We start from the raw sequence: 57,671 nt of genomic DNA on the forward strand, positions 1-57,671 counted from the left end.
CACGGAGGTCGTCACAGCCGGACTTACGGCCTCGAAACCGCACCGGGCCCGGCCGCGTCGGCGTAGCATCGGTCAAACGGTACTCAAGTGCCTTGATCGGCGCTCCCTTACACCCAGGCGAGGCCAGAACCCGGTCCCTCACCGCCCCGGGGGGTCCGTGTGCGGCGCACGTCGGCGGTCAGCGGTCCAGGCGCGTTCGCAGCCGGCGAAGGGCGCGGCGTGCGAGCGGCGGGACGGTGAGAACGAACGCGGCGAGCGCGGTGAAGAACTTCAACAGGACGGTGATCTGAGGCAGCCAGTCCCACAGGAGCAGGACGGCATCGGTGAAGGCGGAGCCCATCGGTGACCTCCGAAGGCAGCGAGTAGTGATGAAGCCGACTCTGCGGCCGCCGTCGTCCGGTTCCGTCCAGATCCGGATTCTGGACGGCGGCCGACGCCGCTCGGTCGGCTCGGCGGCACGGGGGAGGGGACGACGTTGATCCGCGAAGAGCTGCGCCTGCTGTGGGAGAGGGCGGGCAGACCGCCGCTGAGCAGCCTGGTGGAGCACTCCCGACGGCTTGGCCACGACGTGAGCAGGTCGTCGTTGGGCGAGGCGAAGAACCCGAACACGACCGGAGGAATGCGCTGGCCCACCGTGGAGGCGTTCCTCGACGCCTGCGAAAGCTATGCCCGGGCCCGCAGACACCCGCTTCCGCACGAGGTCGACAAGCAGTACTGGCAGGCGTTGCTGGAGCGGAGCCATCCCTCCACGCGGAGCAAATCAGCCTCGCAGCCTGCCGCCCTGCCGGCGTCCTGTTGGAGCCCGTCCGACCTCGACGTGCACGACGCCCTGACCGCCGACGGCGACCCCGGCGTGCCGCTGCCACCGCTGCCGCCGTATCTGCGCCGCGAGTTCGACGCCGAGCTCGACCGGGCGCTCGTCGGCGCGGGTGAAGGCAGCCTGCTGGTCGCCCTGACAGGGAAGTCCTCCACCGGCAAGACCCGCGCCATGTACGAAGCGGTGCGCACGCACCCCGAGTTGAGCGCCCGGCCCCTCTTCTATCCGCGCACCGCCGAGTCGTTCCTGGAGCTGGCGGCCTCCCACCGCCGGACGCCAGGCGTGGTGCTCTGGATGAACGAGGCCCAGAACCTCCTGTGCGGCGAGGCCGGGGAGAAGGTCGCGGAGACGCTGCGGACATGGTTCGACGACTCCCAGCCGGGTTCGGTCGTCGGCCTGGCCAGTATGTGGCCCGAATACTGGGACCAGTTGGTGGCGGAGCCGGCCCCGGGATCACCCGATCCCCATGCGCAGGCACGTCAACTGCTCACACACCGGGCCCGCCGGATCCGGGTGCCCGACATGCTCACCGCCGAGCACCTGACCGCCTTGACCGAACAGGCCGACGCGGACCCACGCCTGCTCCAGGCCGCCGCGGCCGCCGGTCCCAGCCGTCGGGTGATCCAGACGCTGACCGGCGGCCCGTACCTCGTGGACCGGTACGAGCACCCGCAGACGGACGAGGCGCTGCTGAACGCCGCACTGCTGTCGGCTGCGATCGACCTGCGCCGCCTCGGCGTCCCCGGCGCGGTGCCCGCGCCGCTGCTGACCGCCGCGGCCCGCGACTACCTCGACATCGACCTGCTCGACGGACTGCTCCCCGAGAACTGGACCCAGGTCGCCCTCGACGACGCCACCCGACGACAGCACGGCATCCGCGCCCTGACCCCGCGCCGGGAGCCGCCCCCGGACGGGGACACCGTCGTCTATCAGGTGCACGACTACCTGGAGCAGCACGGCCGTGCCCGGCGCCGCGACAAGGTACCCCCGGACAGCTTCTGGCAGGCCGCGGAGCGCCTTCGCACCGTCGAGGAGCTGCGCGCGCCGGCCGAGGCGGCGGAGGCACGGGGGAGACTGCGCCCCGCGGCACGACTGCTCAGCCGTGCCGCCATGAGGGGTGACCGGCGGTCGGCGGTCCACCTGGCCCGCCTGCTGGACAGCGCCGGGCGGGCGCGGGAGGCCCACGGCTGGTGGCGGTTCGCCGCGGACGCGGGCGACAGCCGGGCCATGGTCGTCACCGGTACCCACCTGCAGCGACAGGGCGACGTGCTCGCCGCACTGCGCTGGTGGACGACGGCGGCCGACGCCGGTGACCTTGAGGCACCCTGCCTGGTGGCCTACCACCTGGACGCCGTCGGGCGGACCGCAGAAGCGCGCGACTGGTGGAGACGCGCGGCTCAGGCCAACGGCGAGTACTACTACGCCAACCGGACGATCATGGACTTCCTGATCGAGCAGGGCCGCAGCGACGAAGCCGCCGCCTGGGCACCCCGGCGGTGCAGCTACGCCGGCGGTCACCACCAGTGGGACGCACTGGCGCGGCTGCTCCACCGGCAGGGCCGCACCGACGAGGCGATCACCTGGTGGAAGGAACTCCTGGCGGAGAAGGATCTCGACCACGGAGACTACGCACTGATCCTGCGGGAAGCGGCCGAGACGATGATCGCCGCCGGTGAACCCGACATGACGGTCTCCTGGCTGCGAGAACTGGCCGACCGCGGCAACTGGCACGCCCGTGCCGAAGCCGTGGAGCGCATGAGAGAGCTCGGACGCATCGACGAGGCGGTGCAGTGGCTGAAGGCCCACGCCGTCTCGCGGGCGAGCACCGCGAACGACGACACCGTCGATCGGGTGGCCGACCTGCTCGTGTCCGAAGGACGTACGGCCGAGGCATGGGAATGGCTGCGGCAGCGGGCATCCGCCGGCGACCTGTCCGCGCTGGCCCGTGCCATCGGTCAGCTACAGGCACAGGGGGAGACGGAGCGGGCTCTGCGCTGGCTGACCGACGACGGAGCCTGCTCGCTCGGGAAGGCCCCCGCCCTTCGGGCACTGTGCGGCATGGCCGGACTGCTGCGTGCCGCGGGTCACCGTTCGCTCGCGCTGATCCTGGTCCAGGAGGCCGCGGAGCCGTACGGCCACGGCGGTGGGCTGTTCTCACGGCTCATCGAGGAGGACTCGCGTTCCCGCCACGACCTCACTCCGGCGCAGGCGAGGACCGCTTGGGAAGAGGCGTACTCCTCACTCGATGCGGTGGCGATGAGGCGCGCGGTGGCTCTCCTCGAGGCCGTCGGCGCCTACGAGGACGTCCGGGCGCGCCTCGCGACGGCAGGGGCCGCCGGCGAACCCGGCGCGTCCGGCTCCGAGGACATGCAGGAGGTCAGCGCCTGGATGCGCAGGAGGATCGATGAGGCCGACCCTCGCAAGGTCGCCGTAGCGGCGGGCATCGCCGTGCGGTCCGGTCTCGTCGACGAAGCGCAGGCGGCGTACGCGCACGTGAACGGTGCGGGATATTCCCTGATGTCCCCTGGAACCATGGGCGCCTTGCCCGGCCCGCTCGTCAGCCTGCTGGAGGAACGGGGACGCATCGACGAGGCGCTGGACCAACTCCTGTCCGCCGGGGGCGAGTTCCACTACGCATCCCGGAACACGGCGGCCGAGATCCTGACGCGTGCCGGCCGCCTCGACGAAGCGATCGCCCTGCTGCTGCGGCATGACGACCACACCGCCATCGCCCGCCTCTACGTCCTGGCGGATCGTCCCGAGGAAGCCCTCGCCGCACTGCGCCGCGCCGCCGACCAGGGCCGCACTCACGCCCTCACCGAGACCGTGCGCCTGCTGGAACAACTCGGCCGCTCCGACACCGCCTGCCGCCTCCGCGAGTACGGCTGGAATCCGGACGGCACGGTGGCCCAGCCGTGGACGGCTCCGCAGCCACCGCCAGGAGCCGCGGTGGACGCGGGGCGGCGAACCCACTGACAACGCCGCCCGCACTTTCTGATACCGAAACGCGGACCCGCCTGCCGCGGATCGATCGTGCCCTGTGGTCGCCGATCTTCACCGCAGGCTCCCGCAGACCGGCTTGCGCCCCCCAGCTATGAGGGGCGGGGGCGAACCCATGTCACGGACGGTGGGTCATAGGCGAAGCCACTCGTCGCGGGCCCAGTGCCACACCGACTCCCAGCGGTCCTCCGTGAAGCCGCCGGTGCCGATGCACGACCAGAAGACGACAGCGCCGTCGGGGCGGACAAGATAGAAGTCGCCCTCGTCCTCGCACAGCACGATCAGGTCGCGCGGGACGCCCTGGGCCCAGGCGATGTTCATGAGCTCCGGCAGGTGCGTGTGCCGGCCCTCGTCCGTGACGGTGACGGGGTCCAGGCGGCGGCGCTCGACGTCACCGACATGAAGCAGGAACTCCCGGAGGCCGGCGGGCAACTGAATGCCGTGTTCCTCTTCGAGTCGCGCGAGGAGCTGCTCGTCGGGGAGCTCGGGCGGGGCCTCGTCGGGCCAGCGGGTCTCCCGGATGTGCTGGATGACTTCTTCCACGACTCTCCTCACACATGCTGCCTCAACCCGCGACCGCGGACCGCGATGATCATTCTGAGGCAGGGGGCCACACGCATCCGCATCGGGTCACGGGCCGATCTGCACCACAGCGCACGCACGTCGACATACGGCGATCCATCGCCCACCCAGGCGTCTCAGGTCCATTGCTCGGACGGATCCGCCCCTACGCGCCGGTCAGGCTCACCACCCGCAGGTGGCCCTCAACGCGAGGCCGCCCCGCCGCACTCTGCTGCTCCGGCGAGCGCAAGATCAAGGCCGTGTCCCTCTGGAACGCGATGAGGCACGGTCCCGCCGTCTCGGCGAGGCGAGGCGCCCGCGTGGGTGGCGGAGCCGGACACCCGCTGGGCGCATGTCTGTTGCAACTTCCTGCAGACTTTGGTGCAGCCGGTCCCGCTACACCAGACGGTCACCGCCATGACAGGTTGGCAGGTATGTCGACATCTGCGAACGATTCGAAGACAACCGCCGTCCAGCAGTTCTTCTCCGCCTACGCCTCAGGTGACCTCGAGGCCATGAGCGCGGTGCTGGCCGAGGACATCGAGTGGTCGATCCCCGGGCGCCACCCCCTGTCCGGGACCAAGCGAGGCATCGCCGAGGTCGTCAGCTTCTTCGACCAATTGGCCAAGGCCGGCTTCCAGGCCGAACCGATCTTCTTCGGGACGAACGACGAGTACGTCGTCGACATCCACCGTGGCTGGACAACCCAAGGCACCGGCAAGGTCGACACTCTCTGGGCACTCGTCTGGCACTTCGACACCGACGGCAAGGTCGACCGGGTCGTCAACCTCAGCGGCGACCAGCACCAGATGGACAACTTCATCTGGGCCAACTACCGCCTCGCACCGCTGCCCGACCGGCTCGGCTGAGCGGAACGACCACGGCCTCAAACCAATTGGCCTCGTGCCGCCGCGGCGCAGCGGATGCGGTCGGTCAGCCGGCACCCGGTGGGCCATGGCGACCCGCTCCTGTTCGGTGCCGGTACCTCCTCTGGCACCAACTCGGCGGAGGTCTCCCTCTGGATCCTGGCCCACCCCCAGTTGTTCGTGGCGCAGGGCGTCCTGAGAATCGGCGGCGTGGTCACCCTGAGCAGCCCGACACGAAGTGGCTGCTGATCGGCTATGACCTGGTTTACCGGTATTTTCATACGCATCCCGACAGATGCGGAGAGGCCGGTGAGGACGAGAGCCACGACCGTCTGGTTCACGCCGGCTTTGCGCACGCTCGCGGTGGTGCTGGGCGTGGGGTCATTCGGATTGGGGGCCCTTGCGGTCTTCGCGACCGAGAGCGGGACCGGCGCAGCGGCGTTGATCGTGTTCGGGGGTGTCCTGCTCCTCCTTTCTCTGCTGGGCAGTCATGTCGAGAGCCTGGAGTTCGGAGGAGCCACTCTGCGGCTTCGGGCCGCCGCGGCGGAGAGGTTCGCGCTGGCGGAGGAGTCCGACCGTCTGGGTGACACTGCCATGGCTCGTCGGTTGCGTGCTGAGGCGAGGACTCTGCTGGATGCTGCGGGCCCCCTCGCCGCCGACTACGGCTCAGTGCGCGGATCCATGCGGCCCGGCGCGGCACGCACCCAGGCGCTGGAAGAGGTGATTGCGCGGGCGCGCAGCTTGGCACGGGAGCAGTCCTTCGAGGCGGCCGAGGTCTTGCGGTGGTTGCGGGAAGGTACTGATGAACAGCGCATTACCGCCTTGGCGATGATGCAGGCCAAGCCGGAACTGCGGAACTTCGAAGCCGCCCTCGCCGCTATCTGGCACCCGCGCTCACCCTTCGAGCAGTACCACGCCATGCGGCTCGCGTTGCAGATGGTCGACGAACTCGACGGGGGCCAGGCCAGAAGGTTGGCTGAAGCGGTAGAGAGACAGAAGGGTATTCGCTTCCGAAGGGACTCCGATCGCGTGAGGCTCCGCAAGGAGATCCTGCGGAAGGTGCACGGGCGCTCGTAGGAGCGGGAGCGGTCCACCGAGCACCGAACGAGCGTGCGGTCCGGCCGCCGACGGCAGCTGCTCGCCAGGCTTGCCCTGCTTCCCTTGAACTAGCTCGTCGGGGCCGCCGACGAGAAACAGCTGAACAAGACCATCGCCCGTTACGGCCGCGTCGGTCTTTTGCGCGTCCACGAGCTCGGCTGCATGGATCTGGGCCATCACGGCGCTGAGCTGCTTCTTCAGGTTCTGACCGCGGGCGAGGAGAAGAACAGCGTCACCGTCGTTTCCGACGAACCGCGGCCATCGTCGAACGCCTGACGTCGAACGGCGCGGTCGTCCAGACCGGAACCGACTCCCACCGGCTGGCCTTCCCCCAGGGCAGCCCAGGAGGCAATACAGCCAACCGGGGCCAGCCCTGCGGTCCGGTCACTTGCGCCAGAACAGGTGGTGCGTCACGCCGCTCGGGCTGGGCACGACCTCCAGGTGGAACCGGTCGAGCAGTTCATCGGGTGACTCCCAGAGCCGTAGTCCGGACCCGAGCTTCAGCGGCGAGACCGCGACGTGCATGGTGTCGACGAGGTCGGCGTCCAGGAACTCCCGAATGGTGGTGACCCCGCCGCCGAGTCTGACGTCCTTGCCCTGTGCCGCCTCCCGCGCCTGCTCGAGGATCGTGGCCGGGTCGCCGTCGACGAAGTGGAACGTGGTGTCGGAGAGCGTGAACGAAGGACGCTTGTGGTGCGTCATGACGAACACCGGGGTGCGGAACGGGGGCTCGTCGCCCCACCAGCCGCGCCACTCATAGTCGGTCCAGGGCCCGCGCTGGGGCCCGAATTTGTTGCGGCCCATGATCTCGGCACCGATGTTGCGCGCGTAGTCCCGCGTGAAGTAGTCGTCGAGTCCCCGGCTCCCTCCGGGTTCGGTGCGCATGGGCCAGCTCGCCGTGGCGCCGGCCCAGGCGAACAGCCTCGCCGGGTCGACGGCGTGGCCGAACGGACTCTCAAGGCTCTGGTCCTCACCGGCACCGATCCCGTCACTCGAGACGTTGAAGTTCTGCACTCTCAGCAGCTGAGCCACGTGCTCCTCCTGGGTTGTCGACAACGGTGATGAGACTCTCCAGGCCGCGAAAACTCATCGCTGCATCCGTGACCGGTCAGACACTGGGCCATCTGCTGCCGCAGACGGCGGGCGAGCCCGGGCAGTGACGCCGGCCAGCCGCCCAACCGGCCGAGCGCCGGTCGCCATCCGCCATAAGGACGCTCTCGCCGGGCGCCACCAGAAAAGTGGAGGCTTGTCAGTCTGCCTCGGCTGGAGGACCTATCTCCCGCGCCATCGCCTCGGAGACGGGAAACCTTTTCATCCCCAGTTCCCGGTGGACATCCTCGGGCGACCGCTTGCTCGCCCTGAACGCGAGATCCTCAAAGTAGGGCATGGCCAGTCTCCGATGCTTCTCGCGCTCCGCGCGAACGTAGGGGAACAACACGGCCCAGGCTCGGAGAACGCTTCGTCCATAGGAACCGATGACGAGACGCTCATCGACGAGGCCATGGGCGACGAGTTTCCCCAGATCGTCGTAGAAGAGTCCGATACGGCGGACGTGTTGCTTCGCAGGCTCCGGAAGATCCACGTAGGAGATGCGCTCAGGGTGCGCCGAAGTCAAATGGTAGAGAACGTACTCGATTGATTCGGAGAACTCAGCTGTCCTTGTCTCCTGGAATCCGTCCAGGATGATCGAGAGAACGTTCGCGCCTTGGGACGACCTCAGCTGCCTCCATGCGATGACGCCTGACACGAGGAGGGAAAAGATCGAGATGGCTAATGCTGCGGCGTTGAACACAAGGGGCCCCCATCGCCTCGGTGGCGGATTCCCGGCAAGGCTACTGAAGTTCCCTCGTGATGACCGCTGACCCGGTGGCGGACGTGGCCGTCCTGCGACAGGACAAGCCCCGTCCGCCGCGGCTTCGACCACCGCCGCTTGGAGCGAGGGCCCCCGCGGCCCCGCCCCGGCCCGCGGCGCGGCAGTGGTCAGGCCGCCACCAGCTCCCCGGCGGCGAACTTCTCCACGAACTCCCCTGCACGCCGGTCGAGATCGGCGTACTGCGCTTCTCGCTCCGCGCCCTGGACCGCTTCGCCGACCAGGAGGTTGCCTTCGGCGTCCACGCGCTGCGGGCGCTCCTCGGCGTCGGTGAGGAGGCCGACGGTGGATTGGGAGAAGCCGCAGTAGTAGGCGATGCCTTCGCTGAGAGTGGTCTCGAGGACGGTCTGCATGCCCTCCACGACGGGATCGTCGGAAGTGGCGCCGGCGAGGCCCAGCCACAGGATGCGTTTGCCGGCCAGGCGGGGCTTGCTGCGCCCGTAGGCGAACCCGTAGTTCCATACGCGGTCGATCCAGCCCTTGAGGATGGCGGGCACGCTCTGCCAGTACACGGGGAAGACGGCGACGACGACATCGGCGTCGAGGATGCGCCGCATATGGGCGTGCACTTCGTCCGAGTACGCCTTCTCCCTGTTGCCCCAGTCCGGCTGGTCCGCCGTGTTCATCCGCGGGTCGAACCCCTCGGCGTGCAGGTCGAGCAGGTCGATGCGGTATCCGGCGGCCTCGAGCCGGGCGGCGGCTCGGCGGGCCGTGTGCGCGGTGAGGGAATCGGTGCGGTGGTGTGCGACGACCACAAGGGCTGTCCTGGCATGGCTGTCGTGCTGCGTCACGGTGTCTCCCGGCTGTTCTCGGTCGATGCGATGACTCCAGTACAGCCGTGGCGACGTAGATGATCCATGGGAGAAACGCTCAGAAACATAGGAGATCGTCTACGATGTGTTCCGTGGACCCATTGAGTTCGCTCCTCAGCGGCATACGGGCCGAGGGCTCGGTCGTCACCCACGCCGTCCTGACGGCACCCTGGACGATCCGCTTCGCCGACGACACACCCCTCACCATGATCACCGTGCTGCGCGGCGGGGGAACCCTGCTGCTGCCCGACGGCACCGAGCGAGCGGTGGGCGTGGGTGACACCGCCATCGTGCGCGGCCCCGCGCCGTTCCATCTCGCGGACCGTCCCGCATCCCTGCGCAGCTCTCATGCCGCGTACGAGATCGCCTGCTTCACCAGGGACACGGGGTGCACCGGGCAGGAACTCGGCGGTATCCACTGGGGTACCGACGCGCAGGAGGCGACCGCGCTGATCGTGGGCGCCTACCGCGCCTCGGGCCACCGTCACGAGCGGCTTCTGCGTGCCCTGCCGCCTGTCCTGGTGATGAGGGAGGACGTCCAGGTCTGTGCCTGGCTGGAGACGGCCGCCGCCGACGCGGCCCGTCTCTCGGCCGGTTCGCAGGCGCTGATGGACCGGCTCCTCGACTGGGCTCTGGTGTGCACGCTGCGCAGCTGGTTCGACCGGGCCGGCGCCGACGCGCCCAGCTGGTACCGGGGCCTCACCGACCCGGTCCTCGGCCCCGCCCTGCAGGCATTCCACGACCGGCCCGCCGAGGCATGGACGGTGGCCTCGCTGGCCGCTCGATCCGGCGTCTCCCGAGCGCTGTTCGCCAAGCGCTTCACCAAGCTCATGGGCCGCCCGCCCCTCGCCTACCTCACGGAATGCCGGATGGACGAGGCTGAGACGCTGCTGACCGACACCGACCTCAGCATCGCCCAGATCGGAAGGTCTGTCGGCTATGCGGACGCTTTCGGCTTCAGCGCCGCGTTCAAACGCCACAAGGGCCTGAGTCCGAGTACGTTCCGCTCCGCGGCGGCTTGAGCTCCCGTCTGCCGACAGGAGTGATGGCACGCGTCCACGCCCGGATTCCCTCCGTCAGACCTTTACCGAGGCCCGGGGCGGATCGGTGTCATCTCTCTTCACCGGGGACGAAGTTGGCTTCTATCAGTGCGCCGCCGTTGTCGAACGCTGCCAGGAGATATGAGCCGAGAGAGTTCAGACCGCGATACACCTTTTCCGCCAGTTCCCAAGTTGCTGTTTCGGTCGATCTGGAGATCGGCTCGATGCACGCCCAGAGATTGTCGAACGGCTCTTCCTCCACCTCCGGTTCGGCCACCAGCAGGCTGATGCTGAGGTCGTCGTTCTCGAACCAGAACAGGAAGTTGCCTGGCGTGGTGCACTCTTCGCTGACGCCGAATTCGATGTTCATGATCCGCTCGACGTCGGCCCGGATGGTGGTCGCGAACGTCGACAGATCCATGCCAGGGCGGACGGGACCGGCATCCACGCTGATGTCGTCTTTGTGGCCGGTGTACTGATCGAAGCGTGGCATCGGTGTTGCGCCTATCTGCTGGGACTTGGACAACGAGAGGGTGGGGGAGGGGTGACCCACGGGGGCACTTGGGGGCGTTTCCGACCGATGGCTGCTGCCTCGGCCGACGTCATGCGTTCACCGTCCCCTTTACGGTGGGTCCTCGTCGAGTGGATTTCATCGAAGGTGCTGTCCGGCAGACGGTCCCAGCAGGGCTCGTGCACAGACGGCGTAGCGCATGGCGGGGGACTCGGATGAGGGGGAAAGTACGGGGTGATCCACGCTGACCTGCCTCGTCCACACAGGAGCCGGAGCGCTGAGAATGCGGGCACGTTCCAGGGCGGCCAAGGTGCCTGCATCCACGAAACCACCATTGCGCTGGGTCAGTGGAACGCGTGGGGTTCGCCCGCCGGGGCAGTCGTAGACAGGATGGGCCGGGAAGTCAGTAGACGATGACTCGCCAGCGTTCCACCCACCGCAGCCAGTTGCCGCGCTCGCCACGTACTTGGACGCGGTCGGGCTCCACCTGCCAGACGCTGCCGTACAGCGTGGCGTCCGGGAGGTCCACCCTGACGGTGTCGTGGAGCTCCAGTTCGGTCTCGAAGGGCCGGGACCACCTGTGCGCGCAGGCATCGCAGTGATAGCCGACCACATCGCGCCCCGCATCAGTCGTCGGACTGCCCGGGCGGACCGCCTCGACCAAGCATCGAGGGCACGGGTCGGCGGTGTGCGCGCCTACTGATCGGGACATCGTTCGATTCTGCTGTACGCCGGCGAGACTGAGCAACCGCGGGCGCCGAATCCATGGCGATCTCATCCGTCACCACACCGTGCTTGTCCAACCAGGCAACTGGGCACGGGGGATCAGCAGCCATGACGGCCAGCGACTCGAGCAACAGGCGACGACGCAGCAGAGGGCCAGGGCGCTCCATCACGCGATCGTCGCACGCGTCGACGCACCCGGTCTCACACATGCTCGGCTGAGCACGTTCATCTCGTCCTCCTATGAGCACGTCGGCAAGTACGCCGACAGGTGCAGCTCGCCGCCCTCGCCGGGGGCCACCGTGACCCCCGGCGACCTCACCCGTGTGCTCCACTCGGGCGCCTCAGGTCAGAGGGTTGGGACAGTCGTAGACGTGGTTCGGTGTCACGATCTCGGTGACTGCGCGGGCGACCAGTGACGACGGTTCCTGACCCTGGTAGGTGATGTCGGTGTTGAGCATGACCACCAACGTCGCTTTCTTGGAGGGCAGATGGACGGTCACGGTCTCGTACCCCGGAATGGAGCCGTTGTGGCCGATCCAGCCGCCGCTCTCGAAGATGCCGAGGCCATAGCGGGTGCCCGGAACGCCGGTCGGGAGCATTCTGAGCCGTTCCCGCTGGGTCTCGGGGCTGAGCAGCGTGCCGGTGGCGACGATCCTCGCCCAGCGGCGCAGATCGTGCAGGTCCGAGATCATCGCTCCGGCGGCCCAGGCCCAACTGGGGTTCCAGTCCGTGGCGTCGGCGACCTCGCCGCTGAGGGTCTGGTCGGTGTACCCGCGCGGGTGAGGCTCGGGGAACTCGGCACCCTGCGGGAAGAGCGTGTGACGCAGACGCGCCGGGCGCAGCACGCGCCGCTCGATGACGTCGGCCAGTCGATGGCCGGTGACCCACTCGACCACCAGACCGAGCAGGACGAGGTTGGTGTTGGAGTACTGGAACTGCTGCCCCGGCTTGAACGTGTTCTTGTGCTTGAAGCCGTAGGCCAGTACCTCCTCGGGGGTGAACGAGCGGGTCGGGTCGCTCAGCAGATCGCGCTGGAAGTCGGTGTCGAAGGTGTAGGGGTACAGGCCGCTGCGCATCTCGGCGAGGTGGCGCAGGGTGATGCGGTGGCCGTTCGGCACGCCATGGACGTACTTGGAGATCGGGTCGTCGAGGCCGACCCTGCCGTCGTCGACGAGCTTCAGCAGCGCGGTGACCGTGAAGGTCTTGGTCTCACTGCCGATCCGTACGAACACGTCCGTGGTCATCGGCCTGCGGCTGGCGATGTCGGCGACGCCCGTGGCACGGACGTAGCATCCCTTCCCCGGCATCCACAGCCCCACGACGACGCCCGGAATGCGGGCCTGGCGGCGTACGCCCTGGATCGCCCGGTCCAGCCGGGTGGTCAGCTCGGCGGCAGTCCGTGGGGCGGGCAGCCCTTCTCATGGGAGTGGCCGACGCCTTCGGCGAGACCGGCGCGTTCGGCCCGGTCGACGCCCGCGGCGTGCACCGACGTGGCGGGGGCCACCGCCATGGGGGTCAGCATCGAGACCGCGAGCAGGGCCGTGGCGAGCAGTCGGCGGGAGGGGGTACGTCGTCGCATGTCAGGTGCCTCTGTCGGATCGGGGGCATCAGACGGCAACATCATCATCAGCGGCCCCGCCGCGGATCTCCGCTCGCGCAGCCGTCCGCGGAAGTCCACTCGTTCAGCGCCACCGGGGGAATGTGCCCGGATGACAGGGAAACGGGGTGACCTGCGTGGTCGGCGGCACCGCGCGTAGTACCTCACCGCTGGGTCGGCCTACTGCGCGGGCACCGAACACTTCGTAACGAGCGACCTCGATACCCTCGCTCTTGGCTCGATGCCGGAGATCTCCGGCACAGATTCAGCGGCAGAGCTCCATGATCGTGTCGTCGAATTCGGGGAACTCCTGGGTGGCCAGCTCGACCACGCCGGCGGCTGACCGGCGCCGGCCCGGTGCGAACCGCTCGGCGATGGCCACCAGATCGGGGTTGGGGCGCGGGGTCCAGTCAGGCTCGTAGGAGCTGGTCGCTTCCCGGGGGCCGAAACCGTCGGCCAGTAGCCACAGGAAGTCGCCGAGATCACGCGCTACGACACCGGTCTCCCCCTCGGACCCGAGGAAGACAACGGGCTGATCGGCCAGTGGCTGGTTCGGGCGGATCAGCCAGAACGCCGCATACCCGCCCGAGCCGTCCTGACCGAAGATGCGGAAGCAGTCGCCGTCCAGTTCGTCGTTTCCCGTCCAGGCCCGGAACCAGTCGGTGGTCTCCTCGGCGGACAGGAATGCCTCGAAGGGTTCGAAGTCGACCCCGTCACCGCCCGCGTAGTCGAACGGCACGGCCATCACAGCGGCGAGCGCGGCGGGGAACTGTCGATCATCGGTACGTGTCACCCGCACAGGCTAGCGACACGGCGGCCCGCCTCGCGTCACGGGGCAGTATCGCCACCGGGTCCATGAGCTGGTGAGTCGGAGCCTGCAGTGTCCTGAACCCACGGAAGATCGGCATCGAGAGCTCTTATGCCGCCCTCGCATCGACGACGCGTCGAGAAGGGCCTGGTCGAGGGACCGCCCCACACGCAGGCGGGCGTGGCAGCGCCGCTTTGCCAGTCGCTGGGGGCGGGTTCTACGGTGGGCTGCGCCGGGTGGCGTTGTCGGAGCACCGTCAGCAGGGCGGGGGAACCGGCGCAGGTGGGGCCGCGGGGAGAGAAGCTGGCGGGGCCGGCGCGGGAGTGGAGGGGACCGGGGTGGGGCGTAAGGAGAAGCCGCTGGACCCGGACGCGGGTCCGGTGCAGCGGTTCGCGGCGGACTTACGGGCGTTGCGCGCCGAGGCGGGCGCGCCGACGTACCGGGCGATGGCCCAGCGCAGCGGCTACTCGGCTGCCGCGCTGTCACAGGCGGCCGCGGGGGAGAAGCTGCCGACGCTTGCGGTCACCCTCGCCTATGCGGCGGCCTGCGACGGCGACGCGGACGTGTGGGAGAAACGCTGGCGGGGCGTCGCCGAGGAACTGGCCGCCGTCCCGCGGGAGGACGCCAACGCCGAGGAGTCGCCGTACCGGGGCCTGATGCGGTTCGAACCCGGGGACGCCGATGTCTTCTTCGGACGCGACCAGCTCATCGAGAGCCTGCTCGACACGGTGCGGGCCCACCGCAGTGTGGTGGTGCTCGGCCCGTCCGGCAGCGGCAAGTCGTCCTTGCTGCGCGCCGGGCTGATCCCCCGCCTCAGCGAGGGCGCCGGACCGGACACGCCGCTCGCCGCGATCCGCATCCTGACGCCCGGCGCGCACCCGGTGCGCACCCACGCCGAGCGGTTGCGGCCCGCCGACGGACCCGGCGACACCCTCGTACTGGTCGACCAGTTCGAGGAGGTGTTCACCCTCTGCACGGACCCGGCCGAGCGCGCCGAGTTCATCGACCTGCTGCTCACCTCCCGGGAACCGGCCGGCGGGCTGCGCGTCGTCCTCGGTGTCCGCGCGGACTTCTACAGCCGTTGCCTGGAACACCCCGCCCTGGTCGAGGTCGTACGGGAGGCCGGGATACCGGTGGGGCCGCCCGGCCGCGAGGAACTGCGGGAAGTGATCGTGCGGCCCGCCGCCGCACGGGGTCTGACCGTCGAGCGGGCGCTGACCGCGCGGCTCCTGGACGAGGTGGCGGGCGAGCCGGGCGGACTGCCGCTGCTGTCGCACGCGTTGCTGGAGACCTGGCGCCGCCGGTCGGGCCGCATGCTGACCTTGGAGGCGTACGAGGCGGCGGGCGGCGTGCGGGGCGCCGTCGCGCAGACGGCCGAGAAACTGTACGGCGAGCTCACCCCCGTACAGGCGGCCGCGGTACGGCGCATCCTGCTGCGGCTGATCGCGCCGGGTGAGGGAACCGCGGACACCAGCCGTCCCGTGGACCGCGCCGAGCTGCGCACGGCGGGAGCGGACGGTCCGGAGCAGACCGACGCCGTCCTGGACCGGCTCGCACGGGCCCGGCTCGTCACCCTGGACGGCGGCACCGTGCACCTGGCTCACGAGGCGCTCATCACCTCCTGGCCCCGGCTGCACGGCTGGATCGAGGAGGACCGGCGCCGGCTGCACGCCCTGCGACGGCTCACCCAAGCGGCCCAGGCGTGGGAGGAACTGGAGCGGGACAGCGGGGCTCTGTACCGGGGCGCGCGTCTGGCGGAGGCCGAGGAGATCTTCACCGAACCCCAGGCGGCCGCGGATCTCACCGCGGAGGAGAGGGAGTTCCTCACCGCCAGCCGCTCCGCCGTCGCCCGCGAACGACGGCGCCTGAAGGGCTGGGCCGCCTCGGTCTCGGTGCTGCTCGTGCTGGCCCTGGTCGCGGGAGTCGTCGCCTGGCAGCAGAACCGCACCTCAGATCGCCGCCGGCTGGAGACCGCCGCCGGCCGCGCCGCCACCGCGGCCGAGACCCTGCGCTCCTCCGACCCCGGCCTCTCCCTGCGGCTTGCCGTCGCCGCGTGGCGCCTGGACCCGGGGCCGGAGACCCGCTCCGCGCTCCTCGGTGCGCTGGGCCACAACGAACTGCCCCCGTTCACTCCGCCCCGCGCGGGCACGGTGGACGGCTATGTTCTGAGCCCCGACGGCCGCACGCTCATCACCCTCGACGGGCCCGACGGCATCACCCGGTGGGACCTGCGCACCCGCCGGCAGCTCAGCAGCCACCGGTCGCCCTCCGGCGAACCGGGAGATGCGGTCAGCCCGGACGGGCGCTATCTGATCGTCCAGGACGTCGAGGCGGAAACACTGCGCCTGTGGGACGTCCTCGCGGAGCGTTTCCACGGGCCCGGTGTGCCCGACCCCGCGTGGGAGCTGGAATCGGCCACGCTGCCCGACCAGGCCGACTTCGGCACAGGGCAAGCGGAGTCCGGAAGCGGCGTGGCCGACGGCATCGTCGTCTCCCAGGGATTCAGCTCCAGCGGGCGCGCGTGGAGCTCGCAGGGCGGTGACCGGCTGCAGGTGTGGGACACGAGGAGCGGACGGCGCCTCGTCCAGACGACCCTGCCCGACGGGGACACGGCCGCCTATGACATCACGGCGGACAACAGGACTCTCGCCGTCTGCACGCCCAAAGGACTACGTCTGTGGGATGTGCGCACGCAGCGCAGCCGCGGCGTCGACTGGTCCCCTCGGCCGGTGTGCGGGCCGGAGGACACCCTCGAGATGGCACCGGACGGACGTGTCCTGACCGTGCACGGCCCGGACGGCCTGCGCCGCTGGAACACCGCCTCAGGCAAGCAGCTCACCCACATCGACGACGGGTCCGTGGCCCACTACGTCCTCAGTGAGGACGGACGGTTCGTCGCAGGCGTCAGCGACGGCGCGATCCTGGTGTGGAGTCCTGAGAGGTCGGATGTCCCCGTCCTCCGCCATGAGCTGACCGATCGCGTGCCGGAGCAACTCGCTTTCGACGTCCGCGCAGGTGTGCTCCGCTACGTGGTGCGAGGGACGCGTCATGCCGGTGTCGTTCGTAGCGTCGACATCAGCCGGGTGGTGGGGGCCTCCTGGCAGCGGGAGACGGCCGCGGCAGCGGTGCTCAGCGCCGACGGCAGCACCGTGGCAGTCCTGAGGGGGCGAGGCGCGGGTACCGGGCACCTCGCCGTGTACGACACCCGGACCGGACGGCTGCGGTCGGAGGTGTCCGGAGTACCCGTAGCCCAGGAGGACGATCCGTGGACCACCTCCGAGGTGTCACTGAGCGCGGACGGACGCCGCCTCGCCTACAGCTGGGGAGACGAAGGGATGACCTTCACCCGCGTGACGGTCTGGGACACGGTCCGGCACCGCCGGTTGAGCACCGTACGCATGCCCGTCGACAGCATGTGGGACTTCGCACTGAGTCCGGACGGCCGGGAGCTGACCATCTCCGACGGAGTCCGGCCGACCCTGACCGTGTGGAATGCCGACGACGGCCGCAGGCTGCGGCGCGTCACAGGCCCGGCAGAGGCCGAGGCCCTCGGCGAGGTCAGCTCCGTCAGCACGATCTCGGCAGACGGCCGCGTGCTCCTGCTCGACGACGGGACGCTGATGCGCACCGTCGGACGACCCGCGAGGAAGGTCACGCTCGACACCCACCTCGTGGCCGCGATCAGCCCGGACGGCGACACGGTGGCCCTGCTCGACATGAACGACCGCATCACCCTCTGGGACGCCCGGCGGGGTACGTCACTGGGCATCCTGTCCGGCGGCATCTCCCTCAACGGCCCTTCCGCCCCACAGTCTTCGACGACCGCGCTGGCCTTCTCCCCGGACAGCTCCCTCCTGGTGGCCGCCGGCGCCGGTGGCACCCTGAGAATGTGGGACGTCTCCTCCCGCCGCCCTCTGGGCGTCGGCCTGCCCACCGCCGGTGACGACATCGAGTCCCTCGCCTTCTCCCCGGACGGCGGCACCTTGTTCGCGGCCGGCCGCCATGTGCCCCTCCAGCGGTACACCGTCGACCCCGACCACGTGGCCGAAGCGGCGTGCCGCCGAGCCGAAGGAGGGCTGACACGGTCCCAGTGGCGTACGTATCTGCCGGACGTGCCCTACCGAAGGGTGTGCGGGCAGAAGTGAAGGCACTGCCGCCCCGGCCACCGCACCCGACGGAGCAGGGCCGCGGTCACGGCGACCGACACGCCCGACACGGGGTGGGGCATCCCGGTCCTGCGGACCGGGATGGGCAGCCAACACGGAGTCAGTTGTGGCCGTTGAACTCGGGGCGGTACAGACGGTCCGGAGTCAGCGGGCTCATGTCCGTCGCGTCGCGCGGGATGATCTGGAAGCCCTGCCAGTGCACGGGCATGGGCGTCTGGTCCTCGTCACGGGCGATGTGGTGGAAGCCGACGTTCACCCAGAGCACGGGACGCTTGAGGGTCTCGCCCGACACGAACTTCGCGACGTCGTCCTTGCAGGGCGCTCCAGGGTGCTGCGCGACGTTGCCGCTCGCGAAGACCTCGCAGTCCCGGTACTGGGTGACATACAGGTCGTGCCGGGTCCAGGCGTGCCGCGGATACCGGTCGGAGTGCGAGGGGACGAGCTGCCAGGAGCGGGCGTGGCCGTCCTTGTTCCGCCCGGCGGTGCTGACCACGCGCCACCAGCGGTCGCTCGCGTTGTCCCCCATGAACTCCTTGGTGTGCTGCGTGCGGGTCGTCTTGAGCCTGCCGATCCCCCTCTCGGTGTCCGTGCCGTTCGGCTTCGTGTCGTACCGCTCGACCTTCGACTTCCAGGAACCGTCCGGCTTGAAGTCGAGCTTCCACAGGACGCTGTGCTGGTGGCTGAGGGCTTTCGCCGCACCGTTCTTCCCGACGGGCCAGCCCGTGCTGTCCGAGGCGTTGAAGTCACCCGGCGAGAGGTTGCCGGTGGCGCCCACCTTGGGGGTGATCGTGCCGTCGTCGGAGAAGCTCCACTGGTTGACGTAGTGGTAGTAGCCGATCTTGTTGACGGTGTAGACGACCAGTTCCTGACCCTGCGCGGAGTCCGTGCGGGCGGGGTGCTCCTCGACGTCCCCGCTGTGGCCGTGGTACGCGAATCCGCGCGGCTGGGTCGTCACGCACAGGCCCTTGACCGTGCGCGGCCGGCCCGTGTCCTCGTCGGGGACGCGAAGGCTCCTGAGCGTGCCGCCGGGGCAGTCGGCCGGCTTCAACGGCAGCGTGTTGTCGCCGAAGAACTGCTCGGTCACATCGTTCCACTCGTAGGAACCGTCGTCGTAGGGCACGTTGATCTGCGCCAGTGCCGCCCGGCCGAGCACCTCGATGGGCTTGCTCTCGTGGCGCGGCTGGTAGGTGACGTGCGTGAGGATCAGCCCGGCGGTGGGGCTGTTGCGCCAGCACATGCGCCAAGTGGTGCCGCCGGACAGCTTCTTGCTGATGACCGAGTCGCCGGTGCAGGGCAGGGCGGGGGCCGACGGCGCGGTCTTCTCGGCGCCCTTGGCCTGACCGGTGGGGGCGGCGAGGAGAGCACCGGCGCCGATCACGGCACAGGCGCCGAGGAAGGCCGTGTTCCGGGTGAGTCTTTCGAGCTTGCGCATGATGAGTATGTCCTTCTCGGTGGGCGGGACGCTGGTCCGGGTGGCCGTCACGGGAGCCGGTGCGCCTCTCGGGCACTCAGGTCGACCACGAACTGCCGGGTGTCGATCCACGGCCCGTCCTTGATCTGCGTGAACAGCCGTACACAGCGGTGCGCCCCGTCACAGTCGGCGGGCCCGGCCGTTCCGCGCCTCTCATAGACCAGCCCCTGCACCGCCAGCCGGTCACCTTCGCCGACAGGCATACCCGTGGCGGCTTCGAAGTCCTGCCGCAGGCCGTCCCCGAGAGGGCTCGCGAGCAGCACCTTCAGGGCCTCGCGGGACTCCTGGTGGGAGGGAGGCGGCTGAACTCCGATGGCGGACTGGGTCCGTACGACCCGTCCCGATCCCAGGTCGACCGTCTTCTTCACCGCCCGGTCGTCCCGGTAGTCGTAGAAGAGGACCTCCGCCCGCCGCGCCCCGTGCTCGGCCGTCTCGCCCAGGTCGACGGTGAGGAACTGCGGTGTGCCGTCCCGCCCCCGGACGTCCTCGCTCGTCGTGCGCAGCGTCCGGTCGCCGGCGAGGGCGGCCTGCCGGGCGCGGGCGATCTCCTCGTCGGTGAGCGGATCCGCACCGACACCGGCCCCGGTCGTTCGTACGGTCGTGTCCGCGCTCTCCGTCGCGGTCCCGGCGCCGGAAGGCGAAGCGTGCGGCGTGGCGGGCGCCGTCGCCGACGGCGCGACCCCCGTACGCGCCGCCTCGGCTCCCTGGTCGCCGGCCGCGTTCATCGGCAGCGTCACGGCGACCATCGCCGCCGTACCGACGACCGCCAGCGCCGTCCCCACGAACAGCTGGCGCAAGGCCCTGCGGTGCTGCTGTCGTGCTCGTGCGTTCATGTCCTCCCCCGTGAGGTCTTGGTGCACCGGATGTCTCCGATGCCTCAAGTCCACGCCCCGCGCGGTTGTTCAGCAGCCCCCTTCCGTCACAATGAACAAAGACGTACGGCCAGTTCAGCGGCCGGAGGACCGCTTGCGGGCGGGCTGGAGCACTCTCTGCCGAGGCCGGACGGGGTCAGCACGTCTTCCGATAGGAGACGTCCGGCAGATACGTCTGCCAGTCCGACCGCGACAGTCCCGAGCCGAGGCGTGCGCAGACGCGGCGGACGAGGCGGGCGGGCTCCAGGTCGATGCGGTCGACGGGAACCCGGGTGCCGGAGATGTACAGGCTCCCCCCGTCCTCGGAGAAGGCGAGGGCGTGCACGTCCTGCCCGGACGCGGGCAACTGGGAGCCCAGGCGGCGCCCGGAGGCGACGTCCCACAACTGGACGGAGCCGGACGCGCCCGCCACGGCGAGGGTGCGGCCGTCGGGGGAGAAGGCCAGCGCGACCACGGCCTGCTGCTCGGTCTCGCGTTCTCCGGTGTAGGCGCCGTTGATCACGCCGAGCCGGTGACGCAGATCGCCGTCCCATACGGTGACGCGTCCGGTGATGTCGCCGACGGCGAAGCGGGTGCCGTCATCACTGAACGTCCCGGCGAAGAGAATGTCACTGTCGCTCAGCATCAACGGGCGCACCCGTCGTGTGCGCAGTTCGGCGACCTCGTTGTCACTGGAGACAAGGAGGTCGTCGTCAGGGCGTGTGTCCAGGATCGCGCCCGAAGGGCCGGGACGGGTGCTCGTCCTTGTGCCGGTGCTCAGGTTCCAGCGCTCCAGGGTCGAGGTGTCGGAGGACCGGGTCAGCAGCAGACTCCGGCCGTCGGCGCCGAACGCCACTCCGGTGACCTCGCTGTCGATCGCCCGGCCGGCGTCGAGGGAGGCCACCCGGCGGTGTGCCGCGATGTCCCAGACGGTGATCCGCTGCCGAGACCCGGGGTATCCCCAGACCCGCACATAGGCCAGGCGGCGGCCGTCGCGGCTGAACGCCATCAGCTCCGAGCAGTCCGAGGGATCTGCCCCCGGCGGGGCCGATGCCTCGTCGACCGGGCCGGAGGCCGAGGAGCCGTCGGTCGTGCCGGGGGCTGAGGAGCTGTCGGCCGGCGGGCAGGGCCGATCGGGCAGTGCGGCGAGAGTCCGGCCGCTGCGGGTGTCGATCAGGCGCACGCCCGTGCGGCCCGTGGCCCGCAGGATCACGGCCGCGGTGCGACCGTCGCGGGTCAGCAGGGTCCGGTCGGCGGCATACCGCTGCCAGTCGGCGCGGGTGAACGGCCTCAGGTCGAGGGTGGTGACGGAGGTGCCGCTCCACCGTACGTACCGTAGGGCGCCGGCGTCCGGGGTGAGAGCGAAGCGAACGCTCATCTCGCCGATGAGCCGGTACCGGAAGACGGGCCGGCCGGGCTGGCTCTGCCGCCACAGCACGATCTCCGTGCCGGAGGTGGCGGCAAGGAAGTCACCGTCCGCGCTGAACCGCAGGGCGGCGGTCTCCTCGAGGTTCAGCCGGGGCAGCTCACGGCCCGCGTTCACCGCCCAGCGGCGGATCGCCCCACCGGGAGCGACGACCGCCAGGACGTCACCCCTCGGCGACAACGCGAACATCCCGGCGGGGTACCGATCCTGGTCGGGGCAGGCGACGGGGGCGGCCCGGTCGGTCCAGGGGAGCTGACGGATCCGCCCCGTACGAAGGTCGCGGATCTCCAGGCGATGGACGCCCCGGCACAGTGCGAGCGTGCTGCCGTCGGCACTGATGCTGGTGGGTGGTTCCTCCGGTATGGGGGCGCGCACACTCACCAGCCGCTGCCGGCTGCGCAGATCCCAGACCTGCACCTGCTGGGATTCCTCCCGGTCCCAGTCGGCAACCGTCAGATGGTGCCCGTCTGCGCCGAAGCGCGCCGAGACCGCGGTGTCCGCGGGCAGGACGGCACTCACCCGGCCGGCCCGGACGTCCCACAGCCGGACGCCTCCTTCCGCGGGCAGGGCCAGCATCCGCCCGTCCGGACTGACGTCCCAGTTCGGATCCATTCCCACATCCAGATCCGTCTCCGACAGCAGACTGCCCGGCCCCGGATAGGAGCCGATACGCCGATGGGTGCGCATGTCCCGCACCACCACGCGCCGTTCGGAGACGGTCAGCAGGGCGCGTCCGTCCGGTGTGAGCCGGTTCAGAGCCCGGCCGGACTGCGGTGCGGGGATGGGAAAGACGTCCTGCTCCGGCTGGGCCATGGCGCTCAGCAGCGCGGATCGGCTCTCGCTGGTGGGCGCCAGCCGCCACGCCGCGACGCTGAGTCGCATGGCCGTGGCCGGATCGGCGGACCGCATCGCGTCCGCGACGGCGGCGATGCGCCGGGCCTCCGCCTCGACGTGACGGCGTTCGCTGGTCAGGCTCTGCTGCCACGCGGTGACGCCGGCGACCAGGGCGAGTACGACCAGCACGGCCACCGCGGCCAGCACGCCGCGCCGACGGCGTACCGCGGAGGCGCTGGCGGCGCGGCTCGCGGTGAGGAAGTCCCTCTCCAGGAAGGTGAGCGCGTCCTGCGTCAATTGCTCGCTCGCCGCAGCGAGCCGCGTCCCGCGGTAGAGCGCGCCGGGCTCGCGCCCCAAGGCGTCCCAGGTGTGGGCGGCTTCCGTCAGCCGCCGGTGGACGAGCAGGCGTTCACGGGCCTCGTCGATCCAGGAACCCAGCCGGGGCCAGGCGGTGATCAGGGCCTCGTGGGCCAGGTCCACCGTCTCGTCGTCCAGGGTCAGCAGCCGGGCGGAGACCAGGCGGTCCAGGACGGCGTCGACAACGTTCTCGGGCGCGAAGTCCAGCTCGGCGCGGCTTGCGGGGTGGCGGGTGTCCTGGGCGCCCTCGCCGGGCGTGACCAGCCGCAGCAGAATGTGCCGGGCCACCTCTGCGTGTTCGGGCGTGAGAGAGACGTACACGTTCTCCGCGGTCTGTGCGATCGCGCCGTGCAGCCCTCCCGCTGCCTCGTACGCCTGCAGCGTCAACGCCCGCCCCCGGCGGCGGCGCCAGGTCTCGTGCAGAACGTGCGACAGCAGCGGCAGCGCGCCCGGCTCGCCCTCCACCTCCCGGACCAGCCGAGCCGTCAGCTCCCGCTCGACGATCAGCCCGGCCTGCCGCGCCGGCTTGACGATCACCTCGCGCAGCTCGGCCGCGCTCATCGGCCCGACGAGCAGGCTGGAAGCGGACACCGCCGCGGCCAGGGCACGGTGCTCGGCCAGACGCCCGTAGAAGTCCGCCCGTACGGCGATGACGACCCGCAGCCGGCTGTCCGGCTCTCGGGCGGCCAGCAGCCGGTCTGCAAATCCAGCGCGCTGCGCCGGATCGCGACAGAGTGTGAAGAGCTCCTCGAACTGGTCGACGACGATGACGGTGTCACCGTCCGCGTCCTTCGCCTGCAGAGCGGCCTCATGAGTGCGCAGGGGCTGCTCGCCCGGAGTCAGGATCCGTATCGCCGCCACGCGTCCCGATCCGAGCTCGCGCAGCACCGGTATCAGCCCGGCGCGCAGCAGCGAGGACTTCCCACTGCCCGACGGACCGAAGACCGCCGAGAAACGGTGCTCGGCCGTCATCCGCCTCACCTCGGCGACCAGTTCGTCCCTGCCGAAGAAGCGGTCGTGGTCGTCCGGCTCGAACCGCGCCAGTCCCTGGTACGGCGACTGCCCCGCATCAGCCTCCGCATCTCGTGCGGCGCACTCCTCGCTCGCCTCCCTCCAGCGCCGCTCCCACTCCTCCAGGTCGCCGCCGCAAGCCGTCACATAGGCCAGGGCGACAGCGAGCGAGGGCAGCTGCTCTCCGGCGGCTGCCTGCGACAGCGCGGTCACCGAGTAGTGGGCCCTGCGAGCCATCTCCCGGTAGGTGGGCCCGCCCGCCTCCTGCCGCAGCTTGCGTAACTCGTAAGCGAACCGCTGCACCGGCCCCCCGTTCGGATCGACCGGCCTCTCAGGACGCCCCATGCGCCGAACTCCCCGCTCCCCGACAACACCGCAGCCCAGCCTGGTTGTTCAGTGTGACCGAAGGGGGCTGCTGAACAACTCTCAACGGGCTGAAACTCGTCGCATCGACCCTGCTCTCCCGCGCGGCCCGGACTCACTCGCCGGTTCGGTCGGCGCACGGAGCGGCTGCGATCAACGCTCGTTCCGGTCGGTCTCGCGCCGACGGGACGGGCCGGTGCCCGGATGGCGGACGCCTTGGGCGACAAGCGCGTCCTGCTCGCCAAGTGACCCCGTCACCAGGGCTGATTGCGCTGACCGTGTCCCTCGTCGATCCTTCGGGGCATCACGCCGAGGATCAGATTCTCCAGGGCATGCGGCATTGCCCCGAAGCTGGCGACCCAGGTCTCGACGAGGTAGATCTCACTGTGCTCATCGATAGCCAGAAAGAACCGGCCGTGATCGAGCTCACCGAGAGGGAAGAGCTCTCTGCCCAGGACCTCGCTCCACTCAGAGAACCGGTCCTCTTCTCCCCACGCCAGCTCCGGGTCCAGCTCGAATGGCTCGCGGGCGGCGCTGACTCCCGGGCCACCGATGCTCACGGTCAGCCCGCCGAACTCCTGGAGGAACGTCTCCGCAGCATCGTGCATGACGATGCCGGCACCTTCGAACACGGACCGCCAGCCAGCCGTGTCGACCCGCCTGCCGGCCGTCCATCCCGAAGCCTCGAGGACCTCAAGCACCTCCGGCGACCATTCGCTCACGACACCCCCTGCTCCCGCCGACTTGAAGTGGGAGGCGATCATCTCAGCAGACGAGCCGAGTGAATACAGCGTGTGACCGCCCCTCAGGATTTGATCGATAACATCTCGTGCGACGCCGCGCTGGTCGGCGGCCTGACGAGGTGGGGAAGCTGTGAGCGATGACGTCCTGTCGATCATTCCGAGTGATCCGCAGTGGCAGCCGGACCGTGAAGCGGTCGACGACGTCGTCGCGCTCGTCGAGGACCTGGCCCCTGGGGTGGCCGGCGGCGTGGACGTGGAGATCGAGGTGACGTGGCACGACGTGGTGACGGCCGTCGACTGCGGGGCGAACCTGGAGAGGATCGGTTGCCCCTTGTGTCAGGCGTCGATCGACACGGAGTGGTGGGGCGACCTCCTTGAGGCTCACTGCGACGACGGGTTCACCACGCTCGCGATCGAGGCCCCGTGCTGTGGCGGGCAAACCACGCTCGACAGGCTGGATTTCGACTGGCCGTGTGGATTCGCCCGGTTCGAGATCGCCATCTGGAACCCCGAACGCCTCTGGTTCAGCGAGGACGAGCTGATGGCTCTGGGGGACCGGCTGGGCCATCCGGTGAAGCAGATCCGGGCTCATATCTGAGTCTCCGCAGCTCACGTGCAAGACGCACCGAAATCCACGCAGGGCTTCGCCGGCCCCTTTCCCAGGATCTGACGCCGTCACCGTCTGACTCTGTATGGCCGAGCCTCCTTCGACCTCCTGCGGACGCGCATCCTCCAGGTCGGGGCAGGCTTTCGGGACGCTCGTCAGGATTCGAGCCCGCTGCAGACTGTGAGTGGATGGTGATGTTTGTGACGTTGTCGGGCTGAGTCTCTGACACCGCCTTTTCGGCCGAGCGAGAAGGGGCTTTCCTGTTTGGTCCGAGTTCCTACGATGGCTCGACCGGCGGTGCTTGCACGGCGACGCTTCGGGTACCGCGTTTGAATAAGGGTGGCATCCCGTATGGGCAGGCGATGGGTGAAAGTGATGGGTTCGTGACTCGTCTCAGCGATTCCGGAGACGACCGGGCGAGCGGATCGGGCGGGGATCCGCTGTCTCTCGCGCTGGAGATCGCGGACGCCGTGGACGGGCTGGCGAACCTTTGGTCGCAGGCGAGTCAGGAGGCCAGCCTGCGGCTTTCCCCGCACCAGTTGCGGGCGCTGCGGATCCTGGAGTCCGAGCCGGGGCTCAATCTCACCGCTCTGGCGGAAGGCATGGAGATAGGAGCGCCGACCGCCAGCCGGCTGTGCGACCGGCTGGAGGCGGCGGGTCTGCTGGAGCGGGTGCTGCACCCGCACAAGCGCCGTGAGGTGCAGCTGAACCTGACGCGGCGGGGGCGGCAGGTGCTGGACGAGGTGGCAGCGAGCAGATCGGACGCGCTGGCGGAGGTGCTCGCGGCCATGGAACCCGGCGAGCGGGAGGCGCTGGGCCGGGGGATGCGCGCCTTCATGGCCGCTCAGTACGGAGCCTCTCCTGGGACGGATCGGTACGACACTCCCGGCGGACGTCCCTGAGCAGGCCGGATCAGTCCGCGCGGCCGTTCCAGTCGAGGCAGACCACAGCGGCGTCGGACAGCAGTTCTCGGCTCCCGTAGTGCTCGATCAGGCCGGAGACGACCGCGCGTGCCGTCTCGTGCGGCGGCACGGTCCGGGTGGCGCCGAGGATCTGGCGCAGGGCCCGTTCACCGAAGAGGTCGCCCGCGGCGGAGCGGGTGCCGTGCACACCTGTACTGACCGCGATCAGACGGTCGCCGGGCTCGACGTCGAATGCCTGTTCCCGGTAGAGGGTCTCCTCGAACATACCGAGGGGCATCTGCGCGTCCAGGTCGATCCGCTGGGTGTGATCGCCGCGCTGGCGGAAGAGCTGCGGGGAGCCCGCGTCGACCGCACGGACCGCACCGGTGGCCAGGTTGAACTCCAGCAGCAGCGTAGAGGCGTACGCCTTCCCGCCGTACTGGGCGTAGACGGCCTGGTCGGCGAGGCACGCCTGGTCCGCCAGGCCGATGCCGGCGCGGCGGGCGTTACGCAGGGCGCCGACGGTGAGGCTGGTCAGCAGGGCGGCGTCGATGCCCTGGCCCATGCCGTCGGTGACGGTGAGGATCAGGTGATCGGCACTGGTGGACCAGTCGAAGTTGTCGCCGCCGATGGCGTAGGCGGGTTCGAGATGGGCGCCGATGGTGTATTCGTCGCGGGCGCAGCCGCGGCCCGGCAGGAGCTGCCACTGCATCTCGGCGGCGAGGGTGAGACGGCGGGTGCGGCGGGCCTGCAGGTAGAGGTCGGTGTCGCGGTCGGCGGTGGCGACTTCGTGGCCCAGTGCTGTGGCGAAGTCGCCGAGTTGGAGGACGGTGTCCGGATCGGCGGCTCCGTCGGGCAGGTGTACGCGGAGGATGCCCAGTCGGTCGCCGCGCACGGTGATGGGCAGATGCACCAGATGACCGGGCGGCTCGCGGAGGACTTCGACCACCGGGCTCTGGTGGATGAAGGCGCTGCCCGCCGGGCCGTCGTGAGCGGGGACCGGTTCGGCGGTGTACGGCAGGTGGGAGACCGGCCGCAGGACGCTCAGCCCGTAGTCGGCGAGGAGGAGGGTGACGTCCAGCGCACCGGCCCGCTCGGCGAGGATGCGGCGGGCGGTGTCGACCAAAGCGTGCGGGGCGGCCGCCCGCAGCAGGGCCTCCGCCGACGGAAGCGGTTCAAAGGCTTTCACGGCATCCACCTCTCGCCCTGTCGCACCCACGCTACCGCGAGAGAGCGCCCTTGCCGTGGGGTTCGCCGCGAGAGGGCCGGTGGGCGTCCGTCGGCTGCTCCTGCGCCCCGGCGCTCACGGTGTGGCAGAGCAGCACGCAGACGTCGTCGTCGCGTTCGGAGTCGTGCAGGAGGGGCTTGAGCAGGGCATCGGCCGCGGCGTTGAGATCGTGCTCCAGCTCCGGAGTGCTCAAGGCGGCCAGGGCCTGGCCGAGACGCTCGATGCCGGGGTCGATGCCCTGGGCCCGGCGCTCGACCAGGCCGTCGGTGTACAGGACCAAGGTCGACCCCGGGCCGAGGTCGGTCCGCTGATCCTCGTACACGTGGGGCATGGGGAGGCCGAGCATGACGCCAGGCTTGTGGTCGAGGGCCCGTACGGTGCCGTCGGCGTCGCGCACGACGGCGGGTGGATGGCCGGCCGAGGCCCAGACCACTTCCGGTTCGCCCGGCCGGAAGCGGGCGATCAGCGCGGTGGCGTACAGATCCGGTTGCAGGTGGGGGAGCATGCGGTGCAGGCGGGTGAGGATCGCGGCGGGGCTGCTGTCCTCGATCGCGTACGCCCGTAGGGCCGTGCGCAGTTGGCCCATGACGACGGCCGCGTGCAGTCCGTGGCCGGTGACGTCCCCTATGACGGCCAGCAGGCTGCCGTCGGGCTGGAGGAAGGCGTCGTACCAGTCGCCGCCGATGTTCATGCCCCGGCTCGCGGGGAGGTAGCGCGCGGCCAGGAACATGCGGGGCACGGTGGGCAGTTCGGTGAGCTGGGCGCGCTGCAGGGTCTCTGCGGTGTCGCGGTACTGCTCGTAGCGGCGGGCGTGGTCGAGGGCGGTGGAGACGCGGCGGGCGAGTTCGACGAGCATCACACAGGTGTCGGCGTCGAAGCGGGGGCCGGGCGCGGTCAGGGTGAGGACCCCCAGCAGGCGGTGTGCGGTGAGGGGGAGGGCCAGCAGCGCTCGGTGCGGGCAGAGAGCCGAGGGCGGGAGGTCGTCCACGCCGGGCGGGGCGCCTGGATGGGCGCAGGCGTGCTGGGGACGGCCGTGCGGGCGGCGACGACTGCGGCGGCCGAGTGCTCGCGTACCCGGTGTGCGTTCTCCTCGTCGTACGCCGCCGGGCGCTCGGGTCCGCTGCGCTCCTCGTCGAAGAGCCAGATGTCCAGATGCTCCGCGTAGTCCGGCACGAGCATGTCGTGGAGTCGGTGCAGCACGGCCGTGGGGCTGAGGGACGCCGTGACGGCGGCGCTGGCGTCGGCGAGGAAGGTCAGCAGGCGGCGGGCCCGCTCGGCTTCGGCGCGGGCCGTGCGCTCGGCGTGCAGTAGTTCGCGCTGGGCGAGTGCCGCGGCCTCCAGGTCGGAGTGCAGCGCCAGAACACCCTGGTCGGTCTTGTGGAGTTCCTCGCGGTGCAGCCGGAGGAGTTCTTCCTGCGTGTCCAGGAGGCCCAGCACGGCCGCCGTGTCTTCGTCGGCGCGCAGCAGGGCCTCGGACAGCGGCAGGGTGACGCCTGGGCCGGCCCGGGCGGGCGGGTCAGGCAGGGGGCAGACGAGCAGGGGCTCGTCCGGGCCCGGCGCGGGGGAGCCGGCCGGCCGCAGTGAGACCTCCAGCAGGCCGCTGTCGCGGCGGACGTGCACCGTCACCGCCCATGCCCCGCCGAGGACGAGACAGCGGCGCAGCCGTCGCGTCAGTGAGGTGAGGAAGCGCGCTCGCGCGGGCGTCGGCGCCCCGCCGTCCGCGGCGATGTGGTCCAGGGCGGCACGCATCCGTGCCGCGTCGCCGAGCGACGTGAGTGTCCAGACGCCTGGGCGCGGTGTCATGGGCGCCCGTCCTAGAGGTCGGGGGCCAGCACGGCGACGCAGGTGTCGTCGCGCAGGGGGCGGCGCGCGGCGCTGCCGGCGTCCCGCAGCACGACCGCGGCCACCACCGCCGGGTCATGGTCGAGGAGCCGGGGGTCGTCGGGTGGTACCCAGCGGCTGGGGAGGCCGTCGCTGTGCAGGATGAGCAGGCTGTCGGGCTGCCAGGCCGCCTCCTGAACGGGGAAGGCGGCGGGGAGGCGGGCTCCGACGATGCCCGGATGGGAGATGAGGTGCTGCCAGGTGCCGTCGGTACGGAGTCTGGCGCCCACGTTGCCCACTCCGGCGAACGAGAGCCGGCCGGTGTCCTCGTCGAGCTGTGCGACGCCGATGGCCGCGCCTCGGGTGGTCCGCAGCGCGGTGTGCAGGCGATGCAGGATCTCGGCCGGCGGGAGGTGCCCGGTGCGGTGCAGGTCCTGCACCGCCGCGGTGGACGCCCGGGCCGCCTTGTCTCCGTGCCCCAGCCCGTCGGCGAGCATCAGCGTGACCCGTGCACCGGAGCGCACCCACGCGAAGGCGTCCCCGGAGTACTCGGCATTGCCCAGAGCCGTGTTGATCCCTCCGACTCGAGCTCCCGTACGGGCGCAGACCGGCCACGCGTACGATGCGACGGGCGGCCGTGGGCTGATGCGCGCGACGGCGACGGTGCCCCGGTCCGGCCGGCTGTGCAGATCGAAGTCGCCGGATATACGCCGGCACGTACCCAGACCCGCTCCCAGTGACGAGGCGGCGGTCGTGAAGCCGTCCTTCAGCGCCGCGGCGATGTCGCGAATGCCGGGCCCGTGATCCAGAGAGGTGATCTGCACGCACGGTGTGGTGTCGGCGAGGGTGTCCGAGGGGCCGGTCAGATCGATCACGATGCGGCCGCCGCCGGCGTGCTTGACGAGGTTGGTCGCGAGCTCCGTGGCCACCAGCGCCGCTACCGCGGTGGTGTGTGCGTCCATTCCTGTGCGGGCGCAGGCGGCTTCCGTGGCGACATGGACGTCCCGCACTCTGGTGCTGTCCTGTACGGGGATGTCCCACACCCTGCTCATGGCGCACCTGTGCGGGGTGAGGGCACGCCGGTCACCCAATCGGTGACGGTGACGGTGGTGCCCTGGCCGGGCCGGCTGTCGAGGGTGAACTCCTGGACCAGCCGCTTGGCCCCGCTCAGGCCCATGCCCAGGCCGCCGCCGGTGGTGTATCCGTCGGTCATGGCCTGTTCGACGTCCCGGATGCCGGGGCCTTCGTCGACGAAGGACAGCCGCAGTCCGCGCTGGCCTCCTTCGGTCAGCGGTGTCATCTCCAGGTGGCCGCCGCCCCCGTGGACCAGGGTGTTACGGGCCAGTTCACTCGCGGCGGTCACGAACTTCGTCTGCTGGACGAGGCCGAAGCCGAGGTCGGCAGCGGCCTGGCGTACCTGCTGGCGTACCCAGGCGAGGTCGGCGTCGGAGCCGATGGGCAGGCGGGTGGTCGTGGTGAGCGGGGCATGCATCATGCACCCTCTTCCAGGTGTGCGGGCAGGGGTGCCGAGGGCGGGCGGCCCAGCAGGGACAGGGCACTTTCGACGTCCAGGGCGGTGACGAGGCCCGGCAGCGTGAGGCCCAGTTCGACCAGGGTGATGGCGACGGCGGGGCGCATTCCCGCCAGTACCGTCCGCGTGGCCAGCAGACGGGCGCTTGCGGCGATCTCGGCGAGTACGCGGCCGAGGAAGGAGTCGACGATCTCCACGCCGGAGATGTCGATCACCACGCCGCGCACTGGTTCCGGGCTGTGGGCGATGCGCTGGGCGACGTGGTGCCGGAGTTGTTCAGCCGCCCCGTCCTGTGGTTCTCCCTGCAGGGTGATCAGCAGGACGTCTCCCAGCGCGAGCACCGGAATCGGGCTCGCGTGGGGGGCGAGGAAGCCTGTCACCGCGGGCTCACTCCCGCGGCCGGTCGCGGCGAGACGGCGATGCCCTGCTGGTTGAGCGCGTACGCGAGGGCGTCGGCGAGACCGGTCCGCGTGATGATCGTTCCGAGGTCGATGCCGAGGTGCACGATGGTCTGCGCGATGGCGGGCCGGATCCCGGAGACGATGCAGTCCGCGCCCATCAGACGGGCCGCGGCGACTGTCTTCATCAGATGCTGGGCCACGAGCGAGTCGACCGTCGGCACACCGGTGATGTCCAGGATCGCGTACTGGGCGCGCTGCTCCACGATCGCCTGCAGCAGGCTCTCCATGACGATCTGGCTGCGGGCGCTGTCCAGGGTGCCGATGAGCGGCACGGCGACAATGCCCTCCCACAGCCTGATGACGGGGGTGGCCACCTCCATCAACTGCTGGCGCTGCCGGGCGATCAGCTCCTCGCCTGCGCTCACCGTGGTCCGCATGACCACCAGGCGGAGTGTGCCCATCAAGACCGTCAGCGCGAGCAGGCGGGCGTGCGCGTGCTCGGCTGCCGGATCCTCGGACTCCGCTCGCAGCAGGGCGGTGACCGGCTCACGCAGTGCGGCGACCTCGTGGGCGATCTGAGGGGGACTGAAACCGGACTTGGCCCTGGAGGCGGTCATCCTGCCGAGTTGCTCGTGCACCGCGCCGAAGCCGGGAGCGTCCACGTCCTCCAGCCGCCCTGAGCGCGCCACTTCGGTGAGGGCGTCCACGACGGCCTTGCACGCCTCGACCGCCTCGTCGCGGGAGACGGTGAACACCGTACGGAACAGGGCACTGTCCGCCCACCGCTGGGCGATCTGCTCACGCCGCCGCTGGAGAAAGTCGCCCAGCTCCAGTGCCGTATCGGGGGCCGCGTCCTGCTCCGCCACCTGCATCGTCTCCCTGCCGTGAGCCCGTGCGGCCTACCCCTTGGTGAGCCATGAGGCAATTATTGCCGGATGACAAACATCAGCGCGAGGGCGGACGGAGGAACAACACACGATCGACACAATCGGGACCGTCCGCCGGTTCACCTCCCAGAGGGCCTTCCGCGCCAGTCCAGGCACACGACCAGGGCATCGTCGTCCGGCAGGGACCTCCCGCGATGACCGGTCAGCTCCCGCAGGATGGCGCGCGGCACCTCGGCGGCGGGCAGCAGCCGGGTCGCGTGGATCGCCCGGGCGAGAGCCGCGTCACCGTACGCCTCTCCCTTGGGGGAGGCCACGGCATGCACGCCGTCGCTGACGAAGACGAGCCGGTCGCCGGGCTCCACATGAAAGTCCTGCGCCACGTAGTCGGTCTCCTCGAACATGCCCAGGGGCAGCTGGGCGTCGAAGGCGACGCGTTCCACGCACCCTCCGCGCAGCCTCAGCAGATGAGGGGATCCCGCGTCCACCACGCTCGCCCGGCCCGTGACCAGGTCGAAGTCGAACATGAGGACGGACAGATAGCAGCGCCCCTGATAGTGGGCGAAGACGGCCTGATCGGCCAGCGCCGCCTGATCGGCGATGGAGATCCCGGCGCGCCGGGCGTTGCGCAAGGCGTTGATGGCCAGGTTCGTCAGGAGGGACGCCTCTATGCCTTCCCCCATGCCGTTGGTGACGTACAGCATCAGGTGATCGGCCGTGGCGGACCAGTCGAAGTTGTCGCCGAAGATGGCGTAGGCCGGCTCCAACTGGGCTCCCAGGTCGTACTCGGCGCGCGAGCACGAACGGCCGGGCAGCAGCTGCCACTGCATCTCGGCGGCCAGGGTGAGCCGGTCCTTGCGCCGCGCCTGGAGGTACACGTCGGTATCGCGCTCGGCCACGATCACCTCGTGTCCCAGCACATCGGCGATCTCGGCCAGTTCGGCCTCCCACTTGCGGGCGACGTCGTTGGTGGGCAGGGTCACGGACAGCACACCGAGCCGGTCGCCGCGCACGCTGACCGGCAGATGCAGCCGCGCCCGGCCGTCCCGCGTCTCCTCCCGGTACGGCTTCTGCGACCCGAAGGCACGGCCGACCGGGCTGTTGTGCACCGACACCGGTTCCATGGTGTGCGGCAGCATGGACACCGGCTGAAGCACGGTCAGCCCGTAGTCGGCCATGAACAGCTCGACATCCTCCGCGCCGTACTGATCGATCAGCACCGTGCGGATGGCATCGAGCAACTGGTGAGGAGCCGCTGTGCGCAGAGCGCGTTCAGCAGCGACAAATCTGTTCATGAGAGGAAATACACCAACCTTTCGCCGGACAACATGGGGCCTCATGGCTGAGGCCGAGCTCCCGAGCGGGACGCGTAGGTCGCCTGGGGCATCTGTGGACGGCGGGTGCGCCTAGTACCCTGACAGGCACCCCAGTGCCTGCGAGAGTGTGAACGTGACTGCCTTCCGCCGCCGCCCAGAGCCCGATGAGGTCGCGCGTGTGACCACCACGGCCGCCGAGCTGCTGGAGGTCGTGTGGGGCCGGGCCTCGACCGCGCCCACCTCCGCGTCCCAGCTGCGTGTACTGCACATTCTTGAGCACCACGACGGCATCAATCTGCGCACGCTCGCCGAGACGCTGGCGTCCACCCCGCCGTCCACCAGCCGTCTGTGCGACCGGCTGGTGGCCGCCGGGTTCGTCGAGCGTGTGGTGAGCGCGGAGGACAGACGCGAGGTGCGCCTGCGCCTCAGCAGCCGAGGCCGCACCTTCCTCGCCGACCTCCGAACCCGCCGCGAGAGGGAACTGCGCAAGGTGCTGACGGATATGCCCGCCGCCAAGCGCAGCGCACTGCTGGAGGGGCTGGAAGCGTTCTGCGCCACCGCTGCGACACAGATACACGACGACGCCTCCGGTGCAGGCAGCCAGACCGCCTGAACGGCTGCACGCGGCGCCGGCACCACCGCCACCGTCCGGTGAAAGCGGCCGGCACGCGGGGTCGTCTCCGCCCACCGGAGCATTCCAGATCCTTCCCCGTGCGCGTCCGACACCGTTACTTTGTTGCCTCACGGCTATTGTTGTCAAACGACAACAGTCAGGCGGGCGCCTGCCCTTACCGGGTTCGTCTGCTCGGCATGGCAACACCTTTGGTGACTGTGCCACTTGTCTGTCGAACGAGGGGCGCGGCGGGCGCGCAGCGCGGCCTCGCAGCTCGAAGCGGTTTCAGGTACCCCAGGGCCGCGCGCACATGAATGTCCGTGCCGGGCAGGACCCGAATCACGCCCTCGCTCACATCGGTGTCACCGGAGGGTCGATCTCTCCACCCTCCGCGTGAGAGATGAGTCCGAACGTGCCCCGCTCTCTGGCCGGTTCTGCGTGACGAAGCGCACCGTCACTCCTTGCCGCGCTCACGGACGACCACGAGGAACGCGTCCGACTGCAAGTCCATCACGACGGTCGCGTCGGGCTCGCCTGCTTCCCGTAGTCGTGCCGCGCACTCCTCCGCAGGCCACGAACCGCGCGGAGCTCCTGCCGGAAACCGCTCCAACACCTTCGTGTCCATGACGGCTGTCACCTCCATCGTCGCCGCTGATTCGCGTGTTGCTCAGACGTTTTCTACGGTTCATCTGCCCTGGATCCATCGGTACATGTATCGGGGCAAGCGCATCGCCGACAGACGCAGTCAGTTGGGCCGGTGGCCGCCTCTGCCAGTTGGCTGAGAAGACGTTCTCTGCCAGTTGGTCGAGGAGACGATGCCAGCGACGTCGCGGGTGCGCCGGGTGACCGGTGTGTGCAGTGCTGCGGCAGGCGATGGCGTGCGGGGTGGGTCGAGTCGAGTCCGCAAAGAGTCGGGTTCGATGGTTAGTTCGGGGTGCGTCGTCATGAGCTGACCTATGAGACGTTGTCCAAGCCGTGGGCGCTGTTCGAGCCGTTGCGGCCCCCCCGGAATGGGCCACCGGGCGAGGTGATCGCCCGCACCCACAGGGTCCGGTGCGGCCCAACCGGGCCCAGCGTCCGGCCCCGCACTGACCAGTGGCTCGACCTATGGATCCGACCTGAAGCCCGCTCAGGCCCTGGGCGGTCGACCCCGCTTACCCGTCTCGCCCGCCAAAAGCCGGGCCCGAAGGTTGACTTGCTGTCAAGGCGCCCCGTTTCCGTCACACGCAGTGGTGGAGCAGCCGCGTGGTACCCGCGCCGTGGCCGCCGGTGGGGGAGAGTGGGCAGGTGTCCCGCCGACTCCTCGCCCTGCTGGTCGTGCTGACCCTCGGCGCCGCAGGCTGCACCACCGTGGCCCCCGCCCCGGTGGTCGCCAACGACCACCGTCCGGTCTCGCTCGCACCCGCCCGTGTCCCCACCACCACGCCGGCGCCCGTACCCGTACCGGCTCACCAACCGTCCGGACACAGCGCATTGGTACGCACCCGCCGCCTTGAGCCTCCACGGCAACAGCCCGAGACGCGGCCGCAACAACAGATGCCGGCGCCCGCAGCGGCTCCGCCGGATCCAGCGCCCCGGCTCGTGGCGTCACGTCCTGCTGCACCACCACCGCCTCCTGGGCACAGAAGTGCCGAACGCCTGCAGGAGCGACCACAGCCGCGAGGCCAGCGCCCCTCACACCGTCCCGCGCCCAGGCCGCAGCCCGCTCGGCCCCGTTCCACAACGGACCAGATGCGTGATCTGTGCCGAGCGGCCGAGGGCATTGTCGACCCTCGCGTCGTCCACCTCTGCCACAGCAACTTCGGCTGAGCTCCGCCGTCCTTCCTCCCAGTCACCTCCCGCAGTCCGGCTGACCAAGCCAGGTGGCGTGCGGGGGTGCCCGGCGCGGTCAGGGCCGACTGCGCACGGGTGGGTGATCTTCAGACGCTGGCCGTGGCGCCTCGGGCGATGCATATTGTCAAGCTGCACATCGTCGAGGGGGCAGCTTCCGATCACGTGCGCGAAACGTGCTCAATTCTCGCTCGTTGCTGGTCCAATCGACTGGCGTACGTCTGGGGGCAGTTTGGTGTTTTCGCTGGTGCAAGCCGATGCCACCTGCCTTGGGATCAGCCCGACCGCCGTCGACAGGTCGGCCGCATACAGCTCGGCCCCTGTGAGGGTAGCCCGGTCCAGGTTGGCCTCTATGAGGGTCGCCCCGCGCAGGTCGGCATCCGTGAGGGTCGCCAGGACCAGGTTGGCCTTCGTGAGGGTCGCCCCGTACAGGTCGGCTTTCGTGAGGGTCGCCCCGGTCAGGCTGGCCTCTGTGAGGGTGGCCGCGCGCAGGTCGGCCTCTGTGAGGGTGGCCGCGCGCAGGTCGGCTTTCGTGAGGGTCGCCGCGTGCAGATTGGCCTTCGTGAGGGTGGCCGCGCGCAGGTCGGCCTCTGTGAGGGTGGCCCCGTCCAGGTTGGCCTTCGTAAGGGTTGCCTCGTACAGGTTGGCCTCCGTGAGGGTCGCCCCGATCAGGCTGGCCTCCGTGAGGGTCGCCCCTTCGAGGTTGGCCTGTGTGAGCGTCGCCCCGCGTAGGTTCGCCTGGGTGAGGTCCGCTTCGGCGAGCTGGGCGCCGGTCAGGTGGAGTCCGTGGAGGTCGAGCGGTTCGCGAGGGTCGACGTGCGTGCGGGATTCGGTGCGGGTGAGGGCGGTGAGGGCTGCCTGGATGTCGGCTGCCGGTTCGTCGGGCAGAGGCTCGCTCGGCGGGCCGTTGTCAGGGTTGTCGGGACTGGGCGGGGGTGCTGCTTTGGGGGTGCGCTCACGGATGAAGTGGCCAAGGACGCGGGCGGCGTCGGTGGCAGCCTGTTCGGGGGCGTCCTGAACGATCTGTTCCAGGGCGAGGATGCCGCCGATGCGTACGTAGACCTCGTCTGAGCCGAGGCGTTCGAGGGCTTTGGTGAAGCGATCGGTGATCTGGCCGCGCCGGGTCAGGCGGTAGGTGCGGGCGGTGTAGAGGAGGGCGATGCCGGCGCCTAACGCGGCCGTGAACGCGACAACGGCCGTGCGCAGGCCGGTCACGAGCGCTGCTGAACCCTTCTTCAGTTCGGCCTCGTCGAGGTGGGCGGCGTCGATCTTGTAGGGGCCTTGCCAGATCAGCCAGGGCAGCGCGCCGAACAAGATGCATGTGCCGGCCAGGATCAGTGCGTACAGGCCCCAGCGCCGGGCGTGCTGCTTTCGCCGGGCTCGGATTCGGCGCTGTCGGAGGGACGGCGGCTGGTTTCTCATGCTTCTTACATGCCGTTTCGGCGGTCTTCAGTTGCAGCCGCTCGCCCTCGACGTGCTTGCCCGCCTCTTTGCCGGTCTGGCGCACTGTGAGAGCGGGGGGCTTCCCTGGTAAGGCGCCGGCCGAACACCCAAGGATCCTGCGCACCGCACAGTCAGCGGGACCCGTAACGAAAAGAACCGGGCGGCGATCATCAACTGACCTGATGCTCCCCGGCGGGAGCGGCCACAAGACCGCTCCCGCCGGGGCCTTTCCGCCTCTATGTACCAGCTGGCCAGAACTGGATGAGGTAGCGCTCCACCCCGACACCGGTGCCTTCACCTTCCGACAAGGCAGCCGCCTCAGCCCGGCCCACGCAGCTGACCCGGACCCGCCAGGAGCCGCCCGAGTCCGCCAGAGTGATGACCTCGTCCATCCGGCCGGTTTCCTGCCAGACCGCGACCTGCCCGCTCGTCGTCTCGAAATCGGCCTCAGCCTGCTCGTCCCAGTCGGACGGATCCTGCGGAGGGGGAGCCCCGTCCCACACCTCCACATCGACTGTGGCGTGGTGGGTGTGACCGCCGCTGGTGATGTCCAGACGCCCTGGGTGGGTGCCGACGAAAGCGTCGGTATGGAAGTGGTCAGGGAAGGGAACCGGCAGGTAGGCATCGTCAGACTCCTGAAGCCCGAACGAGAAGGACCCCACGAACACACTCATGCGCTGTCTCCGGACAAGCTCGACCACGAGCACCCCTCGATTAGCCCGACACGACTCTCATCAAAACGCTAGAGCCCCGCCCCGCACGGGCCAGCCCACCTCGCAGAAACCAGCCGTAGCCGCAAGCTGATCACCGTCCACATTCAAGGAGTTGGCCGGCACCGTCGGGACGGTTGGCCTCATCCGGCTATCTGCCGGCTACGGAGCGCGGTGTCCATGGGGTCTGGCACGAAGCGGTAGAGCCAGCAGCGTACGCACTCCTGCCACCCGGGCGGGGTTCGACGACGCCGGAGCTCCAGGGGAGGGTGAGTCCGGCAGTGACCGTGTCGAGGTCCTGACGGAGGAACCGGCGAAGGGCACGGAGCGGTCCGGAATCATTGAACGACGATGGCCGGATGACACCTGTCAGACCTCGGGTCTAAGGTGTGCCGGTGATCTTCAGAAGGAAGCAGAAGGCCGTGGACCTGGCCGCCGTCGTATCGGAGCTGGAGCAGGCAGTGGCCGCTCGCGACGGTGGCCGCACCGAGCGTGCGTTCGGCGCGGCGATGAGCGGTCTGCAGTCGGCGACGGACTCCGAATGCGTGTTGGTGGGAGCCCGGTTGGCCGCGCTGCTCCCTGCCTTTCCGCCCACCGGTCCGCGCTCGATGCTGGCGACGATGGCCGGCTTCTGCGTGGAACGCGGTGCCGAGCCGGCGGCCTGTGCGGAGCCGATCCTCGACGGCACCCACCGCGATCTGCTCGATGCCCAGGAGTTCGCCCGCCGCTGGACCGCCGCCGGCGGTGCCGGGGACGAACTGCCGGAGGCCGACGAGAACATCATCGACGACGCGCTGTTGGCCCGGCTGGGCGGCGAGGCGCACGAGGCGTTGCGGCTGGCGCTGGCCTGGTGCTCGGTCGAGCAGTGGCAGCCCCCCGCGCTGGCCGTGCTGTGCCGCAGCACCGAGGTGCGCCGTCGGCACGCATCCGCACTCCTGCCCGCCTGCCGCGACCTGGCGGCCCTGAAGCAGCACGACCTCAAGTGCCTGGCCCACGCGCTGGCGATCCTGGACGACGAGCCGCTGGTGGTGTTGCACCGGCCCACCGGGACCGGGTTCGAAGTGCGCATCGGCGGCATCGGGGACAACTTCCAGCTGCAGACGCTGCTCGCCCACGTGCTCGTCGGCGGCGGCCACGTGCCCGGCACCGCTCCATCGGCGGAGAGCGTCCGCCTGGCCACGGACCCCGCACCCGCCCAGGGACGCACCGCGGCCGTGGCGACCGGGTCCTTCGAACTCCTCGCCCCGGACGGGCAGCGGATCTGGAACGAGGGGCTGCCCGACGACATTCCCGTCGTGGCGGGCCACCGCCTCCTCGTGCTGGACGAGCCGATGTACGCGCGCAGTTGGAACGCGGACCGGTTCTTCCCGATGCTGCCGGGGAAGGCCGAGCTGACTCGTGTGCTGTCCGCCGACGAGGTCCAGACCTGGTTCTCCTACACCTGCTGGACGTCCTGACCCGAGCCCGGCACCGCTGCTCGGTGTCGGCTGCTGCGGCCCGAACTGGGGCTCGGACCTGGCCTCTATCGGACAAGAAGCGCGCCGTGCCGCAGACCAGGGAGTTGATCAGCCAGGCAGGTCGCTGCTTGAGCCCAGGCGGCTGCCATCACGCCGGTCCTTGTCCCCTCCTGCGCCGTCTGCCTCGCCACCTGCCGCCTTCTGTCGAGAGCCCGAGGACACGAGGCTGCAGGTCTCGCCGCAGCGGCGGGCGTCGGCGAGGAAGGCGAGCGCGGTGTCGGTGAACCTCGCCAATACTCGGTGGGAAATCAACGCCCCCGCCCCTGAGGGAGCGGGCCCCGAATGCCGGGCGTTGGATCGGGGCCCGCTCGTACGAGTGCCGCGGGGGCCAGCACGTGTCCCGCGGCACAGCGCACTCACCGCCGAGGGGTCGCGCGTCCGCCGTCAGCATGGGCCGCTATCGGCCCGCCAGGTAGCCGGCAGCCCGCTCGGCAGTCTCATGAACCGCAAATGAAACGACGCCTTAGAGGCACCTGTAGTCCTCCCTATGGCAACCCACAGCCCCGATCTGTCGGCGCTCAGAATCCGGAGTTGTCGAGGTGGCCTTCTCTTCCCAGTAAAAGTGGATTCGCCAGGGGCCGCCGACCACATTGGGAGTTTCGATGTCCCATGAATGTGCATGGGTTCCGGCGGAGCACTTCCAGCTCGTCGAGGCCGTGGCAATGACAGACAACGAGTAGTCATATGCCTTGGCGTACAGCCGGCGACAGCTTCCGGCGCCGCTGGGAATGTAGTGCCGTCCTTCGACGTGGACGGACTGGTTGTACCAGGTATTCGTGCCGTTCACGGTGGCATTTCCGTACGACCTCTCCCAAGTGTTGCTTTCTCCGTAAGCCTCAGCAGGCCCCGTGGCGAAAGTGCACATGGCGACGGCAGCCGCGGCAACGCTCAAGGTGCTCTTCGTTCGCTTCATGAGCTTCTTCCCTAATCCGATCTGCGAAAGGACTCCGAGAATCCTTATGCTCGTGGAAATGATGAGTGGCGACATCTGCGGATGGCCTCAATCTACAGGCAAATACGAGAATGTCTTCGACCCGTCCGTCAGATGTCCGAGTGCGCCCTGCGTCGTCGCGTCTCAGGCGGGCAGTTTGGGCTGCAGGGCGGCGGAGACCGTGTCGAAGATGCCCCAGTAACCTTCGACCCAGCTGCTGTCGGGGAGGCCGGTCGCCGTGTTGACGTGGGTGAAGGCTTCGACGCCGACCCAGCCCTGGAACGTTCCGGAGTCGTCGATGATCTGGAGCATGGGCCGGGGGTGGGAGTTGTACTTGTAGCAGGGCTGGCCCTGGGCCAGGGACTGGCACCAGTACTCCTCGGTGTTCCGGCGTCCGCCGCCGATCTCCGCGATGTATCGCACGCGGTCCTTGTCCGTTCCGGCGCAGCTGGTGTTGGGCTGCAACCAGCCCATGCAGGAGCCGCTCGAGCAGACCTTCCACGGGTTAGTCGTGTTGCCGAAGGTCCACGTGCCACCGGAGCCTTCGCGCCCCACGATGCCCGTGCGAGTGGCCGGGTCGGAAGAGGAGGCTTTTGCCACGACGAACGCGCCCTTGTAGGGCTGGGCGTTGTAGCGGGGGTCGTTGACGAGCTGGCTCATGGTGGCGCGGCTGACTCGGTCCAGCGACGCGTTGCTTCCGTACCCGATGCCGAAGTTCGCGGTGTAGTCGGAGAATTCGCCGGGGGCCGGGATCTGGACGTTGTTGCCGTACGCGCCGTAGAAGGTGGGACTGGTGATGCGGGCCGCGGCACCGCCGGCGAGCCCGGTTTCCAGGTTCCACCGCTCGGTGAGGGTGTTGCTCAGCGGTGTGCCGGCAGAGTTCTTGGACCAGGTGACGATCAACCGTCCGTCGGACGCGTAGGCATAGGTGCCCTGGAAGCCGCCGGTGGGCGAGCCGGCGAAACCGTCGACCGTCCGGATCGCGCACGTGGGGACGTTCCCCCCGCAGTCGGCGGTCACCGTGTCCACGCGCATGGGCTGATCACGCTGGGCCCAGTTCCAGTAGTTCGTGGTCACGGTGCCGTCGGTGGAGAAGACGTAGTAGCCCAGGCGTACCCAATTGCGGTAGTTGTTCTTGTCGGCGGTGTCCATGTGTCCCACGGAGACCACCCAGTTCATCTTGCCTCCGGGCAGAGACTGGGCGGCTTCGGCGGGTGACGCGGTGGCCAGTTGCGAGGCGAGGAAACCAAGTACGGCCAGTACGGCCGTGGTCGTGGTTGTCGCCAGACGTCTCATCACTCGTATCAAGGTCTCTCCTTGGTGGCCGTGCGGGGCCGGTCCTGCCGGTCGCCGGCGTGTTGGGGCACCTGTCTTTACCCGCTCGGGCCGATCGGGTTCACGGCGCCGGACGACCGGCGTGAACCCGATCGCGCCGACCGGGTAAAAGGGGATGCGCCACTGACACGGCAGATCTGGAGGACCACGTGAACGGCCGGCACCTCGACGTCGGCGATGATGCGGACATCATCGCCGACTCATTGACACAGCCTGAGGCCTTCGGTGCTCTCTTCCACCGCCACGCTGCCGCCATCCAGCGGTACGCAGCCCGCCGTCTGGGCGAGGAGGCAGCCGATGACATCACGGGGGAGACATTCCTTGCCGCGTTCCGTTCGCGCGGAACGTACGACCTCGCCCGGCGGAACGCACTGCCGTGGTTGTACGGCATAGCGGCCAACCTCATCGGCAAGCAGCACCGTGCCGAGGTCCGTGCACTCAAGGCCATGGCGCGCAGCGGGCACGACCCGGTGGCGGATTCGTGGACGGACCTTTCCGACAACCGGGTCACGGCACAGGCGATGCACGGTGCGATCGCCAGGGCCCTGGCCGAGTTGTCTACGGCGGACCGTCATGTACTCCTGCTGTTCGCGTGGGCGGATCTGAGCTACCTGGAAGTGGCGGAAGCGCTGTCCATACCAGTGGGCACGGTGCGCTCACGCCTGAACCGCGCCAGAAGGAAGGTGCGCGCCTCCCTCGACGGTGAGGCCGTCAACGTCGTATGCGAACTCCGGGAGGCGCTGAACCTTGGATGAGATGGAAGCGGTGCGGGACTTCCGCAGCGACGCCCCTGTACCCGACCGCGTACATCTGGCGGGTGTCGGCAAGCGGCTGTTCGACGAGATCTACGAGGCGCCGAACAGACGGAGCGGATGGAAGCTCACGGCCGTCGCTGCGGCATGCGCCGTGGCGGCAGCGGCCACATTGTCCGTCTTGCCTTGGAAGGCCGGCGGTCAGGGCGCCGCGGCATCGGTTCCGGGCGCAGAGCGGTGGGTGTACCAGAAGGTCAGGTGGAACACCTGGCAATGCGACACCGGTGCCAGTACACGAGGTCCCAGCGAGGTGGTCTCCTTCAACCTCGGTTCCCTCACGCAGCCTTGCCGGACCGAGGCCGCACAACCTGTCGACCAGGAGAAGTGGGTGCGCTACGACGGGGGAGCGCTCGCTACGGCTGACGAGAGCACGAAGGACCCGGACGACGTCGACGTGTGGAAAGGGCAGTATCAGCACGCATGGCAGATGCTTCCGCCTCAGCCGTCGGACGCTCTTGTGGCAGCGCTGCCCGACGACCCCGAGAAGGCTCTGCGGGCCATCCGTGAGCGTTCCATTCCCAGCCGCCACGCCGAGGCGCGGCACATGACTGAGGGGCAGCGAGACTTCGTCGAGGTGGTGGAAATCCTGGCCGGTTGCTCTCGCCTTCCCGAAGCGAAGGCCAGGACCATCTACAGCGTATTGATGGGACTTCCTGGCTCGACACGTCCGACGCCGGTGACCGATGGCGCGGGACGTCCGGCTGTCGCCATCGGCGTCGACGGCAGTTATCGGGACTACTCGAACGAGCGGAATGGGATGCAGGTGCTGCTCGACCCGACAACGTACTCCTATCGGGGCGTGCGGTACGTGGCAGGAATCGACTACCGGGTGGGGGGCTCGTCCGGCCCTCTGGTGAAGAAGGGCACCGTCGTCGCCACGGCGACAAGAATCGCGACGGACGTCGTCGACGATGCCGGCCGGCGCGCTTGAAGGACATTCAGCTCCAACGGGCCGTATGTGTACGGGCGTTAGCTTCTTGACAGGAGCTCGTTCGCAGCCTCGGCCGCAGCCTTCAACGCCTGCTCGGGGCTCTTCCTTCCCGTCAGCGCGGCGCGGATCTCCGGCGCCAGCAGCTGCATGACGCGGCGCGCCGATGGGTGAGGCTCACCGGGGAAGGCACTGGCCAGGGCTGTCTGGTACTCACGTGCGTAGGGAGAGTCACTGGGCACGGTGACATCTGCACGAGGGGAGAAGAATCCACTCTCACGCCCGAGCGATTTGATTTGACGCGGCTTCAGCATGAAGGAGAGAAATTCCTCCGCTCCCGCTTTGTTGCCGTTTGAACTGATAGCCAGTGCACCAGGCATGCCGAAGGCCACTTCCTTGGCTGGACCCTTGAGCGGAGCACCGACGAGAACGTTGTCCGGACCCCAGAGCCGGGCAGCAAGTTCGGCATTGCGCAATACCACGGCGAAGCCCATGGCGGCCTGCTGACGTCCCAGGGCGTGGCCGGCCAGCAGATTGGTGTTCTGCAATGACGAAGGTGGGATGGCTCCTGTTTTGTACAAGTCCGTAAGGAACGTCAGAGCCTCGATACCTTCCGGTCCGTCGAATGCAACCCTGCGGCCGTCTTCGGTGAAAACTCGCCCACCGGCTTGCCAAAGCAGAGGATAGAAATTGAGGTTGAGAGAGGCGTCGTCGTGGGCGGAGTAGTCGAGGAGCGCGAAACCCGCCGCCCTCGTCTTTACGGCCGCAGCTCGCAACTCGTCCCAGGAGCCGGGCGGCCTCGTCACACCGGCCGATTTGAGCAAGCGCATATTGTATATGGTCGTGGCAACGGTCTGATAAATCGGTGCCGCGTAGATACGCCCACCCTGGCTCACTGCGCCGACAGCGGTCGGTAGGAATCTGCCCGCACTGTCACCGAGTACTCGGTCCACCGGGCTGATCCAGCCCTCCTCCACCAGCCGCGGAATCTGGTCAGGGGCCAGAAGAGCGACATCAGGACCCTTGCCGCGGGCGAATGCAGCGACCAAGCGCTCGTCCCGTCGCTCCCATGATTGGTGCCGGAAGATCAGATCCGTCCCCGGAGCATAATCCTCAAACTCGCGTTCAATTCTGTCCCAGTAACGCTGGTTCATGTGCGTATCGGCAATAACCGGATACATCCAGACCGTCACAGTCCTACGACCCTCATCGAGGGCCCGGTCACTTCCCGGCAATGAGCAAAGAATCACCAGGACCAGTGCCGTGACGACACGCTTAGGCATTGACCCCGACATTGCCCATTCACCCTCCCCCATCCGGAACGCTGGCGCTGGTCACGCGCCGCGCGCACCGTGATTAGTGCTTCGAGACTGCAGAATACGCGACGTCATCAGGCAGAACCGGACGCGGTGGGTTTCCACCGGTGCTGAGCCCTCCCGCAACCTCGCCCAGGACGCCGAGGACCGCACTCGGCGGCCGGGCCGGGAGCGCGGGACCCTGTCCGCCGAGTGCGGGCTGCATCGGCAAGCCGGGGACTCATGCCGACATCTACTTGTCAGCTGGAGAAGGAGCCTGGCATCAACTCCTGTGCCATGGGGTCCAGTAGGCGTGCTGCGGTAATGCAGGCGAGGGTGCCGTCGGTGGGCCAGCGCCGGTAGGGCCCAGGGCATGCGTGAGCTGTTTCCAGGGCTGGCCGGTGCAGGCGATGTGGACGACGGGCCCTGAGGCTGATCGCCGACGTGGCCGTGATGCCGGAGGGCGTCGGCGGCTGCTTCGTCTCCGGCGGCTGGCCGGAAATCTGTCCGTACTCGTGACCGCCCGCAACACGGCGCGCTGCACCCGTGACCTCGGCGACCGAGTGCCGCTCAGGATCGCTGTGTCCGACAGGCCCACTCCTCCACCCACAACGCGCTGCGGATCATCGGTGTCGAGCCCTTCCCCCGCGCCCACAAGAGGGCACCGCGTCACAGGAGGCAGCCTCCGGGCGGCACTGCGCGCGTACCCCGACCCCGCGGACATCGTCGGGGTGGTGGCGACCGCTGGCACGACCAACGCCGGCATGTCGACGACCTCGACGGCGTCGCCATGGCGCCCATGACTCCGACCTGTGGTTCTCTCCCGCCGTGCACGGCACACAGGCATACTCAAATGCCGTAGGGACCGGGCTCGCTCGCGCCGCCGACGCCGCGGCGCTGATTCGCGCCACTCCACAGCTGGAACTGATCCGCGCCCCTGAACTCTCCGTCGTACTCTTCCCGCACATCTGCTGGACCCATGAGGACTACACGGCCTGGCCGCAACGGTTGCTCGCATACGGGCCGGCTTCGTCCCCCCGACCGGCTCGGAGTCGGAGACCGTCTGCCGGCTCGCATTCGTGCACCCGGCAACCTCCATCAAATCGGTGGGGGTGAGTCTCGACGGTTTGGCCTGAGCGGCGTCCAGCACGTGTCCAGCGTGGGGTGATCGGCCGAGCCGCCCCTGTGGTCACCCTGTACGAACCGGCCGCGCACACAGGGAGGAGCCTGGGCTGCGGCCTTTGGACGAGCGGGCTCCGTGGTTGCCCAACCGCCGCCGGCGCTCTGGTGGCGACGGGGCTTACCGTCCAGAACATCATCGTGCTCACCGTGGTCCCCGCGGCGCTTGGGGTGGCCGTGGCCCTCGCCGTCGCGATGACAGCGGAGCCTCGCCACCAAAGGACAGGGCGAAGCGTCCTGGTAGTGCTTCGTTACGTCCAGTGATCTCGCCTGCTGGTGGGCATCGTTGTGCTGTGAGGCTGAGGGAGGTGAAACGGCTCCGAGGTGAGTTGTCAGAGTTCGTTGCCGTGGAGTGGGAACTGTTCCTGCCCCAGGATTGGGCGGATGACCGCAAGCGGCGGCAGGCTGCCCGAGTCCCCGACAGCGTAGGACATGTGTCCAAAACGTGGCCGGCCCTGGGCTTGCTGGACCGGCTGACTGCATGGCTGCCGACAGTGCCAGTGATGGTGGCCGACTCCGGCTATGGCCGCAGCGTCTCCTTCCGGCTCGCCCTGGAGGAACACGGCTGGTCATACGTCATGGCCGTCGATCCCAAGAAGACCGTCCTGCTGGCAGCGGCCGAGCCTTACCCGCCCCCCTACGGCGGGCTGGGCCCGCCCCCTTTGCCCCGCTACCGTCAGGCGTCGCGGCCCTTGTCCGCCCTCGCCGATGCCGGCACCCCCTTTCGAGGAGGTCACCTGGCGTGAGGGCAGCAAGGCATGATGACCTCGCGGTTCGCCGTGCTCGAGGTGCGGCCGTCGGGTAAGGAAGCCTGCCGGACGGCCCAGGAACGAGCCGGGGGACGCAGCCGGTGGGAACGGAGTCCTCCCGCACAATGCCTGCTCCTCCGGCGCCGTGTCGGAGCCGGTCAGTGGGAGTCAGCAAGGGGAGCCGTGCCTGAAGAAGGCTCCCTGCTCGGCTCCGGCCGGTCTGAGATCACACGTAGTGCCAGGTCCCCTCGCACTGCACGATCGCGCCGCTGGAGGATGCGTGGCAGGCGCGCGAAGCCATGCTGCGCACCATGTAATTGCTGTAGACGAACTGCTTGAATTCGAAGTCTCCGTTCGTGGAACAATCCACCAGGCCGGTGTTGCGGGTGTGGCGGTGTCCGACCCATCCGCCGTCGTAGATCTCGTAGCTGATCTGCAAGGTGGCGCAGTACCCGTCGGTGCGCTGGTCCTCCACGCCGAAACTCATCGCGGCGTAGCCGCCGTCGCTCCACATGTTCGCCCATTGGTGCACGCCGCCGACGACGCTGCCGGACTGGCCTGTCCAGCCGAAGGACGAGTTCGGAGATGTGCTGGAGTTGTACCAGTCGTCGGTCGTATGTGCGCTCGCTGTGCCGGGAAGCGCGAAAATGAGCGCTGCGGCGGCGAGCAGGGCCATGATGAGGCGTCTCATGAGTCCCCCTTCATGTGTGTGTAGCCGTCATCTTCCACACTCCGCAAGCCCGACAGCACGGCGAGAACGAGCCAATGTCAGACCGGATCCAGCTGCCGGGACAGAGAACACGGTGGCTCACCGTGAGAGGCGGAACCACCGACTTGGGCTGCGCGTCGAAAGGCCATGACTGAAAGAGCTGGACGAATAACCCTTGCCCTAGCGCTCGCGGTGGGAGTGCTCACGGGCTGCACCCAGGCCGACGAGGGCGCAGGCGCCGTCCGGGCGACACCGTCCGGCCGGACGATTCCCTTTGACCTCTATACACATTGCGGAATCGACGAGGCCCGCATCGGCTCAACGTACTTCGAAGCGGAGACCCCGCTCTCCGATGGCTCGGGAAACCCGCCTGAGGGGTGGGACAACCCCACCCAGCGCGGCACGATGACCTTGAAGTCCGAGACGGAGGCCGTCTTTACCGACGATGCCGGGCATGAGGTGAGGTTCCGTGCCCGGCCCGGTGCAACCGCCTTCAAGCGCCTCTGCAGTTAGTACCCAAGCCCTGGTCGGGTCCTCACGTCTGCGTCGTGGCCCGTCGCCGGTCATGGCTGGCACCTGATCGTGCCTGGTGGCGCCGCAGCCAGGGTGGACCAGCAGAGCCGGAGCTGCGTGTTCCGGGAGGACCGGTGCGGTGGGGGAACGCTGTCGCCTGGCGTCACACGTCCTTTCGATCACCTCTTGGATGTGCGGGCCGTTGCCCCGGTGGGGTTCACCGGGGCAACGGCCGAGGTGGCGGCCGGACGGTGGTTCGGCTCAGGACAGCGCTTTGTAGGTCTGCCAGCCGGTGCCGATTCTCACTGCCCGGTTGAAGGTCCCGGTCCCGGTGCCGGCGTGCCGGTGGAGGTTTCCGCTGGTGTCACGGGCGACGAGGTCGGCCTTGCCGTCACCGGTGATGTCCCCGACGCCGACGACCGTGTCGTACGTGCTGCCCCAGCCGGCGGCCAGTTTCACGCGGGCGGCGAAGGTGCCGTTGCCCCTGCCGGTGTAGCGGTAGAGGTTGTTGTACCTGTCCTGCACGATGAGATCGCCGATGCCGTCGGAGTTGATGTCTCCGGCCCCGACGACCTTCTTGTACGTCTTCCAGTTGTCGGCGAGTGTCACGCGCGCGGCGAGCCTGCCGGTGCTGGTGCCCTTGTACAGGTACGTCGTGCCGGTCGAGGCGTGGCGGGCGATCAGGTCGGGCAGGCCGTCGCCGGTGAGGTCTCCGGGGGAGGTGAGTACGTCGTACTGGTTCCATCCGGTGCCCAGCGCCGTGTAGGGGGTCGTCGGCTTCGGCACTGTGCCGCAGGCGGGCTTGTACAGGCGCAGGCTCCCGTCGCCGGGCCGGACGAGGACGTCGGCGCAGCGGTCGTTGTTCAGGTCGCCGAACGGCACCGCCCGGACCGATGCGGGCCAGCCGCTCGCCGACACGGTCCCGGAGAACTTCCCGGCCCCGTCACCCCGGTGGAAGGTCAGCGTCCCGGCGGAGTTCACGCTCAGCAGGTCGCCGATGCCGTCGGGCAGCGACGAGGCGCCGACGTGGTCCCGCCACACGGCCGTGCCGCCCGTCAGACGCACCGTCCCGGACTGCACCAGGGGTGAGCCCTGCCCGTCCGCGGGCTGGGCGGTCAGTGTCCAGGTATACGAGCCGTTCGGCAGCAGCCCGCCGCGAGCATCGCGGCCGTCCCACTTCGCCGCGATCGAGTACTGCGCTGCTCCGCCGCTGCGGGTGGCCACCAACCGGCCGGTGCCCTTGTGCCGCAGCTCCACCTTCCAGGAGGCGGCCGGTTCGGACAACCACCACTCACCGCGCCAGGACAGCGGCGTGGAGTCCGTCTCGGCGCGGGTGGTGACGTTCTTGTACGGGGAGATGAGGGCCGCTGCGGGCCGGCCGGTGTGCAGGACGTGGACGGCCTGGCCGGCGGTGGTGTAGGCGAGGCTGCCGTCGCGGGGGTCGATCGCCACGAGCCCTGCCGTATCCGTCGCCCACTGCCGCACGGCCGTCCCCGTGGCCAGCCCGTACACGGCCAGCGCCCGCCCGCTGCGGACGGCGACGAGACCGTCCCCCAGGAACGCCTGCCCGGCAGAAGCAAGCCGGACGTTCTTCCTGCTCTGCAGGTCGTACACACCTGCGGTGTCGGCCGTGCTGGTGCCGCACTTCCAGTACAGCCACCGGCCCACCGCCTGCAGTCCGAACATGTGGGTGCATCCGGTGCCTGCCGCGAAGGAGGTCAGCGGGGTGCAAGGGCTGACAGCCCCATGCAGCCAAATGCCCGGGACCGAACCCTCTGCAACACCTTTTGGAGTCTGTCCTCAAACCCTCTGCCGGGGGTGCGTGCGCCGGCGAGGAAGGCCGCGAGCTCGGCGTAGAAGTGCATGCCGGACGGCACGAACATGACGGTCCGGTCCGGGGCGACGTACACCTTGCCCCCACCACGTCCGGCCTGTACGACACACACGCCCGCGCCGTCCGCCAGCTCGATCACGTTCGCCGCCGCGTCCGGTGCGAGGCCGAGAAACGCCTTACCCGTCCCGGCCAGTTGTTCCGTACCGGCCCTTGGCGAGGGGGCGGGGGCGGCGGAGTCGGGTCGGGCACCTTCAGGGCCGGCGCCTTGCAGCCGCATCCGCCCGGCGGCCAGGCACGTGAGCTCGCCGCCCCCTGCTCGGGGAAGCATGCCTCCTCGTTGCTGTGCACGTGGATCTGCCCCAGACAGGGCGGGCCGCCGAACGCCGGCCGCCGACAGACGACCTCACGTCGGCAGTACGCACACCGCACGGCTTCTCCCCGTCCCGGAATGCGTCCCATATCCGCCCCTCAGCTCGCCTCGATGCCGCGCGCCGCGAAGATCTCTCACTTGCCCGGTGCCACGAGCGTGCCGTCGTCCACGGCGGTGACCCGCTTCAGGTTCGGCAACAGCGCGAGGTCGTCCAGGGAGTGGATGTCGAAGAGATCGTCCTCGCCGCCCCAGGCCGGGGCGCAGTGCCGGTAGATCTCCAGGCCGGCGTCCAAGCAGAGCGTCTCTACCTCGGCCAGGAGCACCACGTGAAGCCGCAACTGCATCCGCTGCCCCAGCCGCCCGCCCCCGCGGGAGACCAGCTGGACCACCCGGTCCAGTGCCGGACTGCACACCACCCTCGCGCACTGAGGGCGTTCGCCTGCATGGCACCTCACGCTCGTGCCTGCTTGTGAGAGGAGCCCCGGGATAAGGCCGCCGGGTGAAATCGCGCAGGATGGTCGGAACAGCGTGTCGAGTGCCTGCGCAGGTGGGGGCCAATCCTTTCTGCGAGGAAAGGGAAGCGTGTGCGGACCCTGGCGACCTGCAGTTTTCCAAGCGGGTGAGTGTGGGCCGGGTGGCGCTGCGCCGGGTCAGGTCGCTGCGCGGTCCTGCCGATGGAGCGGGCGGCCCTTGGCGCGCCGCGGTCGCGGCGGCCGCAGGGCCGCTTTCCAACCCGCCGATCTGCCCCATGGAGGAGTTTCCATGCGTGTGTTCTCGCGCTGCCTCGCAGCCGCCGTCCCGCTGATCCTCGCCCCTCTGGCCGCCGCGCCCGGCGCTTCCGCGCAATCGCAGGAGCGGACGGTGCCGGTCGCGGTCACCAAGACGTCCGGGATTCCCATCCCGAACAGCTACATCGTCACGTTGGAGAAGGGCACGGACGCGGCGGCGTTCGTGTCAAAGGTCCCATTGCTGGGAAGGCCGCCTTCACCTACAGCAGCGTGCTGTCCGGGTTCGCGGCGACGCTGACCGAGGCCCAGCTCGGCTACGTACGCAAAGCGCCCGTGGTGACCGGGGTGGAGCAGAACGCCCAGGCCACGGTCTACGAACACAGCGACCGGGCGCTGGGCACCACCGAACTGTGGGGCCTGGACCGAATCGACCAGCGAGACCTGCCGCTGGACAAGCGGTTCTCCACGGCCGGCAACGGAGCCGGTGTGAAGGCGTACGTCATGGACACAGGCATCGACTTCACGTACAACGAGTTCGGTGGGCGGGCTTCGACGCGATCCGAGACGGCCGCAACGGCGCGGACTGCCAGGGCCACGGCACACACGTGGCGGGCACCGTCGGCGGCGGCACGTACGGGGTCGCCCGCAAGGCATCATTGGTCAGCGTGCGCGTCCTGGACTGCAAGGGCTCGGGCGACTACGCCGGCATCATCGCCGGAATCGACTGGATCGCGAAGAACGCCGTGAAGCCCGCCGTCATGAACGCCTCCCTCGGCGGCCCACAGTCGCTGGCCGTTCAACACGGCCGTCGACGCCCTGCACCACGCCGGCGTCCTGCCCGTCGCCGTGGCCGGGAACAGCGCCGCCGACGCCTGTGACGTCTCCCCGGCAGGCGCGGCCGGCGCCTTCACCGTCGGCGCCACGAACGAGGCGGACGAGGAGACCGGCTTCTCCAACTGGGGCCGGTGCCTGTCCGTCTATGCCCCCGGCCGGAACATCCTCTCCGCCAAGCTGGGCGGCGGCAGCATCGCCCACGACGGCACGTCGATGGCGGCGCCCCACGTGGCGGGCGTGGCAGCGCTCTACCTCGCCCAGCACCCCAAGGCGTCCAGCGACGACGTCGCCGAGTGGATTCTGCGGAACTCCACGAAGGACGTGATCGAGGCCATCAGCCGGACATCGCCCAACCGGCTCCTGTACACAAGCGGCCTCTGAGCAGCGATCTCCGGCCGATCACGCCTCTGCCTTGTGCGGGCGCTACCCGGTTGGTCCGGCGGTTCACATCACATCCGTCAGCGGGACATAGGCTCGATCGGCCGCGCGCTGCATCTCCACCAGTTCGTCGAAGGTGCGGGCCACGAGAGCGATGGGTGTGGCGGGTATGCCAAGCGAGACGTGAGGAGACGGATTCCGCCGGCGGTGGCCCAGTGGTCAGGGGCCGGGCCGTGGCGGACGAGTTCGGACCGCGTCTCGCAGTCCGCAGCGGTCGGGCAGGCCACGCCGCAGGCCGGTCAGACCATGATCTGCCAGGGAGCCATCTTTGATGACGGGCAGTAGGTGCCTGCACAATCACGGCATGACCAATGCTGTTGAAGCAGCCTGGCACAGGATCCTCACCACGGCCGGCGAACCTCGTCGGCCGGAAGGATCGCCGCTCTTCGCTGCGTTTGCCGAGCTGGTGCTGGTGGCGCATGCCGAGCCGCTGCTTCGCCAGCTCTATCCCTGGGCCGGTATGTGGGAGCTTCACTTCAGCAGGTGCACGGAGATCCGCCACACCTGGGACATCCCCTACATCGGCACGTTGGGAGACGGCCGTTACTACGTTGAAGGACCGAGCCGCACCAGCCCACGCATTGCTGAGACAGACAGCGCGCAAGCTGCAGTAGCGATGGTCGTCGATCGGCTGCCATTTCATTGCGGCCCGGCCTTCATCGGCAATGCAGAGGAACTGATGGCCTACGAGAGCTCGCGGGACAACAGGTAGATGCGTGGCCGCATATCTCGGAACTGAGAGCAGATGTTCACGGCTTTGCGGAATGATCCAAGGGCAGAGTCTTGGAAACGTTGATGAGAAGCAGCAACGCATCGGCAGCCTGTGTGTCTGAAGCGTCGGGAGGATCACTCTGCGAGACGGCGCTTCCACCAGGGATCTGTGGTCGGTGAGAAGGGATCTGGCAGGGTCCGTGTCAAGAAGCGGTTGTCCAGGGGAGCAACCGCTCCGAGAAGTTCACGTCGCGCCTTGCGATTCATGGCTGAGGCCGCGCCTTGCAGCAGTGTTCGCGCGTGCGTGTCCCTCCAGAGAGTGGTTCCCCATCCGTGGTTGGGGCCGTGGTCCGGCCATGAATGAAGCGCCAGGGCCCATGCTCGGAAGGCGTGGGCGACGTGTCCGGGAGGCAACCGGTAATGCGCTTCGAACTGTGCGATCTGCCGGTTTGTCGCAGCGGACAAGCCAGGGATGACCTGCCGACTTCTGGCGCTCCTGCGACCGGGGCGTTCGGTTCTGATCTCGCCCGGTGACCGGCGAGGCATGGGCACTTCCAGCTGGGAAGACTAGTGACCGTCCGACACTAGATGGCGTCGGTCCCGAAGAGCAAGTCAATTGGCTGCTTGCTGTTCTGGTCGGGCTCGAGTGGGGGCGAGGCGGTTCGACGATGGGTCGCGCAGAGGCGGGGAACGGTGAAGGTCTTGGTCCAACCGGAGAAGGACTCGTTGGACACGACGGCCACGATGTTCATCTCCTCGCGTTCGGTCAGGACCTGGAAAAGGAATTCGGTGTCGCGGCAGTCGAGTTCCATGTAGCCGACCTCGTCGATGCGGAACAGGTCGACGCGGCCGTAGCGGGCGATGGTCTTCGTGAGCTGCTTCTTGTCGACGGCCTCGACGAGTTCGTGGACGAGCTTCGGCGAGGACGTACTTGTCCCGGCCGAGCAGGTGCCGTACTCGATGCGGACTGGCCTGCCCGGCCCACTCGGCGCTGCTCCGGCAGCAGTTGTTGCGCGGCAGGTCCGACGGCAGCCCCGGCACCACGTCCCACACCCGACGCCGGGGTTCAACCCGCGCGAACCGGCCCCCTGTCCGGGACATCAGGGCCGCGAACGTCTCCTGCCTGGCGGGCAGGGTCTACGCTGTGAGGCGCGGCCGCCGCATGATCTTCAGTCCGTGGCCGTGCCCGTCTTCACCGCTCACCGCCCCTCGGTCACGACGTGCGAGGACGGGGCCGCACCCCTTCCGTGTCCCGCACGGGACATGCAGCGTTCGCCCGCCGTCTCGTGCCAGGAGGACACATGCAACGCGGTGAAGTCTGGTGGGTCGACTTCGATGAGCGACGCCCGGTCGTGCTGCTCTCGGACGAGGAGTCATCCGGGTTTCGGGCGATGCAGGTCGTTGCGCCGGCCGGCGTCGACATCAGCGGTCTTGCCGTTGAAGTGGCCGTAGGAGCCCGGGAAGGACTGCCCTTCGAAGGCGTCCTGCGATTCGCATTCCCGCGTCCAGGCTTTACTCCGTGCACATGGCTGACCACCGTGGCTCGGGACGACCTGATCGAGCGGGCGAGCGTGTTGTCCTCCGTGAAGCTCAGCGAGGTAGAAGAAGCCCTCCGTGCCGCTGAACAGAGGAAGGAGTGGACCCCGACGACGGCTGCCAGGATCAACGAGATCAAGGATGCCCGCCGTCTCGCAGGACTCGAGTAGCGGACGCCGTGCTTCCCAGCTCGATCTCGTCACCGACTGACCACTGCCCCGCTGCGGCCCGGCGTTCATCGGCGGCGCAGAGGAACTGACGCCTAGTACGGTACTCGTCGGGCGTCCAGCTATGGGTTTGACGATCACCCTTGGCGGTCGGGTGTACCCGCTGATGGCCGGTTGGACGGGCTGCTCACCCGCCTGCTGAGGCAATGGAGCCCGAGGCCGGCCTGGCGTGGCCCCAGCTGACGCCCAGTTTGTGACGACGCGTTGGCTGGCGGATGCTGAGGAGTCAGGACGGGCACAGGTTCCGAGATCATGGAGCTCTCTAGGCCCTGTGACCTGTTTTGGAAGGCCGTGCCTGCCGACGCATCATCCCCGATCCCGCGGAGAAGCCACGGCTCAGTGCCAGCTCAACTACCACACAACCCGAACTGCCCTGCCTGCCCGGCGTATTGGCGAACCCCACAGCCCCGACCTGCCCCCACCCGGTGGAAGGACATCCACCGGCCGAGCCTGACCTTTCAACCCCGGCCAGTTCCTCACCACCGAAAGCTCTCCCTGCAGTTACGGCATACGCCACGCTCCCCGCAGCCACCCACGGCCCACGGCCCGAGCGGACGGCAAGAAGAGGGGGGGACATATGGGGCCGGGAGCCGGAGGCACTGCCCGTCAAGCGCAGGGGCACCGGTCTCTGCCGGCGGGCTAGGATCTGCAAGCCGTTCATGACTCAAATACAGGAGCTTCCATGTCAAAAAGACACTGGATCCAGATGACCGTCATATTGAGTCTCGTCACTGCCTTCGTGGTCGGCGGTCTGATACTCATCAACGACCACCTTTCCCCTCTTGAGAAGTCCGCATCCCGCTACCTCGGCCACCTCAGCGAGTCGGATGGCCGTGCGGCTTGCTCCATCATGACTCGCAAGGCCCAAGCCGACCTCATGGCCACCTACCGCACGGATAGCTGCGGCGCAGCGGTTCACGAACTGCTCGATCCGCTCACCACAGCCGAAATAAAGCAACTCGCGCAGACCGACACAGGCTCACTCAGGACATCGGGACGACAGGGCTACGTCTCCCTCGACGACAATCCACTCGACCTTTCACAGCTGGTCTTTACAAACGTCGACAACGAATGGCTGCTCAACGAACTCCAATGACCTTCCAAGTGCTTCCTTCGCGCAAACACGACTGGTATCCAGCAGGCGATGACGGCGGTCATCCGGCGGCGGCGATGGCCATGCCGGACCGCTCTGCGTCGTCCTTCGGGTCGCCGGCGTGGACGAGGAACGGACTCGACGCCTGCCTAGCCGCCGACGGCTGCGGGGACGAGCGCCCCATGGTTGACCACGGTGGCGGCGGCCGGGTTGTGGCGGCGGATGGCGTCACCACCCCGCGGTCTCGTTGATAACCATCTGTGCAACCCTGCCGAGGCCGCCTTGGGCCCGTGCTTCGCGCTGGCGATCGGCAGGTGTGCCCTCACGCAGGAGGCGGTGGACGAGGGAAGTGACCTGGCGGGTGTCCCCGGAGGCGTCGAGCGCCGGAGCGATGTGCTCCAGAAGTGCGGCGAGTACATCACCGGCGCTGCGACGCCGGCCCTCCGGGTCGATCAGGGATCCGGAGAGTCCGCGGCGGGCGGCGTGCCAGTTCGCCGCCTGCAGGAGCTCGGGAGGGAGCACGGCCAGCGGCGCGCTCGCCTTGACGTCGGCGATCGCCGTGGCGACCAGGCCGCGGACGACGCCCGCGAGCATCACCGCTTCCTCCGCCCGCAGTTGTACGTCCGGGCAGCGGACCTCGATCGTCGGGTAGCGGTCGGACAGGCGGGCCTGCCAGTACAGCTGCCCACGGTCCATGATCGTGCCCGTGTCCAACAGGCGCTCCACCCGCTGCTCGTAGTCGGCCAGGCTCTCGAAGTGGGGTGGCGGGCCGCTCACGTGCCAACGCCCGAAGACGATGGTGCGCCAACTGGCGAATCCGGTGTCCTCGCCGTCCCAGAACGGCGAGTTGGCCGACATCGCGACCAGGACCGGCAGCCAGGGCCGGATCCGGTTGAGGACCGCGATGCCGACTTCGGAATCGGGCACGGCTGCATGGATGTGCATGCCGTTGATCAGTTGCTCGGCGACGAGTTGAGGCGCCTGCTCGGACATGGCGCGGTAGCGTGCGCCATCGGTGACCGACGGCGGCTTGTGCTCCCTGAGCGGCGGCGTACCGGTGGCGGCCAGTCGGCACCCCTGCGCTTCGGCGGCGGCAGCGAGAGCTTCCCGAAGACGCAGCAGGTGGCCGCCGACCTCGTCGAGCGTGCTGCACACCGGGGTGGCGACCTCCAGTTGCACCCGGAGCAGCTCATCCTGGAGCTCGGATTCCTGGACGGACGGCGCCAGACCGGCCGCGGCCCGTACGCGCGCCGCCGCGGGCACCGGCAGCCATGTGGTCGCGTCCAGGAGTACGTACTCCTCCTCGACCCCGACCGTGATCAGGCTCATGTGTTCCCCGTTCTCGCGTCCGACGCCGCGGCCGCCGGGCGGCACCTGCCGCTGTGCCGCCGTACCGGGGCGGCGTCTCCCCTCACCGGCTGGAGCCCTCTCCGCGGCGTCGGTACCGCGCGGGGAGCAGGTCGCGCATCCGGTCGAAGACACTGAGTGCCACCCCGAGCAGGGCGTTGCCGGGAGGCCGCCGGGGGACCGAGGGGTGGGGGTGGGTGGGGGCGGTGCGGCGAACGATCTCCCACGCGGTCCCGATCTGCCGGAGGTGTGCTGCGTCGCAGGTTTCCTGTAGCCGTGGCAGCAGCAGGTCCTCCTCGTCACGGATGTCTTGCCGGATCAGTGCGAAAGCCCTGGTCACGAGGTCGGCGTGGCGCGGATGCGCCGCATCG

At 69.2% G+C, this 57,671-nt stretch carries 48 protein-coding genes and 4 pseudogenes (1 of these 52 only partly in view); 19 read left to right on the top strand and 33 right to left on the bottom strand.

The window, feature by feature from the left end; all coding sequences use genetic code 11:
- Window positions 1–178: 178 nt before the first annotated feature.
- Window positions 179–340: a hypothetical protein gene (locus ACSU6M_RS32860; RefSeq protein WP_437074740.1), complete on the bottom strand. Its 162-nt coding sequence runs from the start codon at window positions 338–340 to the stop codon at window positions 179–181.
- A gap of 135 nt (window positions 341–475) precedes the next feature.
- Between ACSU6M_RS32860 and ACSU6M_RS32865 the strand changes: the two genes are divergently transcribed.
- Window positions 476–3,793, top strand: coding sequence for a hypothetical protein (locus tag ACSU6M_RS32865; protein WP_437074741.1), 3,318 nt, complete (start codon window positions 476–478; stop codon window positions 3,791–3,793).
- A gap of 156 nt (window positions 3,794–3,949) precedes the next feature.
- On the opposite strand, the gene ACSU6M_RS32870 is transcribed toward ACSU6M_RS32865, so the two are convergent.
- Window positions 3,950–4,360 carry an SMI1/KNR4 family protein gene (locus ACSU6M_RS32870; protein ID WP_437074743.1) on the bottom strand — a complete coding sequence of 137 codons (411 nt, stop codon included), beginning with the start codon at window positions 4,358–4,360 and terminating at the stop codon, window positions 3,950–3,952.
- 452 nt (window positions 4,361–4,812) lie between these two features.
- Between ACSU6M_RS32870 and ACSU6M_RS32875 the strand changes: the two genes are divergently transcribed.
- The 3 genes and pseudogenes from ACSU6M_RS32875 to ACSU6M_RS32885 form a co-directional block, all read left to right on the top strand.
- Entirely contained in the window at window positions 4,813–5,247 is a 435-nt protein-coding gene (locus ACSU6M_RS32875) for a nuclear transport factor 2 family protein (RefSeq protein WP_437074744.1), read from the top strand.
- A gap of 306 nt (window positions 5,248–5,553) precedes the next feature.
- Complete coding sequence (locus tag ACSU6M_RS32880) at window positions 5,554–6,321, top strand: hypothetical protein (protein ID WP_437074746.1); 768 nt, start codon at window positions 5,554–5,556, stop codon at window positions 6,319–6,321.
- 93 nt (window positions 6,322–6,414) lie between these two features.
- Window positions 6,415–6,668 (top strand): annotated as a pseudogene (locus ACSU6M_RS32885) (IS21-like element helper ATPase IstB); the annotation flags it as partial.
- A 58-nt stretch (window positions 6,669–6,726) separates the two neighbouring features.
- Here ACSU6M_RS32885 and ACSU6M_RS32890 read toward each other — a convergent pair.
- The 3 genes from ACSU6M_RS32890 to ACSU6M_RS32900 form a co-directional block, all read right to left on the bottom strand.
- Complete coding sequence (locus tag ACSU6M_RS32890; RefSeq protein WP_437074747.1) at window positions 6,727–7,374, bottom strand: dihydrofolate reductase family protein; 648 nt, start codon at window positions 7,372–7,374, stop codon at window positions 6,727–6,729.
- A 217-nt stretch (window positions 7,375–7,591) separates the two neighbouring features.
- Window positions 7,592–8,134 (bottom strand): DUF4760 domain-containing protein, encoded by a 543-nt coding sequence (locus tag ACSU6M_RS32895; RefSeq protein WP_437074749.1) that lies wholly within the window; start codon window positions 8,132–8,134, stop codon window positions 7,592–7,594.
- A gap of 188 nt (window positions 8,135–8,322) precedes the next feature.
- Window positions 8,323–9,003, bottom strand: coding sequence for an NAD(P)H oxidoreductase (locus tag ACSU6M_RS32900; protein ID WP_437074751.1), 681 nt, complete (start codon window positions 9,001–9,003; stop codon window positions 8,323–8,325).
- Window positions 9,004–9,116: 113 nt separating this feature from the next.
- Between ACSU6M_RS32900 and ACSU6M_RS32905 the strand changes: the two genes are divergently transcribed.
- Entirely contained in the window at window positions 9,117–10,046 is a 930-nt protein-coding gene (locus ACSU6M_RS32905) for an AraC family transcriptional regulator (protein ID WP_437074753.1), read from the top strand.
- 88 nt (window positions 10,047–10,134) lie between these two features.
- Here the strand turns inward: ACSU6M_RS32905 and ACSU6M_RS32910 are convergent, their stop codons facing one another.
- From ACSU6M_RS32910 to ACSU6M_RS32925, 4 genes and pseudogenes are all read right to left on the bottom strand, one after another.
- Window positions 10,135–10,590: a hypothetical protein gene (locus ACSU6M_RS32910; RefSeq protein WP_437074755.1), complete on the bottom strand. Its 456-nt coding sequence runs from the start codon at window positions 10,588–10,590 to the stop codon at window positions 10,135–10,137.
- Window positions 10,591–10,978: 388 nt separating this feature from the next.
- Window positions 10,979–11,287 carry a hypothetical protein gene (locus ACSU6M_RS32915; RefSeq protein WP_437074756.1) on the bottom strand — a complete coding sequence of 103 codons (309 nt, stop codon included), beginning with the start codon at window positions 11,285–11,287 and terminating at the stop codon, window positions 10,979–10,981.
- Window positions 11,288–11,642: 355 nt separating this feature from the next.
- A pseudogene (locus ACSU6M_RS32920) lies at window positions 11,643–12,880 on the bottom strand (serine hydrolase).
- Window positions 12,881–13,163: 283 nt separating this feature from the next.
- Window positions 13,164–13,691 carry an SMI1/KNR4 family protein gene (locus ACSU6M_RS32925; RefSeq protein ID WP_437074757.1) on the bottom strand — a complete coding sequence of 176 codons (528 nt, stop codon included), beginning with the start codon at window positions 13,689–13,691 and terminating at the stop codon, window positions 13,164–13,166.
- Window positions 13,692–14,044: 353 nt separating this feature from the next.
- Here ACSU6M_RS32925 and ACSU6M_RS32930 point away from each other — a divergent pair, with 353 nt between their 5' ends.
- Window positions 14,045–17,851, top strand: coding sequence for an nSTAND1 domain-containing NTPase (locus ACSU6M_RS32930; protein WP_437074759.1), 3,807 nt, complete (start codon window positions 14,045–14,047; stop codon window positions 17,849–17,851).
- A gap of 121 nt (window positions 17,852–17,972) precedes the next feature.
- Here the strand turns inward: ACSU6M_RS32930 and ACSU6M_RS32935 are convergent, their stop codons facing one another.
- The 4 genes from ACSU6M_RS32935 to ACSU6M_RS32950 all read right to left on the bottom strand — a co-directional run bounded on the left by ACSU6M_RS32935 (window position 17,973) and on the right by ACSU6M_RS32950 (window position 24,907).
- A complete protein-coding gene (locus ACSU6M_RS32935) occupies window positions 17,973–19,304 on the bottom strand; it encodes a copper amine oxidase (protein ID WP_437074761.1) in 1,332 nt (443 codons plus the stop codon).
- A gap of 47 nt (window positions 19,305–19,351) precedes the next feature.
- Window positions 19,352–20,176, bottom strand: coding sequence for a hypothetical protein (locus ACSU6M_RS32940; protein WP_437074762.1), 825 nt, complete (start codon window positions 20,174–20,176; stop codon window positions 19,352–19,354).
- A gap of 175 nt (window positions 20,177–20,351) precedes the next feature.
- A complete protein-coding gene (locus ACSU6M_RS32945; protein ID WP_437074764.1) occupies window positions 20,352–24,125 on the bottom strand; it encodes an nSTAND1 domain-containing NTPase in 3,774 nt (1,257 codons plus the stop codon).
- Between the two features lie 314 nt (window positions 24,126–24,439).
- Window positions 24,440–24,907 (bottom strand): SUKH-3 domain-containing protein, encoded by a 468-nt coding sequence (locus ACSU6M_RS32950; RefSeq protein WP_437074765.1) that lies wholly within the window; start codon window positions 24,905–24,907, stop codon window positions 24,440–24,442.
- Window positions 24,908–25,058: 151 nt separating this feature from the next.
- On the opposite strand from ACSU6M_RS32950, the gene ACSU6M_RS32955 reads away from it, so the two are divergent.
- Together ACSU6M_RS32955 and ACSU6M_RS32960 are read left to right on the top strand one after the other, a co-directional pair.
- On the top strand, window positions 25,059–25,526 hold the full coding sequence (locus tag ACSU6M_RS32955) for a hypothetical protein (RefSeq protein WP_437074766.1): 468 nt from the start codon (window positions 25,059–25,061) through the stop codon (window positions 25,524–25,526).
- Window positions 25,527–25,918: 392 nt separating this feature from the next.
- Window positions 25,919–26,437 carry a MarR family winged helix-turn-helix transcriptional regulator gene (locus tag ACSU6M_RS32960; protein ID WP_437074768.1) on the top strand — a complete coding sequence of 173 codons (519 nt, stop codon included), beginning with the start codon at window positions 25,919–25,921 and terminating at the stop codon, window positions 26,435–26,437.
- Between the two features lie 10 nt (window positions 26,438–26,447).
- On the opposite strand, the gene ACSU6M_RS32965 is transcribed toward ACSU6M_RS32960, so the two are convergent.
- From ACSU6M_RS32965 to ACSU6M_RS32995, 7 genes are all read right to left on the bottom strand, one after another.
- The gene (locus ACSU6M_RS32965; protein WP_437074770.1) at window positions 26,448–27,635 is read right to left on the bottom strand and encodes a PP2C family protein-serine/threonine phosphatase; all 1,188 of its coding nucleotides are present in this window, start codon (window positions 27,633–27,635) and stop codon (window positions 26,448–26,450) included.
- A gap of 22 nt (window positions 27,636–27,657) precedes the next feature.
- The gene (locus ACSU6M_RS32970) at window positions 27,658–28,809 is read right to left on the bottom strand and encodes a PP2C family protein-serine/threonine phosphatase (protein ID WP_437075449.1); all 1,152 of its coding nucleotides are present in this window, start codon (window positions 28,807–28,809) and stop codon (window positions 27,658–27,660) included.
- 670 nt (window positions 28,810–29,479) lie between these two features.
- On the bottom strand, window positions 29,480–30,538 hold the full coding sequence (locus ACSU6M_RS32975) for a SpoIIE family protein phosphatase (protein WP_437074772.1): 1,059 nt from the start codon (window positions 30,536–30,538) through the stop codon (window positions 29,480–29,482).
- The gene (locus ACSU6M_RS32980; RefSeq protein WP_437075450.1) at window positions 30,535–30,978 is read right to left on the bottom strand and encodes an ATP-binding protein; all 444 of its coding nucleotides are present in this window, start codon (window positions 30,976–30,978) and stop codon (window positions 30,535–30,537) included. The genes ACSU6M_RS32975 and ACSU6M_RS32980 overlap by 4 nt, the downstream gene beginning before the upstream one ends.
- Window positions 30,978–31,397 (bottom strand): STAS domain-containing protein, encoded by a 420-nt coding sequence (locus tag ACSU6M_RS32985; protein WP_437074774.1) that lies wholly within the window; start codon window positions 31,395–31,397, stop codon window positions 30,978–30,980. The genes ACSU6M_RS32980 and ACSU6M_RS32985 overlap by 1 nt, the downstream gene beginning before the upstream one ends.
- Window positions 31,394–32,290, bottom strand: coding sequence for an STAS domain-containing protein (locus tag ACSU6M_RS32990; RefSeq protein ID WP_437074776.1), 897 nt, complete (start codon window positions 32,288–32,290; stop codon window positions 31,394–31,396). Before ACSU6M_RS32990 ends, ACSU6M_RS32985 begins: the two co-directional genes overlap by 4 nt.
- Before the next feature lie 134 nt (window positions 32,291–32,424).
- On the bottom strand, window positions 32,425–33,597 hold the full coding sequence (locus ACSU6M_RS32995; RefSeq protein WP_437074777.1) for a PP2C family protein-serine/threonine phosphatase: 1,173 nt from the start codon (window positions 33,595–33,597) through the stop codon (window positions 32,425–32,427).
- Between the two features lie 199 nt (window positions 33,598–33,796).
- Here ACSU6M_RS32995 and ACSU6M_RS33000 point away from each other — a divergent pair, with 199 nt between their 5' ends.
- Complete coding sequence (locus tag ACSU6M_RS33000) at window positions 33,797–34,231, top strand: MarR family winged helix-turn-helix transcriptional regulator (RefSeq protein ID WP_437074779.1); 435 nt, start codon at window positions 33,797–33,799, stop codon at window positions 34,229–34,231.
- Between the two features lie 454 nt (window positions 34,232–34,685).
- On the opposite strand, the gene ACSU6M_RS33005 is transcribed toward ACSU6M_RS33000, so the two are convergent.
- The 3 genes from ACSU6M_RS33005 to ACSU6M_RS33015 form a co-directional block, all read right to left on the bottom strand.
- On the bottom strand, window positions 34,686–34,856 hold the full coding sequence (locus tag ACSU6M_RS33005; RefSeq protein ID WP_437074781.1) for a hypothetical protein: 171 nt from the start codon (window positions 34,854–34,856) through the stop codon (window positions 34,686–34,688).
- 1,385 nt (window positions 34,857–36,241) lie between these two features.
- Window positions 36,242–37,483, bottom strand: a complete 1,242-nt coding sequence (locus ACSU6M_RS33010) for a pentapeptide repeat-containing protein (RefSeq protein ID WP_437074783.1) — start codon at window positions 37,481–37,483, stop codon at window positions 36,242–36,244.
- Window positions 37,484–37,740: 257 nt separating this feature from the next.
- Window positions 37,741–38,178: a hypothetical protein gene (locus tag ACSU6M_RS33015; RefSeq protein WP_437074785.1), complete on the bottom strand. Its 438-nt coding sequence runs from the start codon at window positions 38,176–38,178 to the stop codon at window positions 37,741–37,743.
- Between the two features lie 431 nt (window positions 38,179–38,609).
- Between ACSU6M_RS33015 and ACSU6M_RS33020 the strand changes: the two genes are divergently transcribed.
- Window positions 38,610–39,671, top strand: a complete 1,062-nt coding sequence (locus ACSU6M_RS33020) for a hypothetical protein (RefSeq protein WP_437074787.1) — start codon at window positions 38,610–38,612, stop codon at window positions 39,669–39,671.
- Window positions 39,672–40,806: 1,135 nt separating this feature from the next.
- Here the strand turns inward: ACSU6M_RS33020 and ACSU6M_RS33025 are convergent.
- A complete protein-coding gene (locus tag ACSU6M_RS33025) occupies window positions 40,807–41,958 on the bottom strand; it encodes a hypothetical protein (protein WP_437074789.1) in 1,152 nt (383 codons plus the stop codon).
- Window positions 41,959–42,146: 188 nt separating this feature from the next.
- Between ACSU6M_RS33025 and ACSU6M_RS33030 the strand changes: the two genes are divergently transcribed.
- Entirely contained in the window at window positions 42,147–42,752 is a 606-nt protein-coding gene (locus ACSU6M_RS33030) for an RNA polymerase sigma factor (protein ID WP_437074791.1), read from the top strand.
- On the top strand, window positions 42,745–43,740 hold the full coding sequence (locus tag ACSU6M_RS33035; RefSeq protein WP_437074793.1) for a hypothetical protein: 996 nt from the start codon (window positions 42,745–42,747) through the stop codon (window positions 43,738–43,740). Before ACSU6M_RS33030 ends, ACSU6M_RS33035 begins: the two co-directional genes overlap by 8 nt.
- A 38-nt stretch (window positions 43,741–43,778) precedes the next feature.
- Here ACSU6M_RS33035 and ACSU6M_RS33040 read toward each other — a convergent pair whose 3' ends face one another.
- The gene (locus ACSU6M_RS33040) at window positions 43,779–45,020 is read right to left on the bottom strand and encodes an ABC transporter substrate-binding protein (protein WP_437074795.1); all 1,242 of its coding nucleotides are present in this window, start codon (window positions 45,018–45,020) and stop codon (window positions 43,779–43,781) included.
- Window positions 45,021–46,558: 1,538 nt separating this feature from the next.
- On the opposite strand from ACSU6M_RS33040, the gene ACSU6M_RS33045 reads away from it, so the two are divergent.
- On the top strand, window positions 46,559–46,957 hold the full coding sequence (locus ACSU6M_RS33045) for a transposase (RefSeq protein ID WP_437074797.1): 399 nt from the start codon (window positions 46,559–46,561) through the stop codon (window positions 46,955–46,957).
- 229 nt (window positions 46,958–47,186) lie between these two features.
- Here the strand turns inward: ACSU6M_RS33045 and ACSU6M_RS33050 are convergent, their stop codons facing one another.
- Complete coding sequence (locus ACSU6M_RS33050; protein ID WP_437074799.1) at window positions 47,187–47,651, bottom strand: hypothetical protein; 465 nt, start codon at window positions 47,649–47,651, stop codon at window positions 47,187–47,189.
- 165 nt (window positions 47,652–47,816) lie between these two features.
- Here ACSU6M_RS33050 and ACSU6M_RS33055 point away from each other — a divergent pair, with 165 nt between their 5' ends.
- Complete coding sequence (locus tag ACSU6M_RS33055) at window positions 47,817–48,182, top strand: hypothetical protein (RefSeq protein WP_437074801.1); 366 nt, start codon at window positions 47,817–47,819, stop codon at window positions 48,180–48,182.
- 261 nt (window positions 48,183–48,443) lie between these two features.
- On the opposite strand, the gene ACSU6M_RS33060 is transcribed toward ACSU6M_RS33055, so the two are convergent.
- Window positions 48,444–49,868, bottom strand: a complete 1,425-nt coding sequence (locus ACSU6M_RS33060) for an FG-GAP-like repeat-containing protein (protein ID WP_437074803.1) — start codon at window positions 49,866–49,868, stop codon at window positions 48,444–48,446.
- Window positions 49,869–50,520: 652 nt separating this feature from the next.
- Complete coding sequence (locus ACSU6M_RS33065; RefSeq protein WP_437074805.1) at window positions 50,521–50,799, bottom strand: DUF6892 domain-containing protein; 279 nt, start codon at window positions 50,797–50,799, stop codon at window positions 50,521–50,523.
- 920 nt (window positions 50,800–51,719) lie between these two features.
- Here ACSU6M_RS33065 and ACSU6M_RS33070 point away from each other — a divergent pair.
- From ACSU6M_RS33070 to ACSU6M_RS33080, 3 genes are all read left to right on the top strand, one after another.
- Complete coding sequence (locus tag ACSU6M_RS33070) at window positions 51,720–51,992, top strand: S8 family serine peptidase (RefSeq protein WP_437074807.1); 273 nt, start codon at window positions 51,720–51,722, stop codon at window positions 51,990–51,992.
- Window positions 51,961–52,329, top strand: coding sequence for a S8 family serine peptidase (locus tag ACSU6M_RS33075; protein WP_437074809.1), 369 nt, complete (start codon window positions 51,961–51,963; stop codon window positions 52,327–52,329). The genes ACSU6M_RS33070 and ACSU6M_RS33075 overlap by 32 nt, the downstream gene beginning before the upstream one ends.
- A 361-nt stretch (window positions 52,330–52,690) precedes the next feature.
- The gene (locus ACSU6M_RS33080; RefSeq protein WP_437074810.1) at window positions 52,691–53,098 is read left to right on the top strand and encodes a DUF6193 family natural product biosynthesis protein; all 408 of its coding nucleotides are present in this window, start codon (window positions 52,691–52,693) and stop codon (window positions 53,096–53,098) included.
- 611 nt (window positions 53,099–53,709) lie between these two features.
- On the opposite strand, the pseudogene ACSU6M_RS33085 reads toward ACSU6M_RS33080, so the two are convergent.
- Together ACSU6M_RS33085 and ACSU6M_RS33090 are read right to left on the bottom strand one after the other, a co-directional pair.
- Window positions 53,710–54,026 (bottom strand): annotated as a pseudogene (locus tag ACSU6M_RS33085) (ATP-binding protein); the annotation flags it as partial.
- A 7-nt stretch (window positions 54,027–54,033) separates the two neighbouring features.
- Window positions 54,034–54,198: pseudogene (locus tag ACSU6M_RS33090) on the bottom strand (IS701 family transposase); the annotation flags it as partial.
- 200 nt (window positions 54,199–54,398) lie between these two features.
- On the opposite strand from ACSU6M_RS33090, the gene ACSU6M_RS33095 reads away from it, so the two are divergent.
- Together ACSU6M_RS33095 and ACSU6M_RS33100 are read left to right on the top strand one after the other, a co-directional pair.
- A complete protein-coding gene (locus ACSU6M_RS33095) occupies window positions 54,399–54,803 on the top strand; it encodes a type II toxin-antitoxin system PemK/MazF family toxin (RefSeq protein WP_437074812.1) in 405 nt (134 codons plus the stop codon).
- 763 nt (window positions 54,804–55,566) lie between these two features.
- Window positions 55,567–55,956, top strand: coding sequence for a hypothetical protein (locus ACSU6M_RS33100; RefSeq protein ID WP_437074814.1), 390 nt, complete (start codon window positions 55,567–55,569; stop codon window positions 55,954–55,956).
- Between the two features lie 58 nt (window positions 55,957–56,014).
- Here the strand turns inward: ACSU6M_RS33100 and ACSU6M_RS33105 are convergent, their stop codons facing one another.
- From ACSU6M_RS33105 to ACSU6M_RS33115, 3 genes are all read right to left on the bottom strand, one after another.
- The gene (locus ACSU6M_RS33105) at window positions 56,015–56,137 is read right to left on the bottom strand and encodes a hypothetical protein (RefSeq protein ID WP_437074816.1); all 123 of its coding nucleotides are present in this window, start codon (window positions 56,135–56,137) and stop codon (window positions 56,015–56,017) included.
- 44 nt (window positions 56,138–56,181) lie between these two features.
- Complete coding sequence (locus ACSU6M_RS33110) at window positions 56,182–57,282, bottom strand: glutamate--cysteine ligase (RefSeq protein WP_437074818.1); 1,101 nt, start codon at window positions 57,280–57,282, stop codon at window positions 56,182–56,184.
- Window positions 57,283–57,364: 82 nt separating this feature from the next.
- On the bottom strand, window positions 57,365–57,671 hold the final stretch of the coding sequence (locus ACSU6M_RS33115) for a hemerythrin domain-containing protein (RefSeq protein WP_437074820.1). 323 nt of this gene lie beyond the right edge of the window; the window shows 307 of its 630 coding nt (coding positions 324–630); the start codon falls outside the window, past its right edge; it ends in the stop codon at window positions 57,365–57,367.

This window comes from Streptomyces sp. enrichment culture (genome assembly GCF_964272895.1).
Classification (GTDB): Bacteria; Actinomycetota; Actinomycetes; order Streptomycetales; family Streptomycetaceae; genus Streptomyces.

Coding starts and splice junctions, on each gene's coding strand:
- ACSU6M_RS33025 (WP_437074789.1), bottom strand. CDS start 41,958: ATGAGACGTCTGGCGACAACCACGACCACGGCCGTACTGGCCGTACTT.
- ACSU6M_RS32980 (WP_437075450.1), bottom strand. CDS start 30,978: ATGCATGCCCCGCTCACCACGACCACCCGCCTGCCCATCGGCTCCGAC.
- ACSU6M_RS33015 (WP_437074785.1), bottom strand. CDS start 38,178: ATGAGTGTGTTCGTGGGGTCCTTCTCGTTCGGGCTTCAGGAGTCTGAC.
- ACSU6M_RS32875 (WP_437074744.1), top strand. CDS start 4,813: ATGTCGACATCTGCGAACGATTCGAAGACAACCGCCGTCCAGCAGTTC.
- ACSU6M_RS32990 (WP_437074776.1), bottom strand. CDS start 32,290: ATGCAGGTGGCGGAGCAGGACGCGGCCCCCGATACGGCACTGGAGCTG.
- ACSU6M_RS33110 (WP_437074818.1), bottom strand. CDS start 57,282: ATGAGCCTGATCACGGTCGGGGTCGAGGAGGAGTACGTACTCCTGGAC.
- ACSU6M_RS32995 (WP_437074777.1), bottom strand. CDS start 33,597: ATGAACAGATTTGTCGCTGCTGAACGCGCTCTGCGCACAGCGGCTCCT.
- ACSU6M_RS33005 (WP_437074781.1), bottom strand. CDS start 34,856: ATGGACACGAAGGTGTTGGAGCGGTTTCCGGCAGGAGCTCCGCGCGGT.
- ACSU6M_RS33050 (WP_437074799.1), bottom strand. CDS start 47,651: ATGAGACGCCTCATCATGGCCCTGCTCGCCGCCGCAGCGCTCATTTTC.
- ACSU6M_RS32860 (WP_437074740.1), bottom strand. CDS start 340: ATGGGCTCCGCCTTCACCGATGCCGTCCTGCTCCTGTGGGACTGGCTG.
- ACSU6M_RS33100 (WP_437074814.1), top strand. CDS start 55,567: ATGACCGTCATATTGAGTCTCGTCACTGCCTTCGTGGTCGGCGGTCTG.
- ACSU6M_RS32940 (WP_437074762.1), bottom strand. CDS start 20,176: ATGAACGCACGAGCACGACAGCAGCACCGCAGGGCCTTGCGCCAGCTG.
- ACSU6M_RS32935 (WP_437074761.1), bottom strand. CDS start 19,304: ATGCGCAAGCTCGAAAGACTCACCCGGAACACGGCCTTCCTCGGCGCC.
- ACSU6M_RS33040 (WP_437074795.1), bottom strand. CDS start 45,020: ATGCCTAAGCGTGTCGTCACGGCACTGGTCCTGGTGATTCTTTGCTCA.
- ACSU6M_RS33080 (WP_437074810.1), top strand. CDS start 52,691: ATGACCAATGCTGTTGAAGCAGCCTGGCACAGGATCCTCACCACGGCC.
- ACSU6M_RS33095 (WP_437074812.1), top strand. CDS start 54,399: ATGCAACGCGGTGAAGTCTGGTGGGTCGACTTCGATGAGCGACGCCCG.
- ACSU6M_RS33055 (WP_437074801.1), top strand. CDS start 47,817: ATGACTGAAAGAGCTGGACGAATAACCCTTGCCCTAGCGCTCGCGGTG.
- ACSU6M_RS33060 (WP_437074803.1), bottom strand. CDS start 49,868: ATGTTCGGACTGCAGGCGGTGGGCCGGTGGCTGTACTGGAAGTGCGGC.
- ACSU6M_RS33010 (WP_437074783.1), bottom strand. CDS start 37,483: ATGAGAAACCAGCCGCCGTCCCTCCGACAGCGCCGAATCCGAGCCCGG.
- ACSU6M_RS33105 (WP_437074816.1), bottom strand. CDS start 56,137: ATGGGGCGCTCGTCCCCGCAGCCGTCGGCGGCTAGGCAGGCGTCGAGT.
- ACSU6M_RS32915 (WP_437074756.1), bottom strand. CDS start 11,287: ATGTCCCGATCAGTAGGCGCGCACACCGCCGACCCGTGCCCTCGATGC.
- ACSU6M_RS32975 (WP_437074772.1), bottom strand. CDS start 30,538: ATGAGCAGGGTGTGGGACATCCCCGTACAGGACAGCACCAGAGTGCGG.